Annotated in this window: 53 protein-coding genes (2 of these 53 running past the window's edge); 27 read left to right on the top strand and 26 right to left on the bottom strand. The window is 55.1% G+C overall.

What is annotated here, in order from left to right; all coding sequences use genetic code 11:
• Positions 1-364 carry the start of a PfkB family carbohydrate kinase gene (locus tag EI77_RS07855; RefSeq protein WP_133794408.1) on the bottom strand. The gene continues 557 nt to the left of window position 1, outside the view, so only the first 364 of its 921 coding nucleotides appear in the window; its start codon is at positions 362-364; the stop codon falls past the left edge of the window.
• A 131-nt stretch (positions 365-495) separates the two neighbouring features.
• Between EI77_RS07855 and EI77_RS07860 the strand changes: the two genes are divergently transcribed.
• From EI77_RS07860 to EI77_RS07870, 3 genes are all read left to right on the top strand, one after another.
• Complete coding sequence (locus EI77_RS07860; RefSeq protein WP_166647114.1) at positions 496-1,746, top strand: OmpA family protein; 1,251 nt, start codon at positions 496-498, stop codon at positions 1,744-1,746.
• A gap of 10 nt (positions 1,747-1,756) precedes the next feature.
• On the top strand, positions 1,757-2,740 hold the full coding sequence (locus tag EI77_RS07865; protein WP_133794412.1) for a hypothetical protein: 984 nt from the start codon (positions 1,757-1,759) through the stop codon (positions 2,738-2,740).
• A 783-nt stretch (positions 2,741-3,523) separates the two neighbouring features.
• A complete protein-coding gene (locus EI77_RS07870; RefSeq protein ID WP_133794414.1) occupies positions 3,524-3,997 on the top strand; it encodes a hypothetical protein in 474 nt (157 codons plus the stop codon).
• Between the two features lie 280 nt (positions 3,998-4,277).
• Here the strand turns inward: EI77_RS07870 and EI77_RS07875 are convergent, their stop codons facing one another.
• Both EI77_RS07875 and EI77_RS24180 read right to left on the bottom strand, forming a co-directional pair.
• The gene (locus tag EI77_RS07875) at positions 4,278-4,532 is read right to left on the bottom strand and encodes a hypothetical protein (protein ID WP_133794416.1); all 255 of its coding nucleotides are present in this window, start codon (positions 4,530-4,532) and stop codon (positions 4,278-4,280) included.
• 1,726 nt (positions 4,533-6,258) lie between these two features.
• Positions 6,259-6,420: an RHS repeat-associated core domain-containing protein gene (locus EI77_RS24180; RefSeq protein ID WP_425606517.1), complete on the bottom strand. Its 162-nt coding sequence runs from the start codon at positions 6,418-6,420 to the stop codon at positions 6,259-6,261.
• A gap of 42 nt (positions 6,421-6,462) precedes the next feature.
• On the opposite strand from EI77_RS24180, the gene EI77_RS07885 reads away from it, so the two are divergent.
• Positions 6,463-6,936, top strand: a complete 474-nt coding sequence (locus EI77_RS07885) for a hypothetical protein (protein WP_133794420.1) — start codon at positions 6,463-6,465, stop codon at positions 6,934-6,936.
• A gap of 90 nt (positions 6,937-7,026) precedes the next feature.
• Positions 7,027-7,890 carry a hypothetical protein gene (locus EI77_RS07890; RefSeq protein WP_133794422.1) on the top strand — a complete coding sequence of 288 codons (864 nt, stop codon included), beginning with the start codon at positions 7,027-7,029 and terminating at the stop codon, positions 7,888-7,890.
• A gap of 774 nt (positions 7,891-8,664) precedes the next feature.
• On the opposite strand, the gene EI77_RS07895 is transcribed toward EI77_RS07890, so the two are convergent.
• The gene (locus EI77_RS07895; protein WP_133794424.1) at positions 8,665-10,095 is read right to left on the bottom strand and encodes an ATP-binding protein; all 1,431 of its coding nucleotides are present in this window, start codon (positions 10,093-10,095) and stop codon (positions 8,665-8,667) included.
• 181 nt (positions 10,096-10,276) lie between these two features.
• On the opposite strand from EI77_RS07895, the gene menA reads away from it, so the two are divergent.
• Genes menA through EI77_RS07910 form a run of 3 tightly spaced genes read left to right on the top strand, consistent with a single transcriptional unit; the run spans position 10,277 to position 13,301 of the window.
• Positions 10,277-11,167, top strand: a complete 891-nt coding sequence (gene menA, locus EI77_RS07900; RefSeq protein ID WP_133794426.1) for a 1,4-dihydroxy-2-naphthoate octaprenyltransferase — start codon at positions 10,277-10,279, stop codon at positions 11,165-11,167.
• Positions 11,164-12,138, top strand: coding sequence for a hypothetical protein (locus EI77_RS07905; RefSeq protein WP_133794428.1), 975 nt, complete (start codon positions 11,164-11,166; stop codon positions 12,136-12,138). The genes menA and EI77_RS07905 overlap by 4 nt, the downstream gene beginning before the upstream one ends.
• On the top strand, positions 12,135-13,301 hold the full coding sequence (locus tag EI77_RS07910; protein WP_133794430.1) for a class I adenylate-forming enzyme family protein: 1,167 nt from the start codon (positions 12,135-12,137) through the stop codon (positions 13,299-13,301). Before EI77_RS07905 ends, EI77_RS07910 begins: the two co-directional genes overlap by 4 nt.
• A gap of 142 nt (positions 13,302-13,443) precedes the next feature.
• Here EI77_RS07910 and EI77_RS07915 read toward each other — a convergent pair whose 3' ends face one another.
• Both EI77_RS07915 and EI77_RS07920 read right to left on the bottom strand, forming a co-directional pair.
• The gene (locus tag EI77_RS07915; RefSeq protein ID WP_133794432.1) at positions 13,444-13,743 is read right to left on the bottom strand and encodes a hypothetical protein; all 300 of its coding nucleotides are present in this window, start codon (positions 13,741-13,743) and stop codon (positions 13,444-13,446) included.
• A gap of 172 nt (positions 13,744-13,915) precedes the next feature.
• Positions 13,916-15,901 carry an RNA-binding domain-containing protein gene (locus EI77_RS07920; protein ID WP_133794434.1) on the bottom strand — a complete coding sequence of 662 codons (1,986 nt, stop codon included), beginning with the start codon at positions 15,899-15,901 and terminating at the stop codon, positions 13,916-13,918.
• 387 nt (positions 15,902-16,288) lie between these two features.
• Between EI77_RS07920 and EI77_RS07925 the strand changes: the two genes are divergently transcribed.
• From EI77_RS07925 to EI77_RS07950, 6 genes are all read left to right on the top strand, one after another.
• Entirely contained in the window at positions 16,289-16,639 is a 351-nt protein-coding gene (locus EI77_RS07925) for an SPW repeat domain-containing protein (RefSeq protein WP_133794436.1), read from the top strand.
• An 896-nt stretch (positions 16,640-17,535) separates the two neighbouring features.
• Positions 17,536-18,381, top strand: coding sequence for a MotA/TolQ/ExbB proton channel family protein (locus EI77_RS07930; RefSeq protein WP_166647115.1), 846 nt, complete (start codon positions 17,536-17,538; stop codon positions 18,379-18,381).
• A complete protein-coding gene (locus tag EI77_RS07935) occupies positions 18,378-18,803 on the top strand; it encodes a biopolymer transporter ExbD (RefSeq protein WP_133794440.1) in 426 nt (141 codons plus the stop codon). The genes EI77_RS07930 and EI77_RS07935 overlap by 4 nt, the downstream gene beginning before the upstream one ends.
• Positions 18,804-18,817: 14 nt before the next feature.
• Positions 18,818-19,645, top strand: coding sequence for a TonB C-terminal domain-containing protein (locus EI77_RS07940; protein WP_133794442.1), 828 nt, complete (start codon positions 18,818-18,820; stop codon positions 19,643-19,645).
• Entirely contained in the window at positions 19,646-20,842 is a 1,197-nt protein-coding gene (locus EI77_RS07945) for a PD40 domain-containing protein (protein ID WP_133794444.1), read from the top strand. It abuts the gene before it with no gap.
• Positions 20,839-21,297, top strand: a complete 459-nt coding sequence (locus EI77_RS07950; RefSeq protein ID WP_166647116.1) for an OmpA family protein — start codon at positions 20,839-20,841, stop codon at positions 21,295-21,297. Before EI77_RS07945 ends, EI77_RS07950 begins: the two co-directional genes overlap by 4 nt.
• Before the next feature lie 5 nt (positions 21,298-21,302).
• On the opposite strand, the gene EI77_RS07955 is transcribed toward EI77_RS07950, so the two are convergent.
• The gene (locus EI77_RS07955) at positions 21,303-21,893 is read right to left on the bottom strand and encodes a sugar O-acetyltransferase (RefSeq protein ID WP_133794448.1); all 591 of its coding nucleotides are present in this window, start codon (positions 21,891-21,893) and stop codon (positions 21,303-21,305) included.
• A gap of 148 nt (positions 21,894-22,041) precedes the next feature.
• On the opposite strand from EI77_RS07955, the gene EI77_RS07960 reads away from it, so the two are divergent.
• Together EI77_RS07960 and EI77_RS07965 are read left to right on the top strand one after the other, a co-directional pair.
• A complete protein-coding gene (locus tag EI77_RS07960) occupies positions 22,042-22,236 on the top strand; it encodes a hypothetical protein (RefSeq protein ID WP_133794450.1) in 195 nt (64 codons plus the stop codon).
• Between the two features lie 71 nt (positions 22,237-22,307).
• A complete protein-coding gene (locus EI77_RS07965) occupies positions 22,308-24,350 on the top strand; it encodes a hybrid sensor histidine kinase/response regulator (RefSeq protein WP_133794452.1) in 2,043 nt (680 codons plus the stop codon).
• 32 nt (positions 24,351-24,382) lie between these two features.
• On the opposite strand, the gene EI77_RS07970 is transcribed toward EI77_RS07965, so the two are convergent.
• The 4 genes from EI77_RS07970 to coaD form a co-directional block, all read right to left on the bottom strand.
• Positions 24,383-24,760, bottom strand: coding sequence for a hypothetical protein (locus EI77_RS07970; RefSeq protein WP_133794455.1), 378 nt, complete (start codon positions 24,758-24,760; stop codon positions 24,383-24,385).
• Between the two features lie 109 nt (positions 24,761-24,869).
• Positions 24,870-25,055, bottom strand: a complete 186-nt coding sequence (rpmF, locus tag EI77_RS07975; RefSeq protein ID WP_078815962.1) for a 50S ribosomal protein L32 — start codon at positions 25,053-25,055, stop codon at positions 24,870-24,872.
• A gap of 15 nt (positions 25,056-25,070) precedes the next feature.
• A complete protein-coding gene (locus tag EI77_RS07980) occupies positions 25,071-25,547 on the bottom strand; it encodes a YceD family protein (RefSeq protein ID WP_133794456.1) in 477 nt (158 codons plus the stop codon).
• A 42-nt stretch (positions 25,548-25,589) separates the two neighbouring features.
• On the bottom strand, positions 25,590-26,072 hold the full coding sequence (gene coaD / locus EI77_RS07985; RefSeq protein WP_133794458.1) for a pantetheine-phosphate adenylyltransferase: 483 nt from the start codon (positions 26,070-26,072) through the stop codon (positions 25,590-25,592).
• Between the two features lie 108 nt (positions 26,073-26,180).
• On the opposite strand from coaD, the gene EI77_RS07990 reads away from it, so the two are divergent.
• Both EI77_RS07990 and EI77_RS07995 read left to right on the top strand, forming a co-directional pair.
• Positions 26,181-26,615 carry an acyl-CoA thioesterase gene (locus tag EI77_RS07990; protein ID WP_208300300.1) on the top strand — a complete coding sequence of 145 codons (435 nt, stop codon included), beginning with the start codon at positions 26,181-26,183 and terminating at the stop codon, positions 26,613-26,615.
• Between the two features lie 76 nt (positions 26,616-26,691).
• Positions 26,692-27,363: a histidine phosphatase family protein gene (locus EI77_RS07995; protein ID WP_133794460.1), complete on the top strand. Its 672-nt coding sequence runs from the start codon at positions 26,692-26,694 to the stop codon at positions 27,361-27,363.
• Positions 27,364-27,384: 21 nt separating this feature from the next.
• On the opposite strand, the gene EI77_RS08000 is transcribed toward EI77_RS07995, so the two are convergent.
• Positions 27,385-28,875, bottom strand: a complete 1,491-nt coding sequence (locus EI77_RS08000; RefSeq protein ID WP_133794462.1) for a DUF1501 domain-containing protein — start codon at positions 28,873-28,875, stop codon at positions 27,385-27,387.
• Positions 28,876-29,179: 304 nt separating this feature from the next.
• Between EI77_RS08000 and EI77_RS08005 the strand changes: the two genes are divergently transcribed.
• A complete protein-coding gene (locus EI77_RS08005) occupies positions 29,180-29,560 on the top strand; it encodes a bactofilin family protein (protein ID WP_133794464.1) in 381 nt (126 codons plus the stop codon).
• A gap of 155 nt (positions 29,561-29,715) precedes the next feature.
• Positions 29,716-30,819, top strand: coding sequence for a polymer-forming cytoskeletal protein (locus EI77_RS08010; RefSeq protein WP_133794466.1), 1,104 nt, complete (start codon positions 29,716-29,718; stop codon positions 30,817-30,819).
• Between the two features lie 88 nt (positions 30,820-30,907).
• Here EI77_RS08010 and phoU read toward each other — a convergent pair whose 3' ends face one another.
• Genes phoU through EI77_RS08025 form a run of 3 tightly spaced genes read right to left on the bottom strand, consistent with a single transcriptional unit; the run spans position 30,908 to position 33,687 of the window.
• Entirely contained in the window at positions 30,908-31,588 is a 681-nt protein-coding gene (gene phoU, locus EI77_RS08015; protein WP_166647117.1) for a phosphate signaling complex protein PhoU, read from the bottom strand.
• A 39-nt stretch (positions 31,589-31,627) separates the two neighbouring features.
• A complete protein-coding gene (locus EI77_RS08020; RefSeq protein ID WP_133794470.1) occupies positions 31,628-32,518 on the bottom strand; it encodes a UDP-2,3-diacylglucosamine diphosphatase in 891 nt (296 codons plus the stop codon).
• A 32-nt stretch (positions 32,519-32,550) separates the two neighbouring features.
• Complete coding sequence (locus EI77_RS08025) at positions 32,551-33,687, bottom strand: glycosyltransferase family 4 protein (RefSeq protein WP_133794472.1); 1,137 nt, start codon at positions 33,685-33,687, stop codon at positions 32,551-32,553.
• Between the two features lie 182 nt (positions 33,688-33,869).
• Between EI77_RS08025 and EI77_RS08030 the strand changes: the two genes are divergently transcribed.
• The 3 genes from EI77_RS08030 (at position 33,870) to EI77_RS08040 (ending at position 36,679) form a co-directional block, all read left to right on the top strand.
• A complete protein-coding gene (locus EI77_RS08030) occupies positions 33,870-34,577 on the top strand; it encodes a response regulator (RefSeq protein WP_133794478.1) in 708 nt (235 codons plus the stop codon).
• A 125-nt stretch (positions 34,578-34,702) separates the two neighbouring features.
• Positions 34,703-35,941, top strand: a complete 1,239-nt coding sequence (locus tag EI77_RS08035; protein ID WP_133794480.1) for an ATP-binding protein — start codon at positions 34,703-34,705, stop codon at positions 35,939-35,941.
• Between the two features lie 54 nt (positions 35,942-35,995).
• Complete coding sequence (locus EI77_RS08040; RefSeq protein WP_133794482.1) at positions 35,996-36,679, top strand: hypothetical protein; 684 nt, start codon at positions 35,996-35,998, stop codon at positions 36,677-36,679.
• Positions 36,680-36,828: 149 nt separating this feature from the next.
• On the opposite strand, the gene EI77_RS08045 is transcribed toward EI77_RS08040, so the two are convergent.
• The 10 genes from EI77_RS08045 to EI77_RS08090 form a co-directional block, all read right to left on the bottom strand.
• Positions 36,829-37,467, bottom strand: a complete 639-nt coding sequence (locus EI77_RS08045; protein ID WP_133794484.1) for a response regulator transcription factor — start codon at positions 37,465-37,467, stop codon at positions 36,829-36,831.
• On the bottom strand, positions 37,464-39,761 hold the full coding sequence (locus tag EI77_RS08050; protein ID WP_133794486.1) for a PAS domain-containing sensor histidine kinase: 2,298 nt from the start codon (positions 39,759-39,761) through the stop codon (positions 37,464-37,466). The genes EI77_RS08045 and EI77_RS08050 overlap by 4 nt, the downstream gene beginning before the upstream one ends.
• Before the next feature lie 264 nt (positions 39,762-40,025).
• Complete coding sequence (locus EI77_RS08055) at positions 40,026-40,418, bottom strand: GxxExxY protein (RefSeq protein ID WP_166647118.1); 393 nt, start codon at positions 40,416-40,418, stop codon at positions 40,026-40,028.
• 138 nt (positions 40,419-40,556) lie between these two features.
• A complete protein-coding gene (locus EI77_RS08060; protein ID WP_133794490.1) occupies positions 40,557-43,106 on the bottom strand; it encodes a tetratricopeptide repeat protein in 2,550 nt (849 codons plus the stop codon).
• A gap of 75 nt (positions 43,107-43,181) precedes the next feature.
• The gene (locus EI77_RS08065) at positions 43,182-44,117 is read right to left on the bottom strand and encodes a CNNM domain-containing protein (RefSeq protein ID WP_133794492.1); all 936 of its coding nucleotides are present in this window, start codon (positions 44,115-44,117) and stop codon (positions 43,182-43,184) included.
• Complete coding sequence (locus tag EI77_RS08070; protein ID WP_166647119.1) at positions 44,114-45,376, bottom strand: transporter associated domain-containing protein; 1,263 nt, start codon at positions 45,374-45,376, stop codon at positions 44,114-44,116. Before EI77_RS08070 ends, EI77_RS08065 begins: the two co-directional genes overlap by 4 nt.
• Positions 45,377-45,442: 66 nt before the next feature.
• Positions 45,443-45,712, bottom strand: a complete 270-nt coding sequence (locus tag EI77_RS08075; RefSeq protein WP_133794496.1) for a hypothetical protein — start codon at positions 45,710-45,712, stop codon at positions 45,443-45,445.
• Between the two features lie 13 nt (positions 45,713-45,725).
• The gene (locus EI77_RS08080) at positions 45,726-46,697 is read right to left on the bottom strand and encodes a KpsF/GutQ family sugar-phosphate isomerase (protein WP_133794498.1); all 972 of its coding nucleotides are present in this window, start codon (positions 46,695-46,697) and stop codon (positions 45,726-45,728) included.
• Positions 46,698-46,737: 40 nt separating this feature from the next.
• Positions 46,738-47,652 carry a peptidylprolyl isomerase gene (locus EI77_RS08085; protein ID WP_133794500.1) on the bottom strand — a complete coding sequence of 305 codons (915 nt, stop codon included), beginning with the start codon at positions 47,650-47,652 and terminating at the stop codon, positions 46,738-46,740.
• A 36-nt stretch (positions 47,653-47,688) separates the two neighbouring features.
• Positions 47,689-47,913, bottom strand: a complete 225-nt coding sequence (locus tag EI77_RS08090) for a hypothetical protein (protein ID WP_133794502.1) — start codon at positions 47,911-47,913, stop codon at positions 47,689-47,691.
• Positions 47,914-48,343: 430 nt separating this feature from the next.
• Here EI77_RS08090 and EI77_RS08095 point away from each other — a divergent pair, with 430 nt between their 5' ends.
• A complete protein-coding gene (locus EI77_RS08095; RefSeq protein ID WP_133794504.1) occupies positions 48,344-52,450 on the top strand; it encodes a beta strand repeat-containing protein in 4,107 nt (1,368 codons plus the stop codon).
• Positions 52,451-52,459: 9 nt separating this feature from the next.
• On the opposite strand, the gene EI77_RS08100 is transcribed toward EI77_RS08095, so the two are convergent.
• Positions 52,460-53,062, bottom strand: a complete 603-nt coding sequence (locus EI77_RS08100; protein ID WP_133794506.1) for a flavin reductase family protein — start codon at positions 53,060-53,062, stop codon at positions 52,460-52,462.
• Between the two features lie 114 nt (positions 53,063-53,176).
• Here EI77_RS08100 and aat point away from each other — a divergent pair, with 114 nt between their 5' ends.
• From aat to EI77_RS08115, 3 genes are all read left to right on the top strand, one after another.
• Positions 53,177-53,779: a leucyl/phenylalanyl-tRNA--protein transferase gene (gene aat, locus EI77_RS08105; protein ID WP_133794508.1), complete on the top strand. Its 603-nt coding sequence runs from the start codon at positions 53,177-53,179 to the stop codon at positions 53,777-53,779.
• 312 nt (positions 53,780-54,091) lie between these two features.
• On the top strand, positions 54,092-54,847 hold the full coding sequence (locus tag EI77_RS08110; protein ID WP_133794510.1) for a DUF3494 domain-containing protein: 756 nt from the start codon (positions 54,092-54,094) through the stop codon (positions 54,845-54,847).
• Between the two features lie 149 nt (positions 54,848-54,996).
• Positions 54,997-57,671, top strand: the 5' portion of a protein-coding gene (locus tag EI77_RS08115; protein WP_166647120.1) for a DUF1592 domain-containing protein. The gene runs 52 nt beyond the window's last position; 2,675 of the gene's 2,727 nt are visible here — the first part of the coding sequence; the start codon lies at positions 54,997-54,999; the stop codon falls past the right edge of the window.

Below are 57,671 nucleotides of genomic sequence, written 5' to 3' on the forward strand. Positions count from 1 at the left end.
CCAGCACGGCGATCTTGGCAGCGGCTCCGGCAGTGGAAAGCTTCGGAGTCCAATGCTCCAGGACGTTGATGGCCACATTGTGAGTGGTGCGGCTGTTCATGTCGTCATGGTATTCACCACTCCAGGTGAAGGATGCACCTTCGCTGCGCTCCACGCCGTCCAGGGAGATGCCCTTGCTGCTCAGAAGATTCAGGTGAGCTTCAGGAAAGTCGTGGCCGATGATGCCGACAAGGTGTACTTCCGGGGTGAAGATGCTGGCGGCCAGGGCTGCATACGAGGCGGATCCGCCGAGCAGATTCTCCTGGGCATCCTGAGGAGTCTTGACGTTGTCCAGGGCGACGGTTCCGGCGATGATAACAGACATGGGATAGTTGAGCGTGTGGAATAGTTCTTGCGACGCTGCGCCTGACCTCGGTAGAGTCGGTGCAGATGGCGGCGGAGTATCCGTTGGCCCTCCCCTGTGTCAATGTCCTTCATCCCTGGCCTTTTTCTCCCATGAGATTTTCCATCTTCCTCATTACCCTGGCTTTGCTGCCCATGGTGATGATTTTGCATGGATGGACCTATACCGAAAAGCAACTTCCTGGTCTGCGTGATCAGGCGATTACCGCGCTGCGTGACCAGGGTATACGGTCCGTGGTCGTGGATATTCGTTATCTGGATCTGCGGATTGCCGGCGATGCACCCGATATGATCTCTTTGGAGAAGGCGCGGGCCGCCGTACGCGCCATTGGACCTCTGCGTGTGGTGTCGGATGAGCTCAATATTCCTGCCAATTTACAGGCTCAACAGGATGCAGACTCCCTCGTTATCAAGGGGTGGCTACCTACTGAAGATAATACGCATGAGGTGACCCAGCTCATCCGCAAGCTGCGTCCGGATCTGAACTTGAACACAGAGGAGCTTCGATCCAGTCCCATGGTTCGCTGGCCGGATGGCGAAAAAGCACCGCTGACAGCAGACAGCATCCTCATGATCCCCATTGTGGAAAAGCTGCGGGTCAGCCCCTGGCTGGACATCACGCAGGATGCGATGGGGCTTCGCCTCAAAGGTCTGCTTCCCGCCAATGGGCTCAGATCCGCTTTGGTTTCGGCGCTGAACGGTGAATCCGTGGAGACCCTGCTGGAGAGCACACATACGATTCCCTCAGCCTTTGCTGATCCGGCCACACTGATTCCCTTTGTGAAATACTTTTTCGATGGGACCTCCCAGCGTCGTTTTGCCATCAATGATCAGGGGGAGCCGTTGATCGAAGGAGCGGCGACACGGTCTTTGGAAAGTGAATGGTTAGCCCTTTTACGCCCCGTCACGGGTGGAAAAAAGGTGACTTCTAACCTCACCTTTTATCCTTCAGAACTGCATTTCCCAGGGCGTCAACTCGCCAGCCCACTGGTAGCTCAGCAAGCGGAGGCTTTGAAAGCGGCGCTCGCGGAGCAACTGATCAGCTTTGAGCCAGGTAGCTCGGTTTTGAGCTCGGGTGAACAGGCACGGCTTGCGGCGATGACCCCGCTTTTGTTGACTGCCGGCCCTGCGGTGCGTCTGGTCATCGGTGGCCATCCAAGCCCGGATGACAGTTCTGCGCGGCAGGAGAACCTGGCCAAAACGCGTGCAGAACAGGTCTATTCATTCCTAGTTGAACAGGGCCTGCCTGCCAGCGATGTACAAATTGTCGCTTTTGATTCAGTCCCGGCTGGCACGCCGGGCGCTCCTGGCCAGAGTGATAGTGTTGAGATATTGCTTCGTTAATTCCCTCTGAATGAAGTTCGAGTTCACATCCCTTGAGTCCGGACCGCTGGTGTATTTTTTAATGCACAGCGGAGCCTTCGTCATCGGCATGGCTCTTTTGTTTTTCATGCTGGGTCTGTGGTTTGGGGCTCTGACCTGGGGACGCTACCGCCGTTATAACCGCCGTCTTCAGGAGGAAGGCAATACTCTGCGGGAAGAGATCGCCGGGTTGAAAAGAAAACTGGCTGAGCAGGCTGTGCGCCCTTTGACGTCGGCTCCGCCGCCTCCCGTAAATCTGCTGACGGAGGTGCTGCCCTCTCCTGCGACGATCTTTCCAGAACGAGCGGCTGCCAAGATCACGATTCCCGAGAAAACGGAGGAAGCTGCGCCAGTCATTCCGTCTATCCCGGTAATTCCTGAGACGCTTTTACCCACCTCTGAGTTTCTTGGTGAGGCCGAGTCTCCACCAGCAAAGTCTAAACCTTCGCCCCGGTTGTTCATGCACCTTCCTGCCCCCCACACGAAGGATGTTTCCCATGAGCCTGTGGAGCCCTTTTCGTTCCTGCTGCCTGATGATGTGGATGTGCCTGTGGAAGAGTCGGAACCTGCTACGGAAGCGAAGGACGATACGAAAACTGAAGATTCTGAGCTGATGGGGATTGGCCCCGAGATCGGTTTCATGATGGATTCTGATGAGACTGATCTTGAGGACTCGGCTTCGGCTCCGTCACCTGTGATCCCGGAAAATGATCCGGCCCTGGGCTTGATTTTTAAAGAGCCGCCGCCGGATGCGGATGACCTGACGCGACTGCAAGGCATTTCACCGGCTTTGCAAATTCGGCTTCAGGAAATGGGCGTGTACCGGTTTGAGCAGATTTCGACATGGAATCAGTCGCAGGTACGGGAGTTCTCCCGACGGCTAGCATTCAAGGATCGCATTGAGCGCGAGCGCTGGGTGGATCAAGCGCGGCGATTGTCGGACGCGGGCAGCGAGAAGGTTTTTTTGCAGGGCTAGCCGGTTCTCGTTTCCGGGCACTGAGACGTGGTTGAATAAGGATTCCTTCGACTTTTATGGTTTTGGCAAGCAACGGCTTCTTTCATTTTGGAGTAAGTGGGGAAACATACGAGTGGCGGGTGTCGAGGTTGCACCAAGTTCACAGCCTGATAACAATGTGAATAGATACGGAATGGATTTTTGGAATGCGTTTGCTTGCCTCCAACGGGAAAATTGATGCAAACTTTAATATTTGCGATTTTATCAAAGATTTAGACACTATTGTGGAAAGTTAAGTATGAAATCAGATAGACTCCGCCGATTTCTTATTGAGTTGGCAGTTATTGTTGTGTCTAGCTTGTGGTTGATTGCAATGGGTGGACGACTTAATGACACTTTACTATCGAGTTGGTTTTTGCCAGCGATCATCCTGGACACAGTCAAAGAGGATATGAACTTCTCATTAAATGCATTTCCGTGGCTTTTTATCTTCCCTGTCTTCACGATATTGACACTTTGGATAGGAAGTAAAAATCGAACTGCCGCCATTTTTGTAACGTTTTGGTTTTTGCTAAACATTTTTTTTGGCATATCTTTCTTACTGAGATATGACGGGCACTCCTAAAAGCAGCTATCTTTATCCATGAGCAAGGCTATGAGCTTTCGGCCATGGAAAAGATGCCAGTCATGAGTGCGTGTTGAGTTGTACTTGTCACCCCATGTTTTACACCTTCTCAGACGGCCTAAAATCAACGATCCCCTGCCTTAACTGAGTGCCATTCATGCCTGACATCTTTTTCACCCATGAATCAACGAACAATAGCAACTTTGAATGAATTGAGGCACCTTGAATGGTTCACGAAATGTGGTGTCCATGATGTGCAGTCGGCTATTATTTTAACATCATGGAAGGAAGCCATTGCTTCGTGTGCAAAGTTGGAATGGCAAAATTTGCGATTAGAGATGTCTAACAAGCTTTCTGAAGGTATTGCTAAAAAGGCACCAGACCAATTTCAAAAATGGAATGAATCAGTTCGCGAAATTAAGCCACTAGTTGAAGAGTTAATTGAAATTAAAACTCACAACGTTGTTGCGCAGAATAATTTGCCATCAGTTTTTATAAACGTTGTAAGATGGGATATTCTTAGCCTAGCGCTGGAAGCGGAATTCGCGGATGTTATTCCAGGGTCTTTTTATACGGGACACTCTTTTTGGTATGCTAAAGGTCATTTCCCTTGTGGTTGGGACTTCGAAAAAAAATTAATTATGATTTATTGAAAGGTAATGATTATGGGGATTTTTCTGCCTTTGTATTCAAAGTGAGTAACTCAATCCGAATAAGATGCCCGGCGAAAAGTAAAGATGGCAGGCACGTGGAGCCCTAATCAAGGATAATAATGCCAATAGATGTGATCATTTGGATAAAGCTGCATACAAAACAAATTTTCCCGATTGTCGCAAATGTCCTTAAACGGGCGATTTTTTGGGGCTCTAGACCATCTAAGTAAGCCCAGGCCGATTCCACTCAGCAAACAATTCGCCTCGTGAAAATGACCCGCTAATCAAACTCTGCCGCACCTTGGGAACCCAAAAAAAAATCTATTGGCATGCCAACATCTTTTTTGCCAGGCTTTACCTCCTTGCCTTGGTGCTGGGAGAGCCGCCAGCAGCGCAATCTGGAGACGACCTCCTGGCAGGCCATGTCTGGGTTTAGCACTTGGTAAAGGAAGGCCCAGAAGACGGTGACCGGAGGCAGCAGGCGCACCCGTCTGACCTTCGCACCCGGAGCTTTGGCAAAGAAGGCATGCGGCAAAAACGCAGCTAGCAGCGAGGAGAGATCCGGCAGCGCGAGCTGGCGCAGATCCTGTAAACCGGAAGCAAGGCGGGAGGCATCAGATCTCTTGGTGCGCCCTGGAGCAAGCGGGGGAAGTTAGGCAGGAAACAGGTTTTAAGAGCCATGCTTCTGCAACCCGGAAACCTGTGTTGAGTTGTACCTGCCACCCCCATATTTTACACCTTCTCAGAGGGCTCAAAATCAACGACTATCTGCCTTAACTGAGTGCCATTCATGCCTGGCACCTTTTTTTAAAATGCACCCTATCCAGAGGTGCCCTATAGGCATTATTTGTTCAGTTCCTCTTTCTTGTTACGTTTTCGACCAGGTAAAATTGAGTCGTGGTGCATATAGTGGGGGAGGAGTAGGGTGAATAAGGCGAAAAACACACCAGCTTGATAAAATATAGGATTTTTGATCTCGAATAATTCGGCAACTTTTAGAGTGCCTAGAATAATTAACCCGGACTCTATCGCCTTAAACGTGAATAAGAAAAGTAGCCGTAAAATTCTCGTCATAATAAGGGGATAAAATGCCAGGGAATAGTCTTTTATTTTTTGTCAGGCTGGCACGGGTGACGTGCCTGCTATGTGTTGTCACTGTTCTCAATACCGATCACACGGAAAGTCTGAATAATCAATATTGACGACTACTTTAAGGATAGCTACCTCAATAAGATGCCAGGCGAATAGTCTTCCAAGCTTCTGACATTCCTTGAAGCGCAAGGTTAAAGCACTATATGCCTGGCATCTTTTTCTTTTTCCTGATCCGGTATCATAACATGGGCCGCATACATATTCCTGAAGCCCAAGGTAATACTTGTTATTTAAAGTGTTGTTAACGGGTGCTGAAAAGCGCGGAGGGAGAGAGGGGTTTTGGATGCCAGCGGAGCGGAGCCCAACGGGCAAACCTGCGGGGAGCAGGCGAGCCAAACAAATGCTGGATGGTGGAGGGGCCGTGCATTGACGCGTTCGGAGGGTAAGGTTGCAAGCTCACTTGGGCCTTTGCACCGAGTTAGCGAAGCCCGACGCAGGAGGAACCTCGCTGCGGAGTTTTAATTTTTGTTAGGCTGGCATGGCAACGTGCCTGCTATGGGTTTCACGTTTTTTGAAATGATCGATCATTTTTTCATCATATAATATTTAATTCATAAGAGTGTGAAAAAAATTATGCATATAAAAACAATTCCTTTTATATGAAGTTTATCACGATACAGAACCATCAACACAACTATAAACAGAAGGGAGATAAGTATAGAAAGTTTCACTCGTTAAATACTATATTAATTTAAAATTTTATCTTCAAGTTTTCTCAGCCGTTCTTCCAAAGCTTTTATTTCATCTTTCAACCCCTGTATCTGGTCGGCTTTCTCTTGGTCCACTCCTGTGCAAGTAGCCAAGGCAGCGTCACATGCTTGGTAAGTTCCCCATATTCCTGCGGCACATGCTAAACACTCAGCGATATCACCAATGATAAGAGCCTCTCCAGGAATGAGACAAGATGCACATACCACAGTCGTTGCGGCACTGGCCGCAAAAGCAGTTAAATACGCACCAAGGCAATCGCAAATTGATCCAAAGTCGGCTAACCCTAAATAATCATGTTTTAAATTAGGGTTGTTTAGAACAAAACAATAAATTCGGTCAATTAAATGAGCTTTTTGATAAAATGGGTAGTTGATTTTTGTATTAAGGTAATTTCTTGCCTACTTTGAGCTTTGCCTGAAAACTTCTTCCCCAATCGGATCCCTCGACAGCCACCGCCCCAGCTCCGGTGAGTAATACCGGTAGCCGTAATTGTAGTAACCAGAGGATAAGATGCCAGGCGAATAGTCTTCTGGTATCAGCGGGATTGAAGGGCGGCACACATTTCCTGGCAGAATAATCAAAAGAAGTTATAACCCTCACCCATGAATCAGCGAACAATAGCAACTTTGAATGAATTGAGGCACCTTGAATGGTTCACGAAATGTGGTGTCCATGATGTGCAGTCGGCTATTATTTTAACATCATGGAAGGAAGCCATTGCTTCCTGTGCAAAGTTGGAATGGCAAAATTTGCGACTAGAGATGTCTAACAAGCTTTCTGAAGGTATTGCCAAAAAGGCACCAGACCAATTTCAAAAATGGAATGAATCAGTTCGCGAAATTAAGCCGCTAGTTGAAGAATTAATTGAAATTAAAACTCACAACGTTGTTGCGCAGAATAATTTGCCATCAGTTTTTATAAACGTGGTAAGATGGGATATACTTAGCCTAGCGCTGGAAGCGGAATTCGCGGATGTTATTTCAGTGTCTTTTTATGCGGGACACTCTTTTTGGTATGCTAAAGGTCATTTCCCTTGTGGCTGGGACTTCGAGAAAAAATTAATTATGCTTTATTAAAGCACTGTATGTCTGGCATTTTTTTTCATTTTTTTCTTTTTTGTGAGGGATATATTGACATTCAGCCAATTTTGTGGTTCACCAAGATAAATGTCGGCTAAAATAGCTAAATGCGGATTGTGCGATGAGGAAAGGGCTTTGAATCACTCTCATGTAGTTCCCGACCTATTTATTAAACTAGTAGAAAGTGACCGTGTCACTGGCGCTGCCGGTCAAACTAAACCTCACGTTATTTTAGCGACTACTGGGGAAAGCGGTAAAAAGAAGGGAGTGTATCCAGCTCAGAGAGGATCATGGGAGTCAAAGATTGGTATTAAAGAGTATCTTTTCTGTGCGAAATGTGAGAGCAAACTCAGCGTTTGGGAGACATACGCGCGAGACGTCCTATATGGTAATTCGCCAGCACCTTGTCCTAAGCTTGAACTTGGCGTAAGCATCATTGATCGAGTTGATCCTCGGCTGAGGCAAAGTGCTCAATTACATGATCTAAGATCAGTGAAGGATATAGAATATAAAAAGTTTAAGTTATTTCAATTGTCACTCCTTTTCAGGGCGGGTATAGCAAATGCCAAACAATTCTCTGCGGTCAATTTGGGGGATAAACACATTCAGAGACTGAGAGGTATGTTGCTGAACGATGATCCAGGCGATGTTCTTCAATATCCATGTATGATGATAAGCCTCATTGAGGGATCATGGTCCTTTGAGGATTTAATTATGGATCCAGTTGGAGGAAGGGATAAAATTGCCGGTCTTTTTTCTTATCACATGACCCTGGGAGGCTACATATGGATCTTTGAAGTCAGCAGTCATAAGGCTAGTTCAGAAGCTTCATATGCGCTCAATCTTTCAGGAGATATGCTTATACCGGTGATGTCGGGAGCGCGTGTAATTCAAAGAGCCTTGAGTGCTCTACCAATGATTGATGGTAACTGGCGCTCCAAAATGCTTTAATGAATTTTAAATTTAACTTTTCACGCTTTTAACCAAGGGCCGGGAATGATGTTAGGCAACGTTAGCTGCTGCGCTTAGCCTGTTTCTGCTTCACTCCTTTTTCTGGATCTTCGATGTGCTGAACTGGCAGCCCGATAATGTTGGAGGAAGGGGCAACCTGCGCAAGCATTGAGCGCGAGCGCTGGATAGATCGAGCGCGCGGACTGACGGATAGAGGGAGTGAAAATGTTGATGGCATGCTATCACAATGCCATATTGATCGCATAAATCCCTTAGGCCCTGAAGGTCCGCATTGCATTTCAGCGGGATCGTCACGGGAATTGTGGGCGGATGTTTAAAATTAAAAATGTCTGAAGCAATTAGCAGGCACTCACGACCGGACATTGTCGAGACATTTGCAATTGCCTTTCCAAGAAACAGACATCTGCCTATCGGATTCGATACACTACTTAAACTGATATTAATGTTTTCATTCACGCGATAAACAAATCCTATTGATAAGTGAAATGGAAAGGTTGGATGCCCCCGAAGTTTGAGCCACTTTTAAGTGGTGTCGTGCAGTGTTAATTTGGTGAGAGAGCTAGCTCGTGCCCTGCTGCTACAAGTTGTCGTTATTGAATGCTCGTCGTATCTTAGAAGGCGGACAGAGGGTATTACGTGGACAAGCCGACGCGCAAAATGGCCGCAGTCGCTGGACAGACGAGTGCACTTCAGGGCAGCCAGGAGTGCCCACCGTACTTAAGTGAGGAGTCTAAGTGAGGAGTCGCTCTGAGCTTACCGCTCTTTGGAGGAGGGGGCGTTGAGGAATTTGCGGACTTCGTTGAAGAAGCCGTCGGGGGATACTTGCTGGGCGTGGTCGCGGACGCCTTCAAACCAGCTTTGGGTGCTGGGGGTGTGGCTGAGGGCGACGTTGAGGAGCAGCTCCATGGTGATGGGCACGGGCTGGCCGGTGTGGATGGCGGCGGAGAGGGCGAGCTCGGCAGCGCGATCGAATACCCAGCCCATGTCGGCTCCGGAGAAACCGGCGGTGGCTTCGACGAGGGCGTCCACATTCAGATTTGAAATGGGCTTGTCCTTGGCCAGGAGGGTGATGATCTGGGCGCGGGCTGCGGCATCCGGTGGCTGCACGAAGATGGCCTGATCAAAGCGGCCAGGGCGGCGGAAGGCGGGGTCCAGGGACCAGGGCTGGTTGGTGGCACCGATGACGAGCACGCGCTGGTTTTCACGCAGGCCGTCCATTTCATGGAGGAACTGGTTCACCAGATTGCGGAGCTGGCTTTCGCGCACGTTGCGGCGGTCTTGGGCCAGGGAATCGAGGTCGTCAAAGACGAGCACGCATGGGGCATTGGCACGCGCGGTTTCGAAGATTTGGTGGAGGTTGCGCTCGGTGCTGCCGAAGTAGGGGTCAAAAATTTCGTGCAGGCCGACGGAGAGGTAATTGCACGGGACTTCGCCAGCGACTGCGCGCAGGACGAGTGTTTTTCCACAGCCTGGAGGGCCATAGATGAGGATACCGCCGCCAGCCCGCCTGCCGTAGGCTTTATAAAGGTCTGGGTATTGCAGGGGGTAGATGATCTTCAGGCGGATCTCTTCCTTCAGTTCGTCCATACCGCCGACATCGGCAAAGGTGGTTTCGAACCGGTTGGGATCACCTGGGGTGAAGAAGGTTTCTGGCCGCCAGTCATAGGGGGGCTCATCAAACGGATCGTCATAGAACTCCTGGGAGGATTCGCCATCTTCCAGGGAATCTCCGCTGCTGGCCGGTGGCTCGGGAGTGGAGGGGGCAGGGGAGGTGCGGCGGGCATCGCGGGCGGTGCGGCCGAGTTCGCGTTCCAGGGCAGGGTCGCTCATGGTGCCGTCGATCTGGGCGGCACGGTCAAAATGTTCGATGGCCTTGGAGCGGTCGTTTTCGCTCAAATAGACGCGGCTGAGCAGCAGATGGGCGGAAGCGTTGTCAGGCTCCTGAAGGAGGACACGTTCAGCGCGGACGGCGGCACCGGAGGCATCACCTTCCATAAAAAGGACACGGGCGACGCCGAGCTGGGCATCGGTATGGTCAGGATCAAGCGCCAGCACACGCTCGAAGGCGTCGCGGGCATCTTCCAGATGCAGGAGCTCCATGCTGGCGCGGCCAAAGAGCAGAAGGAGGGAGACGTTATCGGGCGACTGCTCGAGAGCGTCACGGATGGCCTGGAGTGAAGACATAACCTTTGTAAAAGGGGGGGACGGCACAGGGGTGGCGTCGCAGGGTCAGTTAAAAGCGGCTCTGGACAGGATGCGAGAGATTTCTTTCTCGTTTCAAGGGTTCTACGTTCACAGTTGAAAAGCGGTTCACCTTGTCTCTTGATGATCACGCCCAGGCCCTTTTACCTTTTCTTTTACCTTCATGCTCTTTGACTGGATCGCCGCCGCCCGCCCGAAGACTCTCGGTGCCGCCATTGCCCCCGTAGTTGTTGGTTCTGTGCTGGGGTGGAAAATCAGCGGGCAGTGGAGCACCTGGCTGCTGCTTTGCACCCTCGGCAGCACCATCGCCCTGCAAGTGGCCACGAACTGGTTCAACGATGCCCTGGATTTCATGAAGGGGGCGGATACGAAGGCACGCGTGGGGCCACGCCGGATCACGGCTGCGGGGGTGATGTCTCCTGGGGCGGTAATGACCGCTGCCTGGCTGATGCTGGGAGTGGCCACTGCCCTGTCTCTGCCCCTGATCCAGGATCGGGGAATGGCCATTGTGGTCATTGGTATTCCTTCCTTATACTTTTGTTATGGATATACAGGTGGCCCCATGCCGCTGGCGTATCGGGGGCTGGGAGAGCTTTTTGTGATCTTGTTTTTTGGTTTCGTGGCTGTGCTTGGCTCGGCTTTTGTGCAGTCCGGGGAATGGCTGGAAGGCGGTGTGGTGGCGGGTTTTCAAGTGGGCTGTCTGTCCACGGTGCTCATTGCCATCAATAATCTGCGGGATCAGGCGGAGGATCGTACGACGGGAAAAAGGACGCTGGCCGTACGCTTTGGCACCACCTTTGCCAGGATGGAAATCACCTTGCTCATCGTGCTGGCACATCTGGCAGGTCTATACTGGTGGGAGAATGATTTTCCCCGCGCATTCACGGTGCCTCTGGCGGTGGCTCCGGTGGGGTTGTTTTTGATCCTGCGGATCTGGTCGCAGCCTCCAGGGCCAGGATACAACCGGCTGCTGGCGCTGAGTGGCATGCAGCTTCTCTTGTTCGCCGGATTGTTCTGCTGGGGCGTATCCAGGACAAACATCATCCCCTTGTGAGTCTGGACGCGCCCATTTACATCTATGAATACCTGCTGCGCAGTGGCGTGGCGCTGAATTCGGCCTCGCACCGGAGAGTCTTTCCTGGGGCGCTGCTGCGGGTGGGGGCTGGTTATGGCTGCGTGCATCCCTGGCCGGAATTTGGCGATGCGCCGATTGAGGAGCAATTGCGTCTGCTGGCGCAGGGCGTGACGACTCCGGTGACGGCGATGGCGCTGCGCTGTGCGGAGGTGGATGGCGCGGCTCGTGAGGCGGGGGTCAGTTTGTTCGATGGCCTGGAAATCCCACGCAGCCATTATTCGTGGAGTTTTGCGCAGGATACGATGCCGCAGTTTGAACGGGTGCTGTCTGAGGGCTGGCTGGCGATCAAGGCCAAGGGGTATGCCAACTATGGCGAAACGACGCGCTTTCTGGAAAACTGCGCGCGCATGTCCGACGATCGAGAGCTGCGATTCAGGGTGGATTTCAATGGCTGCCTAACCGCGGATTCGTTTCAAAAGTTCGTCGAGTTCATGCCCGTGCGTGTTTATCGGCAGCTCGATTTTGTGGAGGATCCGTTTCCTTATGATGCGGAACTGTGGACCGCCTGCCAGGCTAAATGGGGAGTGAAGCTGGCGCTGGACAAGGGGTGGCGGGATGGAAGCTCAGGCTATGAGGCGGTGGTGGTGAAACCGGCCCGGCGCGACTGGCGGACGGTGGCTGAAAGGCATCCGGAAACACCGCTGGTCCTCACATCTGCGATGGATCATGGACTGGGGCAGATGTTCGCCGCCTATGAGGCGGCGGTGGCGAGGAAGGAACATGGGGAGAGGATCGGTCTTTGTGGGCTGAGCACCCAGCATCTCTTTGAGCCGGATGCTTTTTTTGAGCGTATCCAGGTTACGGGCGGCTGGATGACGCCGGACATCAGCGGCGGCGGACTCGGATTTGGAGATGTGCTGGAAAAACTGCCTTGGAGGCCATTGATATGATCGACATGGACTGGTTCAGCTCCACCAACCACATCGCGGTCAACCCGGCGCAGGCTGAGGCGGCTGCGGGGCTGGAGGATTTCCTAACATCACAAGCGCTGAAAGGGCTGTGTCTTTTCCAAACCTCGGGCAGCGAGGGAACCCCGAAGTGGGTGGGGCTAACCAAAAATGCGTTCATGATTTCAGCGGAGGCGGTGAATGCGCATTTTGAGGTGACGGCGCAGGATCACTGGCTCATCGCGCTGCCGCTGCACCATGTGGGCGGTTTTTCCATCCTGGCGCGTGCCCACCTCAGCGGCAGCCGGGTGACTGAAAGTGCCGCGAAATGGAATCCGCAGGAGTTTGCCAGCCTATGCGAAACAGAGGGCATCACGCTGGTCTCGCTGGTGCCGACGCAGGTGCATGATCTGGTGCAGGCGCGGGTGGTCTGCCCGGACCCTTTGCGTGCGGCCATCATTGGCGGAGGTGGCATGACCCAGGCGCTGGCGGCTGCGGCGATGGAGCTGGGCTGGCGGGTTTTCCAAAGCTATGGCATGACGGAGGCGGCCTCGCAGATCGCGACGCAGCCTTACAACCCCTTTGGTTCGGTCTTCGATGTGAAGTCACTGGAGGTGCTGCCGCATTGGCAGGTGGCGACGGATGAAGGGGGGCACCTGGTGCTGAGCGGATCCGCTTTATCGCCTGGCTATGCGCGACAGGACAAAGAGGGGGAATGGACCTGGGAGGCGATCCCTGCGGAGGGACTGCGAACCCGTGACCGGGTGCGCCTGTGGATGCATGGAACGCGGCAGTACCTGGAATTTCAGGGACGGGATGCGGGTTATGTGAAGATTCTCGGGGAACTGGTGCATTTGGCGCCTTTGCAGGAGCAGATTGAGAATCTGGCGCGGGAGTCAGGATGGGGGGCGCTGCCTGTTCTCCTCGCCCTCCCAGACCCCCGCGCCGAAACCCAACTCCTCCTCATCACTGAGGCCGCCCACCCCGACCCCGCCCCCCTCCTCACCGCCTTCCATGCGGCCAGCCCCCCCTGGCTCAAAATCACCCGCACCGTCCAGGTAAAGTCCATCCCCCGCACCCCGCTCGGCAAAGTCCGCCAAGAGGAGCTGCGCCAGCAAGTAGCTCAGTTGGGCCCCCCAAAAACTCAATCCCATTCCCGTTTTTAGGATAAACTAAGGGGGAGGAAGGCACGCCTGTCGGGCGTGAAACTGGGATTAACCACGGGCAAGGATGAACGCGTATCGGGACTGAAACCGAACTCTGGCATGGAAGAGGATCATCGAGCGACCCTGGCCAAATGATTTTTTGTCAAAAGTCGCAGCCTGAACCCGTTTCCCTGAGGTGTTGCGATGCCATGGACTGCTCCAGCACCTCGTAGAGCCAGTGCCAGTTCATGGAGGCTTCAAAGACAATGCGCGGGTTGGGCCAGCGCTTCACCAGTGTGGCGAAGTCGTGAGGTGAATGGTGTTCGATGCGGCCCTTGCCGAGGTCGGTTCCCGCCGCATCAATGGCGTGCCAGACGCTGTATTTTTTGTGGTAGTCGACACCGATGAATGTGGCGGCTTCGGTGCTTATGGCGGGTGACGATGTTTGGATTGGAGTGCTCATGACACCGCCACTATAGCAAACGCCTTTTACCCAGGGAATACCGCTGGAACCCTTGATTTATCAGGCTTCATGTCGCCTGACCCCGTTTCCCCTGACCCCGTTTTCTCAAGGAGGAGGTGTATGACGCAGAAAACGCAGGCAGAGGGACCCTGGGACAGGCCACAACCTGAATCTAACTGCCGGATTTCCATCTGCGGTAGGCTTTTTCAAAACGGTGTTCGCTTGGAAGCAGCTCGATGGCCTTCTGATAGGCCGCGTGAATATCCCCCACCGGCCTTTGGAGCCATTCAGAAACCTTGGCTAGGTCAAACCAGCACCATGCTGAGCGAATGTTGCTATCACTGCTTTGGAGTGCGGTCCGAAGCAATTCTTCAGCCTCCCTGTTTAGTCGCTGCCTTACTTCACGGCCTTGAGGATTTCTAGTGGAGCGGTAGCGACTCGTCAATTTCATTTTTGTCTGCGCGAACTCATGAAGGAGTTTGGAGTCATCTCGACGTAACGCGATCGCTTGAGCAAACAGGCGATGGGCATCTTCGTAGTCTTCTGATCGCTTCCTGAGAAGAGCTGCCTCTACTAAATCAAGATAGTTAGAACTGGGGGGGAGCCTTTTCAAAACTCCTCGCGCCTGCTCAATCTGCTGCCGGTCCAACAAAAGTCGTGCCAAGGTCAGGTAAGGCAACTGGACTTCTGTCCGGCTTTTTTGCTTTTCGAATTCATCCAGTGCGCCAAGTGCGCGTTCCGTATCATTTGCAGCTACACAGTACTCAATGAACTGGCCCACCAGCGCACCGGAGCCGGGCTGGCTCGCCTTGGCACGTGCCAGACTGGCGATTGCCTGATCCTTGGCTCCTGTAGCCCACAGATGAGCGACTTCACGTAACGCATGAATAACCTGATAACGCGGGTGAACAGGCAGGCTGACCCGAAAAAAGGACCGTGGTTCATCAAAGTCAAACGCAGGTGGAGGCGAACCATTCTCTTCCATTTTCCGCTTGATCTTAGGAATGCCAGTCCCCCTGCTTTCGCATAAACGGAGTTCCTTTAGAAGTTCGCCAATACGGCGGTTCCTTGCGGGAACAGGAGGAAGAGTCCTGCCACTCAAAAAATGTTCCGCTGATATTCCCTGTACAGGTCCTGGATAACTGATGATTTCCAGCCGGTCCGGGTATAGGTAAACTTTTATGGGTTCAGGCTCATTGTCATAACTGCGATGATAGACTGCGTTAACCAGGGCTTCCTCCATCGCGGCGTAAGGATAGGCTACGGTGCGCTCAACCTCAGCCTGCTTCGATGTTTTTTGAAGAAGCCTGCCACCCAAACTATCAAGATAGTCTAAAGTTGATTTTATTTGAAGGGGAAGAGGCCCTTTGAACGTCCGTTCTTCAATTAAATCACCGCCTGCCCCGTCTCCAAACTGGACGACCTCGATCCGGCTGCCAGGGAAGAATGTGTCTGGATTTTCATTGAAAAACATCAGGGCAACATTTTTGGGAACCTTGTGGCCATTGACCGGCGCAAGCAACCTCAACTGGTCATAGAGCAGCAAGTCATCAACCTGCTGCCCTGTGCTGGCCAGATCAGAGCGGACATCGGCGAGAAAGCGTCTGACTAATATTGATGAAATATCTTCAATTCGTGAAGACAGATTGCGCCTGTCGTCAAACGGGATTCGGGCGGTTTGCTCAATAAGCTGGCGATGAATGTCATCCTGAGCCTCGGCCGTTTGCGATCCAATCCGAACGAAATACGCCTGCTTTTGATTGCGGTTTTGAGTGGAATAAGGACGATTATCGCCACCCGGTGCGTAAATAATCAGCAGGTATTTGCCCTCGAACATTACCGGATAAAAAAGAGGCTGATATTCAGGTGTCAGCAAGCGTTTGCAATCCCCTCTTATCTCTTTTTGAAGCAAATCGAGTCTGTCTTCAGGGATGCCGCGAGGAGGCAGGACGGCTATCCCGTCCTGTTCTTCGATGCCGATAACAACATACCCGCCATTAAGGTTTTGAAGATCATTGGCAAAAGCTGAGATCGTTTTCACTACTTGATCCCGGTTTGTATCGTCACAGACCGCCTTAAACTCCAAGCGTGCGTGTTCAACAGACCGCAAATGAATGATGTCTTCGACGTTTAAAGGAGGGGCAATTAAATGGGGCATCTGCTTACACTCACATTAAAACGTGATAAGGGTATGGTTTCAAGCGGTGGTTTGAACTGCCTCTTGCGTTGCACAAATGGATTGCACCCACTGGACGAATGCCAGGGCAAGCCTTAAGGACAGGGCAACGCCGGGGGGGACGGGGTCAGCGGGGACTATAGGCGTGGTATCTCTTCTTCTTTTCCTTGGCAACTCTTCCTTTCGACGTTCTCCACCGAGATCGTGCGGGCCAGGTTGCTCGGGTGAGGCGAGGCCTCGGTTAAGAACGGGGCAGCGATTTCAGGGGTTTCCCGAAATCCATACGCCCACCTCCCGCGCTCCGGCGAATCCAGGATAAGGCCACGCCCGGGGCGCTCGCTCTCCTAGATCTTCAACCCTTTAAGAATCATGAAACCGATCCCCACTTCTGTTCACGGCATGCTGGATTATCCTGTCGGGCTGCTGCTGTTGGCCGCTCCTAATCTGTTTGGATTCGCCGACCAAGGCGGTGCCGCGGTTCTCGTCCCGCGTCTTATCGGCGTGATTGTCATCGTGCAGAGTCTGATGACTCGTTATGAAGCCGGGGTCATCAAGGTGCTCCCCATGAAAATTCATCTGATGAACGATTATCTGGCCGGCGCGTTGCTGCTGTTTTCACCCTGGCTCTTCGGGTTCGCGGACTCGCCCGTGAATGTTTGGGTGCCGCATGTGGCCGCCGGTCTCGTCGTGCTCATTAAAAAGATGCCAGGCAAATTATGACGACGTGCCTTTAAATCGTTGCTGACCAACCATTAGCATAGGCATCTCGATCCCTCACAGCCGCGCGACTGCTCCCTGTTACCCCCATCAGTCCTCTGCATCATCGGCTGTGCTCCGGCTCGGTTTGAGGCGCTCCCTCAATGCCGATGAGATCGCTCGCGGCCTCTCGCGGGGAACTGCTCTCCGCCTGATCCCATCCGTGCCCTCTGTGTCATCTGTGGTTAAAATAGGCTCACTCTCGCCACTGGACCCTCGATTACCTGCCCATTGTCGATGAATGGGGCCTGTGGTGGAAAAGATACCAGACGAATGATGACGACATGCCTTTACTCGGCCCGGGTGAGGATACAGGGCTTGGGATGATCGTCGTCACTGTCGCAGGGTTCGGCATGGCTCGTCCAAACTCATTGCTTATTCCCTATTTTAGAATATCATAAAACAATGATCCATAACACGACGCTCCTTGGCCTAGCGTGTCAAAAATCACCCTCACGCATTTCCTTTCATCACTTGTGGTTTTTATAATCCAGTAGGCCGCAAAATCCCCACGCATCCCCCCGTGGGGAAACGTATCCCCACGAAATCCCCATCGCTAAAAGTTGAAAATCAACGGATAACGCCTGAAATCCCCAAATGGGGAGAAAACGAAATTAATCCCCATCCGGTCCTTGAGCCTGCCATTTTAGAACCTCTCGCCTCACCATAAAAACCATGATTCACTTTTCGGCAGAGGGGCGGCATAGAAGTGTCACGTGCCAAGTCCGCGAGGCGTCTCTGGCATGATGAAAGAGCGTCCTGCCACCCTCTCTGTCCAGCCCCTAACGACCTTGATCAGGTTTGAATCTCATGTTGACGCCAGACATTCAAGATCGTTTAACTACGTAACTTTGTTTCCGATGCATTTGTCTCCTCTCGCTGCGGTGTCCGGCCTTCAGTTTGGGCTAGAAATTATTTCTGTGCCCAGCCTCGTCATCGCAGGTCTGCTGGCCTTATTTTCAATGATCAGTTGGACGGTACTGCTGGTGAAGTGGCATCTGCTGGCGCAGGCGAGGCGGGCGAACAATGTTTTCATGGGGAAGTTCCGTGAGAGCGCGCATCCGCTGGCGCTTTACCTGACGCGGGAACGAGTGGCGCTGTCCCCGATGTATCATGTGTATCATGAGGCCAGCCGTGAGCTTGCGTTTTATCTGGTAGGTGAAGAGGAGCCAGGCCGGACTTTCAACAGCAGGCTACAAGGGGCGGGGCGCATCACCTCCTCGCAAATGAGTGCGGTACAGAATGCAATGGAGCGGGCAGTGGTGACAGCCGCCACGCATGCGGAGGCCAAGCTGGGACTGATGGCGACGGCTGTGGCGGTGGCTCCTTTTCTGGGGCTGCTGGGAACGGTGTGGGGGCTGCTGGATGTCTTTGCCCTGCTGGCGCAGACGGAGGGGGAGGCGACGATGACGGATCTGGCTCCGGGAGTTTGCTCAGCCCTGCTGACCACGTTGCTGGCGCTGTTTGTGACGATACCCAGCCTGCTGGCCTATAATTTCCTGGTCGCGAAGATTCGCAGTCTGATCATCCGGCTGGATAACTTTGCCAATGAACTGAGCGGGGTACTGGACCGGCAGTTTGTGGATCATCGCAGCCCGGATGAGGGGCTGCCAAGTCTCGGGGCGATGGGGGCACCGACGATGCCTGGCTTTAGCAATCCGCCGACCCAATCCCTGGTGCCCGCGAGCAAATCCTCCATCCCATGAAGCGTGCCTCTCAGCGGCATCTGCCGCTTTACATGAGCCAGGTGAGCATCACCGCCCTACTGGATCTGGTGCTGGTGCTGCTCCTTGTTTTCGTGGTGGCGGTGCCCATTTTTCGGCGTGAAAAACCGGCCGGATCAGCCGACGTCCAGACTGTATTGCCCACGGAACCCAAGGGGCCTGCGACGCAGGTGGAACTGAACATTCAGCCGGATGAAAGCATCCTGCTGGATGGACGAAAAGTAAGCGGGGCGGAACTGCTTCCGGAGTTGAAGAAGCTTCTCGTGGCTCAGCCGGAATTAGGGGTGGTGGTGAAGATGCCTGCGAACTTTGCAGCAGGTCCTCTAGCCCGGCTGATGGATGAAATGAACCGGGCTGGTGTTCGTCATACGGCCGTGGAGGTGGTGGACGCCAAGAAACCCTGAGGTCCTTTCTGCGTATGCCACTCGCCCCCAAGCAACCGCCCCTGGAACCTGTCGCCGCTGTGTTTTTCGGCGTACTGTTGCTTCATGGACTGGGTGGGGCGCTTATTTGGGGCATGCTGCCATTGTGGCAGATGGAACGACCTCATCCAGAACCTGTGGGGCTGCCACAGGATGGGCGATACTGGTTTTCCCCGGCGGATTATCAAATGCCGAGCTTGAAACTGGAGGCTCCATCGGAGGTGACTGGCACAACAGTTCCTCCACCTGCGGCTTCTCCCGTCCCGGCTGCGGCGGCTGTACCTGCGCCTGTAGTTGCAAAAGAGGAGCCTAAACCGACTGCGGTGAAAGATGTGCCGAGCCTGCTGGCGGATACACCGCTGGTGCATCCGGCTGGCCCGACGGTGGAAACCCGGGCCACGAGTAAAGTGATCACTCTTTCTCCCATGCACGATACCAGAGATGGTCTGAGCCCGAATGGCGATACAGCGATGACGATGATGGACGTGGTGAAGCAGAAAAAATCGGAAGCAGAGGCGAAGCAGGCTGCAGGGGGCGCGGACATGGATCCGGTATTGAAAGCTCTCCAGGCTGGTTTGAACAAGCAATGGAATGCGCCGCTGATCAGCGAAGTGCCGGTGCTGCAACGGGATGCGCGGCTGGCCATCAGCATTGGCCGCGATGGGGGAATCCTGGAGACAAAGATGACCAAATCCTCCGGTTCGACCCTTTTAGATAAGTCCGTCATGGCGGCGGCGGACGAATTAAAAAAGATTTCAGAGTCTCTTCCTGCAAGTTTCCCAAAAGACCGCTACACTGTGGAAGTAAACTTCCACATCGAGTAAATGACCGGCCCGCGTATCCTTATCATAGTCCTCCTGCTGTTTTTGCAGCCAACGGTCTATGCCGTGACGTGGCCATCTTGGTTGAGCACGTCCAGGGGTAAAAAGCAGGTAGTGTCGCTGCCGCAGCGCAAGCTGCAACTGGGGGATTTCACCGGAGGAACGGGTGCGAGTGCCAAAAAGACGCTGGGGGCTGAGCTTACTAGTTCGCGTGAATTTCAACTGACGGAAGAAGGGGCCGAGTATGCCGTAAGCGGCTCCTCCGTGGGTGGGCGCGTTACGGGACGACTCACACGGGCAGATGGGAAACTGGTTTTTGAGCGTACCTATGCAGCTCCTGGACTGGATGAAAATCTGAGTGCCCTGGCGGACGACATCATCTTTGCGGCCACAGGAAAACCGGGGCTTTCCACCAGTCGGCTAGTGTTTGTGAGTGATCGCTCCGGCACGAAGCAGATTTACCGCTGTGATGTACAGGGCAAGGAGATCCAGCAGATCACGCATCACCCTTACGGAGCGGTTTCGCCCAGCTTGTCGCCAGATGGAGGAGCTATCGCATACACGGCTTATCAAGCTGGTTTCCCCATCGTGCAGGTGCTGGATCTGGGGCTGGGATGGGAGCGCACGGTGACGGATACCGCTGGGACCAGCTTTGGTGCCTCCTTTTCCCCAGATGGGCAACGATTGGCGCTGGTAATGAGTTTTCTAGGCAATCCCGAGATCTTTGTGACGGATCTGGGTACGAACACGGCGGGGTGTATCAGCGATACTTTGGGAGCGCCCAGCAGCCCCTCCTGGCATCCGGACGGAAAGCAGATCATCTTTGCGGATGACCGGGGCAGGGGACCCCGGCTGTATGTGGCTGAGGTGCCTGAAAAGGAGAAGACGGAGGCGAAGCTCTTTCTGTGGCGTGCAGGTCCCTCCTTTTGTACCGATCCTGAATTTTCTCCCGATGGGCGCATGGTAGCCTTCACGGCAGGACGGGGAGAGGATGCGGCTGTCATTATCAAGGATTACCCCCAGGGGAAGTCACAGGTCATCCAGTCCGGCGGTGCCCAGCATCCGTCCTGGAGCCCAAACGGCCGCTACCTGTGCTATACCCAGCATGATACTCTGTATGTGCATGACCTGCATACCTCCCAGCGCCGTGCGGTGCTGACGCGATACGGTGCTATTTCTGAACCCCGATGGATGCGATGAGATCTGCCTTAATCTATAGCATCGCCGGGGCGCTCACCCTGTGCAGTTGTACGACAGTGACCTCCGTTTTTCAGGAAAAGGAGGCGGACATCGTCTTTGCCCTGGGTTCACGAGAGGGATTCGTCAGCCCGATGACGGCCTCTTTAAAACCGGTGTGTCCGGCGCTGGAATTTTCCGGGACGAGCTATTCGCTTCATGGGGCGCATCAAAGGACACTCCAGGGGCTGGCTACGGCCTGGCCGGAGAGCAAACCGCGATTTTTGATCGCCGGATATGCGCCGCATGACTTGCCTGAAGACTATGCCCGTGCGCTCTCTGAACGCCGCGCACAAGCAGTGCGGCAGGTCCTCATTGAGGCGGGTGTCGAAGCTGCCAATCTCCAGACGATTGGTTTTGGAAACGACTCTGCACCCTCCGGCCCCAGCACAGGAGTCGTGGTGATCTACAAGCAGTGAGGTAATCAGGGCTGGAATCCAACGCGGTCTGCTTCGGTGACTTCGCGCAGGACTTCACAGGGGACACCTGCTGCGATGACCCGGGGCGGGATGTCATGAGTGACGACGCTGCCGGAGCCGATGATGGCTCCATCGCCGATAGTCACGCCTGGATTGATCTGGCAGCCGCCGCCGACCCACACGTCGTTGCCAATTTTAACAGGTTTTGCCACGCACCCTCCGCTGGCGCGCTCGTTGGCGTCAAAGGCGTGGTTGGAGGTGTAGATGCCAACACGTGGGCCTAACAAAACGTTATCTCCGATTTCGACAAGGCCTCCATCCAGGATGACACAGTCGAAATTGGCATAAAATTTGTTACCGATGCGGATGTTAAAGCCGAATTCGCAGCGGAAGTCAGGCTCGAAGTGGACCCCGGTGCCTATTTGACAAAGGAGGGTGCGGAGGAGGGCCTCACGGACGGCCGCAGGCTGACCGAAACTGGCATTGTATTCCTTCGAGGCCAGGATGGCGTTTTCCCTGGCCTGGATGAGTTCAACCGTGAGATCGTTATACATGTGCCCTTCGAGGATATACTGGCGCTGTTCTTCGAGGGTCATGGGGAGAATGGGGGATCAAATGCTTTATGGGGTTCGGGCGGTGGTGGGTATCCGGCTGCATGAGACCTCTGGGGAACGTCATAACGTCATGAGAAAAGCTGAAGACGGATGATCCTTTCCTTCTCGAAAATCCGCAGGATGATTTGCCATGAATGATTTTATCCACTCCGTCTTTAATAATCGCGCCAGAGCTTTGCTGAAGCTGGGCCTGTCCCTGACTGTTGGGGTGGGATCGGTGCTAATGTTGATGAGTTGCAGCAGTGCCAAAAAGGAGGCTCAAAAACGGCAGCAGGAGATGGAATTGCAAACCTGGCAGGCAGGGTCATGTCTCCCGGAGATCTAACGAGCGGGGGATAAATAAGATCCGTCCTCACAGGGTATTTGACGAACGGACGCTACCGACGACGATGGCGGATGCTGGAACTCTCCAAACTCTTCGACACCACAGGCTTTCCGCCCCGCTGGCATTGTGGGAGCTGGAGTGATTTCCATGGCTGGGTACATGTCGTTTCTGATCTGGCGATTTTTGGCGCTTATGCGGCCATTCCTATTTCCATCACGTCCTATGTGATGCTGAAAAAGCAGGATGTGGCCTTCCCCCGGCTATACTGGCTTTTTGCGGGATTTATTCTTTCCTGTGGGCTGACGCATTTGGTGGAGGCGACGCTGTTCTGGCATCCCTGGTATCGCTTTTCGGGATTAATGAAGGTGATCACGGCCGGCGTTTCATGGTTCACGGTCGTGGCAATGATCCGTGCTCTGCCAATGGCGATGACGATCCCGGGGGCGGCGAAGTTGAACCGGCAGCTCAGCGCGGAAATCGTGGAGCATAAGCGCGCCGAGGTGGCGCTGCAGGCGGCATCGGCCCGGTTGGCGCTGGCGATGGACCATTCGGGTCTGGGTAACTGGAACTGGGATGCGGAATCGGATGCGTGTTATTTTTCCAGGCGTGCGGCAGCCATTTTTGGCATGCCTGCGGAGACTGCAATCCCATGGAATCAAGTGCTGGAGCACATCCATGGGGAAGACAGGGAAGGAGTAAACGAAGGATTGCGCAAGGCGGTGGCGCAAAGGGCCATTTTTGACTGTGACTTCCGCTTTCAACGATCTGGAGGCACCGAGGTATGGGTCTCGGCCAAGGGGCGTGCGGAGGACGACGGGCAGGGCGGGCCTATCCATGTCAGCGGCATTATCGCTGATATCACAGAGCGAAAAACGGGGGACAAAATCCGTGAGGAGCTACTGGTGCGCGAGAGCCAGGCCCGGCAGGAGGCCGAGGATGCGAACCGGATGAAGGATGAATTTTTAGCGGTGCTATCCCATGAACTGAGGACACCGCTGAATGCGATCTTGGGGTGGGCCGGAATGTTGCGGGCCAGCCACATGGATGAGGGTGAACTGACGGAGGGGCTAGAGGTGATCGAGCGCAACACGCTGGCCCAGGCAAAGCTGGTGGAGGATCTGCTGGATATGAGCCGGATTATCGCGGGCAAGGTGCGGCTGGATGTGCAGACGGTGGATCTAAGTGCGATCATCAATGCCTCCATAGATGCGGTCAGGCCGCAGGTGGAAACCAAGAATCTGAACATCGTCAGCATCCTGGATCCCATGGCCGGACCCGTGCGGGGAGATCCGGCGCGGCTTCAGCAGGTGCTTTGGAATCTGCTGACCAATGCGGTGAAATTCACCGAGCGTGGCGGCAAGATCGAGGTGGCATTGGAGCGGGTGAATTCACATGTCGAAATCACGGTCAGTGATAACGGTGTTGGCATTGAGCCGGATTTCCTGCCGCATGTATTTGACCGCTTCAGGCAGGCGGATTCCTCCATGACGAGACGGCACGGTGGCCTGGGTTTAGGCTTGGCGATCGTGAAAAATCTTGTGGAACTGCATGGCGGCACGATCAATGCCAAGAGCGGCGGTCGAAACCGTGGCACAAGTTTCCGCATCGCCTTGCCCCTGCCTATTACCCATGGTGGTTCACACTCAGCCACTGGCATTCATCCGGCCACGGTGGTGCCGACGGAGTTGTCCGAATTTGAAAATCCAGATTTGACCGGGATTCACATTTTGGCGGTGGACGATGAGCGCGATAGCCTGGAGATGGTCCGCCGCCTGCTGGAAAACAAGGGCGCAGAGGTGACCATGGCCAGTTCTGGGGAGGAAGCTTTGGAAAAACTGGCCAAGAATCCTGCCTTCGATCTGATGATCAGCGACATCGGTATGCCGGTGATGAATGGCTATGAACTCATCACGACAATCCGTGGAATGAAGCCGAATGAGGGAGGTCAAATCACAGCCATTGCGCTCACAGCTTTTGCTCGTTCTGAGGATCGGAGACGTGCGATGACAGCGGGCTTTGACACTTTTTTATCCAAGCCCGTGGAGACGAATGAACTGCTGGCCGTGGTGCATCGTTGTGTGACTAGACACCGTCAAAGCGGCAGCGTGGAATAAGGTGGCGAGTACAGCCACGGGACGCTTGATTTTCAGGGCTTTCCATGATCTACATCTGAAGGCTCCAAGTCAGTGACTGCTGTCTTCTCATGAGCCTCAACAGCTTTGATGATAAGGGCGATCAGTTCCTGGAAGGCCTTGTTCTCATCTCCCTTATTTCGAGATAACAGCACATCAAACCAGCCTACGCCGTTTCCGTCCGGGGTAAGCTCCTCTCGTCCGATATACCGTGACAGATCTGCCAAGATTCGAGGCAGGGTGTGAAATTGATTTTGCTCAAAGAAAGCCGCCCATTTCAGCCCTTCTGCGAATGCCTGGATGCGGTGCAATACATGGCTATCTTGAGCAAGGTACATCCCAGGTCTTTGAGCGATGCCTTCAAGCCACTGAATTTCTTTAAGGTCAGACATTCAGGGGGGTATATTTTAATGTCGAGTTGGATGCGCTACGATAGGCAAAAACTCAACCCCGCCCGGTTTCCCAGGCGGGGTTGGAAAGGTGAGCGCAGGCTCGAGGCGATTACTCGCCAGCAGTGATGTTCAGCACCTGGCGGCCTTTGTAGTAGCCACAGGAAGGGCAGGCCACATGGCCGGGAACGGATGTGCCGCACTCAGGACAGGTCTTGAGGACGGGTGCGCGCCAGCGGTTAGCTCCCTGACGGAGGCGTTGGCGGCTCTTGGATTGTCTGCGTTTTGGATTGGCCATGTTCGGAAGGGGTCGCTATTTCAATTGATCGAGGGCATTCCAAACTCCGCCGTCAGCACCAGGTTCTTCGGTGACCAGAGGCTCGTCGCTTGGTTCGAATTTTCCTTGAGCAGGACAGTCGCGCAGTTCAACGTTGCCATCTTCACAGCGCGGGAAGTTCGGAAGGGTTAGCAGAATGTCTTCTCTAATAAGGTCTGTCAAGTCCATCGTTGTTTCCTTTTCAATTGGTACTTCGGCCTCGTATTCTGGCAGGTCCACCTGGATCTGGAACCGCTCCAGGCAGCGGCCGCATTCCATACTGAAGGTGGCATCCAGGCTGCCGGTGACGATGATGTCCTTGTCATCCTTGATGAAATTCAGATCATAAATCAGAGGTGATTCGGCTTTGACGGTGTCCGCTTCAGGCAGATTAAAGAAAGAGGCGGGAAGGGTGCCCGTGATCTGTTTTCCCTCCACAGGGAGGTTGCGGGTATCGAATTGAAAAGGTTTCATGGGATAAGGTGCGGTAAAAAGTGTGGGAGGAGCTTCCGAAATCTAGGCTGCCTGCTTCTTTTTCAAGGCAACGACAACGTGAGGCGGGACAAATTGATTTACGTTTCCACCCAGGCGGGAGATCTCTTTGACGAGGCGGCTGCTAATGTAAGTGAGTTCCTCGCGCGGCATGAGGAACATGGTTTCGAGATTGGGCTCGAGTTTCCGGTTCATCAGAGCGAGCTGAAATTCGAATTCAAAATCGCTGACGGCCCGCAGACCGCGGACGAGTGCCACGGCGGACTGCTGCTTGGCGAAATCCACCAGAAGACCCTGAAAGGGCATGACGCGGAGGTTGGGGATGTGTTCCGTGGCACCGATGAGCAGTTCCACACGCTCCTCCAGGGTGAAGAGGCTTTGTTTGGCATTGTCCTGGGCGACGGCGACGATGAGCTCATCAAAGAGTCCGGCCGCGCGCTGGAGCACGTCGAGGTGGCCATTGGTGATGGGATCAAAACTTCCGGGATAGATGGCGCGGCGCATAATGGTAGTCCCATTGGTTACTCGTACAGACAGGGAGAGAAAAGCGATTGCTCAGGAAAGTTGCAATGCACTGCTGATTCTTATAACGGGAGAGGCAACCCATACGCCCCCATGAATGATGAAACAACCACGATCGAGACGCGCGAGGAAGTCATGTTTTTTGACACAGACATCGGTGGAGTGGTGCACAACATCGCCTACCTGCGGATGATCGAGACAGCACGGACACGGCTGGCTGCAAAGCTGGGCATGAAACTGCGGGATATGGCGCAAACGCAAGTTTATCCGGTGGTGGTAAGAACGGAGATCGACTATCGCAAACCGGCGACGCTGGGAGATGAACTGGTCATCAGCGGACGGCTGGACAGCGTGGAGCGGGTGCGTTTTTGGGTGGCGTTCGAGATCCGCCGGGCAGGGGAGGAAACCGTGCTCATCACCTGCCGCCAGTCACTGGCACTGGTGCAGATGCCTGAGGGTAAACCCCTGCGGCTACCGGAGGACTGGGCGGTGAAGTATGCCCATTTGTTTTTGAAGAAACGCCGGTGATCCCGTGATGGAGAGGTGGCTTTTCCAAATCATGGCGACTTGAACGGATGGCTGCTGTGGGCGATGAAACCGGGTCTTGAAAACCAAGCTTCATCATCCCACCCAGCTTAACCTCATCCGTCATGGTGAGGTGGAGGAGCGTTATCACAATGTCTTTGGCGGCAGCCGTATCGACATGGGCCTGTCTCCCCTGGGCAGGCAGCATGCACAGGCGGTGGCAGCTTGGCTGGCGGAGACGCCGCTGGATGCCATCTATGCTAGCCCGATGCTGCGTGTGCAGCAGACGCTGGCCCCGCTGGCGGAGGCGCGGGGACTAAAGCCCATCATCATCCCGAGTCTGCGTGAGGTGGATTTCGGCGACTGGACAGGCTACCGCTGGGAAGGAGTGCAGGAGCACTTTGGCGTGAGCTCTTTTGACTGGCTGGAGATCATCGGCAGCGTTGGCATTCCCAATGGTGAAACGGCCACGGAGCTGGCAGACCGCGTAGAGCCTGCCCTGCTGAAGATCCTGCAGGACAATCCGCATAAGCGCGTGGCCGTCTTCTGCCACGGCGGCATCATCCGGGTCATCCTGGCGCTGATGCTCAGCCAGCCGCTGAAGCACATGGCGCATTTTAATATCCAGTATGGAAGTATCAGCGTCGTCGAAGTGCAGCCTGAACGGAAGCATGCCTTTGAAATCGAACTGCTGAATTTCTGCCCGCCCTTCCCGGTGGTTGTTGAGGCACCGCTGGTCAAGGATGACTGACCTGTTGTATTGAATCTTTGGTTAGGCAATCCATTCCTTGATCACCCTTCCGGCCACGTCCGTGAGCCGGAAGTCACGGCCCTGGAAACGGTGAGTGAGGCGCAGGTGATCAAAGCCGAACTGATTGAGCAGCGTGGCGTGAAAGTCATGCATGTCCACGGGATCCCGGACGATGCTCCAGCCGATCTCGTCCGTCTCGCCATAGATCTGGCCACCTTTGATGCCGCCGCCAGCCATGAGCATGGTGAACGCGAAGGGATGGTGGTCGCGACCGGAAACGTTGTCCCTGCCGCCCCGGTTTTCCCCCAGCGGAGTGCGCCCGAATTCACTGCCCCAGACGATGAGGGTATCCTCCAGCAGACCGCGTTGTTTGAGGTCCTTGAGCAAAGCGGCGATGGGCTGGTCCGCCATGCCGGCGTTGTATGAAAGTTCGTTATCCAGGTTGGAGTGGTGGTCCCAGCTCGCGTGCATGATGCTGACAAATCGTACACCGCGCTCCACCATGCGGCGGGCCAGCAGGCAGTTAGTGGCAAAGGATTTGTACTGTCCTGGGGCGCCTCCGCGCTGGGCTTTAATGGGCGGATCTTTGCGGTCCACGCCATACATTTCCAGCGTTTTTGGGTCTTCGTCCTTCAGGTCAATGAGTTCGGGCGCGGCGGATTGCATGCGGAAAGCCAGCTCATAGGCAGCGATGCGGCTGGCGATTTCAGGGTCGCGAAACTGGTCGTAGCGGCTCTGATTGAGCTGCATGAGGGTATCCAGACCCTGGCGCTGAAGTTTCATCGGCAGGCCCGGCGGATTTTTCAAATTCAACACCGGTTCTCCCTGGTTGCGGAAAAGTACACCTGCATACGAACTGGGCAGGAAGCCACTCTGCCACAGGGAGGCCCCGCCGCTGGTGCCGCGCCCGGCGCTGAGAACCACGTAACCAGGCAGGTTGCTGGAGGTGCTGCCGAGTCCGTAATTGAGCCAGGAACCGACTGTCGGCAGGCCGAACTGGGCGCGACCACTGTGCAGGACGAGCTGGCCCGGATGATGGTTAAACTGGTCCGTGTGCAAGCTGCGGATCATCAGCCAGTCATCGGCCGTTTTGGCCATGTGCGGCAGCAAGTCGCTGAAGTCCATGCCGCTTTGACCGTGCTTGGCGAACTTGCGCGGGCTGCCCATGAGACGTGCCGTTTCTTTCTTGATGAAAGCGAAGCGGACGTTTTTGGTCATGCTCTCCGGCAATGGCTGGCCGTGCAGTTCATTGAGCTTCGGCTTGGGATCGAACAGATCCATCTGGGAGGGGGCACCCTCCATGAAGATGAAGATGCAATTTTTCGCCCGAGCCGGGAAATGCGGCGCACGCTGGGCCAGGGGATCCATCCCGGGAGGCAGGGCGGCGGTGGCAGGGGTGATGAGGCCTTCCTGGGTGAGCATGGCACCCAGCGCTAGCGCACCGATGCCATTGGCGGAGGTGGTGAGAAACTCGCGACGAGTTTGCAAAATCTGGTGCTCGACGGGATGCATGATAGGTTCTTTGAAAGAAACGTTAGTACTGGCATGCCTTTTGCATCTTTAGGGAGAACAGAGCCGGTTTCTTCACGGGGCGGACCTGTCACTGAAAAAAATACAGCACAACGTTGACACTCAAGTCGCAGGACCACTATAGTACTAAGCCATGCTCAGGCAAATCATCGGACAACCCACAGAAGGGCAAAAGGAAACAGGCCGCGCTGAGGCCCCCGCACCGGCTTCAACAGCCGATCGTGGACCCAGCTTCTCCGCACCCGTTCCCGCTGCACAACCCCAACGCGCATCAAACTCTTACAACATGACTTCCAGCAAAAACGTTCTCGCGAACGACGTCGAAATTAAAGGTTCAATCAAATTCTCCCACGACCTCATCATTGATGGGAAAATCGAAGGCGAAGTCCAGTCCGATGGCAGCCTGACCGTGGGTGAAAACGCCCTGATCAAAGGGGAGATCAAGACACGTTCCGTGATCATCTTTGGCAAGGTCGAAGGCAACATCACGGTGCTTGAGCGCTGCGAGCTGAAAAGCAATGCCATCCTGGTGGGTGACATCGAAGCAGGTACGCTCTCCATCGAAGAAGGCGCAACCTTCATGGGTGCTTCCAAAGTGGGCCGCAAGCCTGAGCCAGCCAAGCCAGCTCCGCTGGGTGGCAATCGCCCTGCACCAGCACAACCCTAAACTAGAACCACCGCTGAGTGTTTCGGGGTCTATTCGGCTCTAAAAGTGACCGGCCAGTCCCACCGAAGAATCAAATCGAGGTGGTCTGTCCGGCTTGCGGCGCGGCTCAATACGAGCCGCGTCTTGTTGTATCCACATTTTGTAAAAAATGTGGCGTGCATCTGAGCATCCAACGCAAGAAGGTCACCGCCTCCAGTGTGACCCGCTCTGGCGTGGGCATGCCTGATCCCTGGGCTGATTCCAATCTGGCTCATAAGCCTGCCCCGGCGACCACTCCAACGACGGCTAAAGAGCCTGAGATTGAGATTCCTGATCTGAAAGCGGATCCACTGGCTGCCGAGATGATCCAGCCTGTCTCTGACGAGGAAGCGGCCGAAGGAGGATTCGGGGTGTTTTTGAAGCAACAGGCGAATCCTGTTCCGGAGCCTGTGCCTGCCAGTGAAAAACCTCCTGTAGAAGATAAACCTGCTGAATTGCCAGCAGCCATTTCTGAAAAAGTCGAAGAAGCTAAAACGGAGCGGGAGCCAGTAGCGGAGACACCTCCTGCAGCTTCAGTGGTGGCTCCTGTACCCACTGCCCGCCGCACGGGACCGTTGCCGCCCCGGGATGCGGATGATGAAGGCGCGAGTGTCGTCAAACGTCCCCAGTCCAATTCCCCGCCACCCACTCCCGCACCTGCGCCCATGAGCGCCAGCACGCTTCAGAAAATGAAGAGTGAGGGGATGTACCGGAACCAGTATTTTAAAGATGCTGACTGCTTTGAGTGCGATCACTCCTTTAAAGTCAGCCGCTCGACGCGGTCCACCCATTGTCCTTCCTGCGGTGCCCTCATCGCTCTGGACGATGTGGAGGTAAACATGCCTTCCGGCGATTCGATCAAGACCCGTGGGGACGTGCTCATCCGCAAACGTGGCCAAGTGTCAGCCGAAAGCATCATGTGCAAGGATCTCCGCTGCCAGGGGATCTTGGAAGCCAACGTCAAAGCGAGCGGCGACGCCATTTTCCGTGCCACGGGCAACATGATCGGTGAAGTTCACTGCCGGCGTTTCATCATCGAAAAAGGTTCCGATGTGGTCTTCCTCAATGGAATCCACGCGGAAGAAGTCGAAGTGCAGGCACGAGTCACAGCGACCATCTTTTCCAGCGGGTCCTTGGTCATCGGACCGAATGGTTCCGTTAATGGAGATGTGACAGCGCGCTCCGTATCGATTGAACCCGGTGGCGAGATCAATGGTGCGATGAATATCGTGCGCAAGTAGTCTGGCCCGTGAGGCAGGCGGAGATGCTTTCCCCTGCCTGCTGTTAGGTGACAGTCACGCTAAATCTCGTGACGGCGGGAAACGTTTGTTAGGTCGGCGTTGCCTGGCCCTGACGCTTGTTTTTGTCGAAGCGGATGTCTTCCGCACGCTCGATGAAGATGGTGTCTTCACAGATGTTTTTGGCGTGATCTCCCACGCGTTCGAGGAAACGGGCGATGAAAATGAGGTGTAGGTATCCTTCCAGCGGAGCCTGACGGGCCTCCATGACGCGAAGCAAAGCCTGGTCCACGGATTTTTCAGCAGCGTCCAGCTCTTTGTCCAGCAGGCGGCTGGCAGCGGCGGCATCCGCATCAGCATCGGTGAAGGCCTGGATACTGGTTTCCAGATTGCGGGCGCAAAGGTGATAGACAGGCTGGATCAACGTCAGTTCTGGAATCTCGGGCAGGAGATTGATGGAACGTGCGCGTTTAGCGATGCTGCCGGCTTGGTCTGAAATGCGCTCAAGATTGTTTGCCACGCGGATCGTGCCCATGACCTGACGGAGATCGTGAGCTGTCGGCTGGAATTTCAGAAGGATTTGCATCCCTAACTGATCAATGTCTTTTTCCAGCTCATTGACATCCTGATCCGCTGCGATGGCAGCATTGCAGAGGTCACTGTTGCGTTCCAGGAGTCCACGCATGGCGCTGGCGAGATTTCGCCGGGCCATGCTGGCCATGGTGAGTACCTGCTCACGCAGGCGGTTGAGGGCGTGATCGAATGTGGACAAAATATGCTCTTGCATCAGTGGCGTAGGCTTGGGCTGAAACTACATGGGCAGTGTGACATTTTCGACACCTAATTTAACGTCCTGATCCACCAATGCGACGACTGCATCGCCCTTGGGTTCCCGATTGGTGCGTTCGCAGAACTGGTCATAGGTGATGACTTCAAATTCGCCGTTGTCATATTCCAAAATGGCGGTGAGCGATTCCACCCAGTCCCCCGAATTCAGGTAGTGGGTATCTCCCACAACTTTGTTGGCGGGGCTGTGGATGTGACCGCAGATGATGCCTTTGCAGCCTTTGGCCTTGGCCAGTTCCTGGAGCTGCTCTTCGTATTTGCCAACAAAGCTGACGGCGGATTTGACCTTCAGTTTGACCCAGCGGCTGAGGGAAAAGCTGTCTTTGCCACGCACTCGGCGATACCAGTTGTAGGCGCGGTTGACCCGCAGGAGAAGGTTATAACCGATGCCGCCCAGTTTCGCGATCCAGGGGTGGTTGGTGGTGACGTGGTCAAAGCCATCGCCATGGACGACCAGGTAGTCCCCCCTCTGGGTGTGGTGAATGTGCTCGTCCGTGATGAGGAAATTGTCCAGCCGGATGGGAATGAAACGGTCCAGAATGTCATCATGGTTACCTCGCAGATAAATAATCTGGGTATTCTCCTTTTCCATCTTCTTCAGCACCGTGCGGATGAAATGGGTATGAGCTTTATTCCAGCCGCCGAGACGCTTGAGGTGCCATGCATCAATGATGTCCCCGTTCATGACGAGTTTGTCACATTGGATATTGCGGATGAAGTGGGAGGCCTGGGCGGCTTTGCAGTCAGGCATGCCCAGGTGTACGTCCGAAATGAAGACGGTGCGGGCACGCAGTTTCGTCTTGGTTTTCTCCGGATTGGCCGGAATATCGGACTGCTCTTCGGGATCTTCAGGCATGGGGAGAGAGAACGCGGATAAAGTGAGGCGGGTCAAGCCGGGTGTTGAGGGGTAGTGCCAATGACCTGGAGCAATTCGGACTCAAATTGCTCGATCACACGCTGCCAGCCCAGATGGTGGGCGGCCTCGCGGGCGGCGGTGCGCTGGATCTGGTCATTCCAGGCGGTGGCGGCGCTGCGGGTCTTTTCAAGAAAGTCGGGCTCATCATTGAAGGCGGCCAGGAGGCCATTTTCCCCCGGGTGGATGAGCAGGCGTGGTGCCGCGTAGTCGAAAGCGACAGTTAAGAGTCCGCTGGACATGGCCTCCAGGACCACATTGCCGAAGGTTTCAGTGATGCTGGGGAATAAAAAGACATCCGCACTGGCATAGTGAGCGGCCAGTTCATTGCCTGTGCGTGCTCCTGAATAATAAAATTCAGGGTGGTCCGTCTGCAGGTTTTTGAGTTTGGGGCCATCGCCGACGACGACGCAAGGAGCCTGGGGGTGGACTTCGCGAAAGGCGCTGAAGGCTCGGGTGAGCAGGTCCAGGTTCTTTTCCGCAGCCACACGTCCCACATAGATGGCCACCGGGGTGCTTTCATCGGCTCCCCAGGTCTGGCGCAGGGCCGGGTCACGCCGGGCAGGGGTAAAAAGGTCTGTATCCACGCCACGACCCAGAACGCCGACATTGTGGATGCCCCATTTTTCCAGCATGGCCGCAGTATCTATACTGGGGGTCAGGGTGCGGGCGGTCTGGTTGTGAATACTGCGCAGGAGGCCCTGGGCCACGGCTTCCAAACCAGGCAGAGAGTAGTCTTCGAGATAGGTTTGAAAATTGGTATGGAATCCGGAGACAGTGGGAATGCCCATCTTTTTGGCTGCGCGGATGCTGGCGATGCCCAGGGGCGTTTCCGTAGCCACATAAAGTGCATCGGGACGAAATTCCTCATACAAAGCCTGCATCTGCCAGGTGGTGGTGAAGCCCATGCGCAATCCTGGGTAGCCTGGAAGCGGCATAGCCATGACGATGTGGCGTTTCAAGGATTCTTCCGCTTCCGGTGCAGCCTCCAGGGTGGTGACGATTTCCACCTGATGACCCCGGCTTTCCAGGCCGCTGGCCAAGGTCGCAAGTGTTCGTGCCACCCCGTTGATGTCGGGTGGGAATGTATCAGTGATGAGCAGAAACCTCATGTCACAATCGGCGGAATGATTTTAAAGATAGCAGATTTGCCGCCTGACAAAGTGGTGCATTGTGACGAATACGTCACGGGTGAAAGGCAGTATGTCTATATTAATTAACTGTCTTGTGACAGACTCGTCACGAATATCTGCTTGGTGACGTGCCTGTCTCTTGTGTAAACGGCTATCATACTATGAGCAAAATCTTGGTGGTTGATGACGAGCCCGATATTTCGGAACTGATTACCCTGCACCTGATGCGTGAGGGGCACGAATGCGTGTGCATCACCAACGGGCTTCAAGTGATGAATGCCATCATTGAGCATGAACCGGACCTCGTGGTGCTGGATATCATGCTGCCTGGGCAGGATGGCGTGACGGCTTTTAAAAGACTTCGGGCGGATAGCCGCACCCGCAGCGTGCCCGTGATCATGCTAACAGCACGGGCGCAGGTAACGGATAAAATCAACGGCCTGGAACTGGGCGCGGATGACTATCTGACCAAACCCTTTTCCCCACGGGAGCTTTCCCTGCGCATCTCTGCCATTCTGCGCCGTACGAAAAAAGTGACCCATGTGTCCGAAGTGAAGATGGGTGCCTTTCTGCTGGACCGGAAGAACATGAAGTTTTTCCACAACGGGCACCCGATCGATCTGACGACCACGGAGTTCAAGCTCCTGGCTGTACTGCTGGAAAATGTGGCGGCGGTGCATACGCGCTCTGAGCTGCTGCGAGAGGTCTGGGGCTATTCTGATGACGTGGCGACTCGCACTTTGGATACCCACATCAAACGCCTGCGGGAAAAGCTGGGTGAAGCTGGCCGTCACATCATTACGGTGCGGGGAACGGGGTATCAGTTCATCCCGGATGCTTCTGCCATCGCTGCAAATGCCGTTGATTAACAGGCTCCGGCGGCGGGGTAAGGAGGGGAGGGCAGTGGCCGCTGGCCCATCTTTCCCTTGATCCCTCTGACCCCTGGCCTAACGACTGAATAACTGACCCTGACCGATTTTTCTTCAATTCATCCATGACGTGTACCCTGCTTACCTTGGCGCTCCTGCTGCTTTCAGCCTGGGCTTGGCGGCGTGAGCAGCATTGGCGGCACAGTGTGCAGCAACTGACGAAGGCCGCAGGTCTGAAGCTCTTTGAAGCGGATAAACTTAGCGCACGTTTTCAGGGGCTGCTGGAGGCGGAAAAGTCCCTCAACAAAGAGGAGTATTTACGGCGCTTGTTTGAATCCCTGCTCAATGAGATCCGCCAGGGCGTGGTGATTGTGGATGCACAGCAGCGGATCAAATTTTGCAACCGGACGATGGGGCATCTTTTCCATCGTACGTCAGTGCATCGCGGTCGTACGTTGCTGGAAGAATTCGCCGATCATCAAGTGAGTGACACGGTACTTGCGGCACTGCAAAACCAGCGGCGGACGGTAAAGGAGATCGAAATGAGCACCACCTTGGGATCCGGCGCGGTGAATACCCGCCACTATCTCATTGAGGCAGCGCCACTACCTGCCAAGGCGGAGGCCGGAGCCTGGCTGATGGTTTATGACATCACAGAGCAGACTCTGGCGGAGCAGGTGAGGAAGGACTTTGTGGCCAATGCTTCCCATGAATTGCGCACACCGTTGACACTCATCAATGGATACATTGAAACGTTGCAGAGCGGGGTCATCAAAGATGATGCAGGAATGCGCCGCTGCCTGGATGTGATGGAAAAGCATGGCAAGCGCATCATTCGCATCATTGAGGACATGCTGACCATCTCCCGGCTGGAGAATGGCACCTCGGCGCTGAATCTGGAGCCATTCACGGCGCGTGCTTGCGTGCAGGATGCTTTGGACCACCTGGGCCCGATGCTGGAAGGGCGGGATACCCGCCTGGAGCTGGACTTCCCTCCAGATGGCGGGCACATGACGGGTGACCGTTTTTATTGGGACCAAGTGTTTACCAATCTGCTGGAGAATGCACTGAAGGAAAACCCAAATCCCGGCTTGGTGATCCAGGTCAAAGGGGAGTGGTTTGCGGATCATTGTGTGCTGAGTATTCGTGATAATGGCATTGGTATTCCGGCCCATGATCTGCCCTTCGTCTTCAAGCGATTCTTCCGTGGGCATAAACATCATTCACCTGAGATCAAGGGGACTGGCCTCGGGCTGAGCATCGTGCGTCGTACCATTGAAGCCCATGGTGGGATTATTGAGCTGACCAGCACGCCAGGAGTGGAGACGACCTTCAAGATCAGGGTGCCATTAAGCCCCCTTTGAGCATGCTTAATGCAAGGTTGCTCTCAAGGGTTCATCGCGTAGCCTAAAGCTGCCATGTCGCGCCCGCCTGCACAGGAAAATTCCACCCTTTCTGGCTCCCCGCTGCCCCTTCAAAAGATAGCCGTGGTGATGGCCGCAGGGGCCGTTTTGGGCACACGTCTGCGCGTGGGTAGAGCGTTAATCATCGCGGGGCTGGCCTGGATGGTCACTTCCCGGAAACGTCCGCCAGTGGTTGCTGATGAGGTCTCTCCTCAGGAGGCCTCGATGACGCCAGCTCCGGGTTTCTTGGATGAACTGTGTGTGCCGTCCCACCCCTTCATGGACCCGCTGCCTACACCCGAGGTGATGGAGAAACTGCGGGCTGAACTGATCCCGCCTTCATCCTTGTTTACTCCTGCCTTGATCCCGCCGCTGACAGAGCCTGTGCCGGAATCGATGCTGCTTCAGTCCGCCCCAGTTTATGTCGAAGTGGAGGAGAACGAGGAGGTATATCCACCAGATGCGTCGGAAGGGAATGCGGTGCTGCCAGATACCATCAGCATCCCGGTTACCCCTGACCCACCACCTGGATTGCTGGCAGACACGCAAGCCCCCCTGGAAGCCCATGCTGCGCCTCCTCCCACGGTCCCGATAGCCGGGCTGTTGCAGCCTGCCCCCTCTTCGCCGCGCAGTTTGGCCAATGCCGGCTCTCCTCATAAGCACAGGCGTCGTAGTTTCCTGGAATGGCTGCGCGAATAAGCCGCATGCTCAGCTTTTAATTCAGAAGAGTATCTTCATGGCTGCGGTTTGCAGCGAATATGACTGGCGAGATCCGGGTACAAAAAAACCGCCTGGAGCACCCCAAAAACTCCGGGCGGTTGATGTATGGATCGTAAGGTCTGGAGATCCTATTTTTCGACCCAGCGCACAGCTTCCATAAGCAGTTCGCGAGCGGAGGCGAGGCCCAGTTTCTGACGGATATTGGCTTTGTGAGCGTCCACGGTTTTGGCGCTCAACTGCAGTTTTTCGGCGATTTCGTGGGAGTCAAAGCCACGGCCGACCATTTCAAAGACTTCGAGCTGGCGATCACTGAGCATACGCCCAGGCTCACCACGGGAACCGGAGCGGGGACCGCCGCCGGAAACGATGCTGCCAAGAAGATTGGCGCTGAAGAAGAAACCGCCACCGAGCACCTGGCGCACGGCCTGGAGCACACGGACTGCGCTTTCACCCTTCATGATGTAACCCATGGCACCGGCACGCAGGCAGCGTTCGGCATAGACGTTTTCGTCATGCATGGAGTAAACCAGGACGTGGATTTCTGGATGGCTCTGCTTGAGCTTTTTCACCAGATCCACACCGCTGCGGTCCTTAAGAGTGATGTCCAGAATGATGACATCTGGCTTCAGCTTTGGGATTTGCGCGAGGGCATTGTTTGCGTCTTCGGAGCTGCCGACAATCTGGAGATCTTCCTGATTCTCGAGAACTTTCTTCAGACCTTCGATCACAATAGGGTGATCATCCAGGATGTAGATTTTATGTTTCACGGTTTGTACTTTTGTTTGTTTTTGGGCGTCGCTTGGGGTGATCCCTCGCCGTTAAGCAGGGGAAATTTGCAAGTTACTTTGACACCGCCTTTAGGCGGGCAGTTCACTGAAAAATCAGCATGAATGAGGGTGGCCCGGTAGTTCATGACTCTAAGGCCGATGCCTTCGAAGCCGGGTTGGCAATCAAAGGCACGACCGTCATTGAAAACTTCCAGCACTGCATGGCCGGTATCCTCTTGCTGAAGGTTGATAAGAATTTTCTGCGGGTTGCCATGACGAATGGCATTATTGATCGCCTCTTGGGCGATGCGAAAGAGATGGGTGCTTTGTGTTGGGTCGTCGATCTTGACGGACAAGCCGGATACGAACTCGCATTCCCGGCGAAATTGAGTCACCACCGTATCCGCCAGCAAGTGGAGTGATGCCGCCAGATCCCGGTGCTGGATAGCTGCCGGGGACATATTGCGGGAAAGCTGCCGCACCTGCTGGATAGCCTGCTGCACCAGTTCATGGATGCGTCGGGCCTCCGTCTGCTCCGTCGTTTCTTTGAGGCGCATTTGCAGCATCTCCACCAGGGAGCCGATGCCCGTCAGCAACTGGCCCACCCCATCATGCAGATCATGGCCGATACGGGCCTGCTCCTGCTCGATCGCTTCCATCAGGTGGTGCTGGAGCCGCTGCTGCTCGGTTATATCGATGGCGGTGATGATAAAACCTTCGATCTGCTGATCCGCATTACGTGTGGTGGTGTTGTGGACCTGGATGATGCGCAGATCCCCCGACTTGGTGCGGCCACGGGAAATGGCGGTGACGCGGGGGGCACCTTCATGCAGTTTCTTCAGCCGTTCTTTGGCGCGCGGGATTTCTTCTGGATCCACGAGCCCGCTTTCCCAAACAGTTTTGCCCACAAGCTCTTTGGCGGAATAACCTGAAATTTTTTCCACCGCCGGATTGACCTTCAGGATGCGGCCTTCGAGGTCAACCATGCCGATCATGGCGGCAGATTCCCGGACCAGTGTGTCATTGAGTTGAGACTGTCTTTTCAGTTCTTGCTCCGCCTGCCTGCGGGCGCTGATGTCTGTGAAAATGATGATGCCCTGGCCACTCTCGTGCACCGTGTCTGGAAGGAAGGTGACGGCGGCATGAACGTAGAGATTCTTACCCTCCCGCCTCTTCAGTGTGATCTCGATGTCCTTTTGCGGTTTGCCCTGGGGCTCGACAATTTGTTTCCAAAAGTCATCGGCAGGACGGTTCACCGAGTCCAGCAGGTCCGGGATGCGCATTTGGACAAGCTGCTTGTCCGTATAGCCCAACATCCGCCTGAGCGCGGAATTCACCTTGGTAATTTGAAGGTGGGTATCGAAGACAGCGACGCCGGATGGGTTGTTTTCAAACAGCCCCCGGTAGTAGGCGGCCTGCCTGCGGGTGTATTCTTCTGCGGCCAGTTGCTCCCGGATGTCACGGGTGGTGATGAGCACCCTTTCACCCGGCAGACGCCGGAGGACGATCTCCACTTTTTGCCGTCCTCCATCCTTTAGGATATGGGAACCCCGTAATGTGACTTTCTGGCAGGGCTTGGGCAGAGAAAATTCCTTTTTTCGGCCAGTCTCCGTGCTGATCACATGAAGAATGGAGCGTCCATGCAATTCGGCCTGGGTATAGCCTAGAGCATCCAGGGCTCCCTGGTTGGCGAAGAGAATGTGCCAGTCCTCATCCACAAGAAAAATGCCATCCACCCACTCCTCCACTAGGGTGCGGCACAGAGCATTTAAAGAGGCCTCATTGCGCAGCGCCTGTGTGGAAAGCGCCAGGGAAGTGATGACTTGCACCAGGCCGATAGAGCGGATCATAGCTCCACTGGCATCTCTTTCCAATGCCCGCCAATCATGCTGGATCCACTCCCAGCGCCCATCCTTGCAGGCCACCCGCATTTGGACAGAAACACTGTCCGTTTGCCCACTCAGAAGGGATTCTCGTCCGGCCCTTACCCGCTCAAGATCATCTGGATGGACGACCGTATCCCATCCTTCAGGCATGGATGAAATCTCCTCAGGCGTATATCCATACAGTCCTGCGAGCGCAATTCCGTTGGCTGTCAGCCGCTGCTTTTTGATGTCGTAAATATACGCCACCCGCTTTTCAATGCCGTCAATCCACGCATTACTCAGTGGTTCCGTCTCCGGTGTGGTATTGCGATAAGACCTTACATCATAAGGGGAGCGCCGTTCGAGACGGTGTACCAAGGTCTGATCATCCGTCTGGTCTCCCTCATCCCTGCTTCTACCCGCAGACATGTTCTCCAGGCGATCATGAGGATCTTGAAGAATATGTGTTTGTTGGGGCCAGGGCTTCACTTTTTCAGTAAGAAATATCTGTGTTTTTTAATTCAAAATGACAGCCTTAGGAAAGCTTATCTTGGGTTAGGTGCAATTCTTTTTTCTAAATACGCATGAAGGGGCGCTAGGATGACTTCTTTATTTCAAATGCATAAATGACCCGCTTACCTATTGGCACGGGCATCTTTGATCCAAGCACCCGAAGCAGTACGCATCTGGAAATTACTCACCTGCGTCCCGGCGCTTCAATGAGATGCGGTGGATGCCTTTCCTGAGGACAGGGACCTGGAAGTTGACAATGAGACCTGTCTTTAATCCACTGAGCTTTAACCAAGTTTCCATACTGCGGCGGTCATGATCCGTAACGGAATCACAAGCCAACACTCTGACCACCAAAGCCTTTTCGATAACAAAATCCATGGTGGCTGCCGCAGTGATCTGATGGCCACGGTAGTTAAAGTTCAGCGGCTGGGCACGCATATATGGGATTTCCATCTCCCGCAGTTCAATGGCGAGGCACTCCTCGTAAGCGTCTCGTGTGAGGCCTGTGCCCAGCGTCTCATGCACCTGAAGGCAGGCGCGGATCACGATGTGTGGCAGGTCCTGAGCATCCATGATGAGGTAAGTAGCGGCGAACAATGAACGCAGGAAGGAGAAACAGGCGCCTCGCTTCCAGCGTGATGCAGGAATGAACGGATGGAAGGTCCGTAATGCAATGACGGAACGCAGCAATCCTCACGGGGTAGGGGCCGCTCAGTCCCAATTTCGCAACATTTCGTGCCCTTCGCGGAAGCGAGGGGCCAGCGCTAGTGAGTCGAGGAGGTGCCTTTTTGCCTGCGCGGCATCCGTTTTCTGAAGGAGGTGGGCCAGGCGATAATGAGTCTGAGAGGCGGTGGCGGGATCCAACTGAAGGACACAGCGATAGGCTCTAATGGCTTCTTCCGGCTGGTTCGTGGCTTCAGCAGATACCGCCAGGGCATATTGTGGACTGCGCAGAAAAGGGTTCAAAGCAATAGCTCGCCGTGCGTTCGCCTGTAGGGATGCCCAGTCCTGCTGGGCCAGATCTGCCTCTATGAGACGCAGGAAAATGGGCATGGCTCCGGTTTCGTGTTCGGCCATGTAGCGAAGGTTTTGCAGTTCCTCCTCCTCACGTTTGAGCTTCTGTAATGCGTCGGCTTTAAGCTGATAACCGCCTCCTGCACTGGTATCCTCCGGCAGCACTTGAATGAGCTGGTCCGCAGTTTTCAGCACTTCTTCCCACTTCTCTTGCTGCACCATGGCCTCCGCATAGCGGCGGATGGCCCAAAGGTTTTTCGGGTTTTGCTTTTTGAAACTGGTCAGAGATTCCAGGTCGAGGACCTTCACTTCGTCTGGCTCCGGTTTTTTCCAATCAGCCAATGCGCCATACTGTTTCCGGGCCATGTCTTTGAGCTTCTTATTAAAGTCCTTTTCCAGATGGTCCATGGATTCCGTGTTGTCAGCAATGGCGTCATTGATGCGTTTGCCAGCAGCGAGGTCTTTGAGAATATTTTGAATCGCTTCGGGGCCGAAACGATCCAGCAGGTAAGCGACGACCTGACTGGACTGGTAATAGGCGAAGAGCAGATGATCTTCATCTTCAGCGTTGAGGAAGGCACTGCTGAGCTGGCTCACCGGAGTGGTCGCCTCATCTTCCAAGATCATTTCGCGAAAAGTCGCATCCATTTTCATGCCCCAGGCCGGATTGCGCAGGCTTTCTTCATGGACACTGATGCCTTCACTGAGCCAGCGGGGCATCTTATTCTGGGTGATGGTGAGTGTGACGACATGGCAGAACTCATGCCAGAGGGTGGACTCCCAGTTGTTACGTCCATGGGCGAGACTGCCCGGACTGTTCATCGTGATGACGGTGCCAAAGCATACCCCTAAAAGGCCCTGGCCCCCTAGGCTGCCAAAGGTGCGGATGGCGAAATCCTGCTGGGCACCGAAGAACTCCACCATGACGGGGCGCTTCAACTCCAGGCCATATTTGGGACAAAGCACGGCTTTGGCTTCACGCAGCAGGGCCAGCGCGCTTTCACCATAGATGGGCCAGTCGCGCTTCGGCATCTTCAAAATGAAGTCGTCATAGCTCTTGGTCACATAGCCATTCATCTCCTTTTCTAGCAGACCGATGTTGTGCGCCTGAATGTTGTATCCGTCCTGGTCGCGGATCTCTGCGGCCAGTTTCCAGGCTTCCTCTTCATCACCCAGGCGTAAAAGATCATGACAGAGCTGAACCTTCGCGGGCAGATAGCCGGGGGCAAATTTGAGAGCTTGCCGTTGATGAGCCGCCCCTTCAGCAAAGCGGTAAGAACGTGAAATGACTCTGCCCAGGATATGGTCCACTTCAGGGTTTTGTGGCCAGCGTTCCAGGCCTTTTTTCCGCGCTGCGGAGATCTTTTCAGGACTTGCCGCGCTAAGCTGTGCGACGGCCGCTCGGAGTGCCCAGGCCTCCGGGCTATTCTCCTGGACCTCGATTACCTTTTGGATGGCGGCTTCGGCTTCCAGAAATTTTTCTGAGCCAATCATCACTTCGGCCTTCATCAGGTGTGCCTCAGCCTGCGCGGGATTTAATTCTAATGCCCGTACGATGTTTTCTAATTGCTTCTCACGGTCACCATTGGCAAAGGCGCGGGCGAGGCCCGTGCGTAAAGCGGCGGTTTCACCATGGGCTTTCAGGCCTGCACGGAAAACATCCGCAGCCCGAGCGGCATCGTCTTTTTGCAGAGCCAGGTAACCCTCAGCCAAATAGGCGGCTTCCAGTTTGGGATCTTTCTTTTGAGCGGGGAGGAAGTACTGGGCGATGACTTTTTTGGCATCGGCGCCTAAAGCCAGTGCCGCCTGTCCCAGGGAAACCCATTCCTGGGCAGTGCGGTCATTAGCAGGTTTGCTTTTCGCCGCTTCATTGACCGCAGACAATGCCTGATCCGCGATGTCCTGACGACCCAAGCGGCGGGCGTTTTCATGCTGAAGCATGAGCAGTTCCAGATTGCCGGGGTAGGTCTTCACCGCCAGCTCCACCTCATCGCGGGCAGTTTCTTCCTGGCCCTGTAGCATCAAGGCACGAACGCGCATGAGCCGCCACTCGGGTGCTTTCATCCCGCGCTGGATCGCTGCCTCGCAGATGCGTCCGCACAGCTCGTACTCGCCTTTGGCCAAAAGCCGTCCGACGGGGGCCAGATTGCTGTCCTCATACAAGCGGTCCAGGTCCAGCTCTTGCGCCTTTCCGGAAAGCGAAAGCATCAAGCAGATGACGATCTGGAGGAGGGTTCGGCAACGCATAGCAAGTGAGCACAGCACATAACGTGCGAGGGCCTTGGAATCCTGCTGAAATACTGCCGGATCTATTTCGAAGCTTTAGCTGCGGGTGCCCATCAGGTGGTCCAATAAATCTTCTTCACTGGCCAACCCAACAGGCTCATTTTTATCATCCAAAACGAGAACCAGAGTGCGTGCCCGCTTTCTCATCCGCTGCAAGGTCAGCAAGGCACTGTCCTGCGCATGCACCGCATCCAGGGTGCGCATGTGGTGCCGCACAAGCCGATCCGGCGGGCAATGAGCGGGAAGGGTGGCCAGATCCAGGACGCCAACAAACTGGCCTTGCTCCCCCAGCACCGGCAGGGTGGTGACGGCATGCTCCCGCGCCATGATGAGGGCGGTTTTCAGCGGCAGCTCACCTGATAGGGCAATGCTACGGGTCAGCGGACGCATAACGGCGGCCGTGCGGAGCTTGCGGTAGTCTAGGCTGCGCTGGATGAGACGTGCGGCACCGGGGCTAAGCTGGCCCTGTTTGCTCAGCACCTCGGCCTGGTGGCGCAGATCATCGCGGCCCAAGGAATGGTCTGGGATGCTCGCTGCCTCCGCCCGGGGATCTGCCAGGGCGCGAAAAAGGGGGCGCACCAAGCCCACCAAAAGCACCAGGGGTGTCAGGGTGCGGAGGCTTCGAAAGGGGTAACGGCGGAAAATCTTTTTCGGCAGGACCTCCAGGCCGATGAGGAAAATGGGCAGCGCGATGATGAAGGCGATGAAATACCCCCATGGGCCGCTGATGCGTACCAGCTTCCAGGCAATGATGAGAAACGCCGCCAGATTGGTGATGTGATTGGTCACCGTGATGGCTCCCAGTAGGGCATCGCGATCCTCCACCAAAGGCAGCAGACGGATAGCGCGTTTATCACCCGCACCGGCAGCATGGCGCACCCGCACGCGGCTGACGGCGATGATGGCGCTTTCCAGACCGGAGAGAGCGAATGAAAGGCCCAGGGCAATGATCAGCAGAAATACCCAGGTCACTGGCGGTCAATGTCCTCAGTAAAGGGTTTTTTCAGGCGCAGCTCCACCTGCTGCACGCGGGCGCGGACCACTCGGCGGACTTTGAGGTCGGCATCATCCAGGTGGACTCTTTCTCCCGCTTTTGGCAGATGACCCAAGATATTAAACACAAGACCACCAATCGTATCCAGCCCGTCTGTATCGGGAAAGGAGATGTGAAGCGCGGCAGCGACATCATCAATGCGGGTGCCGCCTTCCAGCAAATAGCGCCCATTGCCCAGATCTCGAATTTCAGCTCCCTCGCCCTGCCATGGCGCAGCTTCATACAGCAGCCAATCGGCGATCTCATCTTGGCTCACCATGCCTTCCAGCCCGCCATACTCATCGACGATGAGCACTGGCTGAGTGGTGTTTTTGAGATAGGCATCCAGCGCATCCAGAACAGGCATCGTCTCCGGCACGAAGGTCGCAGGACGCAGCAGATTGGCCCATGCCGGACGGCCAGCCAGCCTCCAGGCGAGGGTATCAATGACACCTTCCACCACATCCGGTGTCTCGCCATACACCACGACGTAACGCTCGGCTGATTGCTCCAGCGTAGCCGTGGTCTTCTCCGGTTTGTCGAAGGCGCTCATGAGCGTCAGATCCACCCTCGGCACCATGCAGTCACGCACCGTTAGGCCTTCGATCTCCAGTGCCTCCCGGATCATCGCTGCCTCAGCTGCATCCAGGAGCCCTTGCTCCACGCGCATCTCCACCAGCGTCTCAAATTCATCCCGTGTGATGGGCTGGCGCATTTTGACTCTTTGCGGAATTAAGCGCCGGATGAGGACATCCGTGGAGCGGTCCGCAAGGGCGGCAATCGGATCCAGAATGCTACGCAGGGGATTGAGCAAGCGCAGACTGCCGACCAGCACCGCCGTTGGCGAGCGGGCGGCGAGAAACTTGGGCATCATGTCACCAATAATCACCGTGCCCACAAACAGCAAAGTGGCTGCCAGCCAGGAGTTCCAACCCAGGGCCAGCATCGGGCCGGATACCAGATGCAAACCCAGCGCAGCAAGGGCGAGGTTTAGCGTAGCGGAGAGTAGCAGAGTGCGGTGCAACTGGGCGAAAGGATTCGCAGTAATCCTACGCAGCTTCCGTGCCACCCCCGCACGGGCTGAGCTCAGCTGACTGTCCAAATCACGCGCCATGTGGATGGCTGTCTCCGTGGCGGAAATAATCGCCAGCAGCAGCAGCAACGCCAAGTAAGAGAGGACGGGAAGGACAGGTAGCACGAGGAAAAATTGTCTGAACTTCAGCACCCAGGGTCAAGCACCAAAGGCTGGTTCAGGCAGGCTTGGCTAATAGGTAAAGAGATCCTTCATGGTCCATTCACGCTCAGGTGGCGTGCCGTGGATGGTCAGTGCCTTGTTGAGGGCAGTGGCCATGCGGCGCTGCATGTGTGTCGTCAGGCGGCGGCCTTTGCGTGCACGCTGTACGGCTTTATGGGTCATCGGCTCACTGCTGGCACTCACCAGGGCATGATTATCCAGACCGGCTTCGGTCATTAGCGAATCCAGCGGTTGCGGGCCCAGGTTGCGCTCGATCAGGTTTTCTTCGGTTTCAGTCATGAATTAAAATAGGTTAGACCAGTCTCAGGCGCGTCAGGTCCTGGGTGTCCACCAGTCCCACGGGGCGGCCTGCGCTGTCGATGACCACGATGTCATCCACACGGTTGGTCTGTAGGGTGGAGAGTACTTCCGCCGCCAGTTTGTCCGCCTGAATGCTGACGGGGCGCGGTGTCATATATTGGGAGACGGGATGCGCGGAGATGGCGTGATCCTTTTGAAAAGCACGGACGAAATCCCCATGGGTAAACACACCCGCCAGGCCGCCGTCCTTCTCTTGCACAATGGCCGCACCACTGCGGGCGCGGGTCATCGCTTGCAGCGCTTCCTGCACCGTGGTCTGCGGGGAGATGATCGCCACCTGGTCTCCATGACGCATGACGTCAGCTACACGAGTTAGCAGCGCCCGGCCCAGGGAGCCTCCCGGATGCAAACGGGCAAAATCAGCCTGCTGAAAGCCGCGTGCCTCCAGCAGTACCATGGCCAGCGCATCACACAGCACCAGCATCGTCGTCGTGCTGGCAGTGGGGGCTAAGTTGAGCGGACAGGCCTCCTTGGTCACGGCCACATCCAGCACACAATCCGCATGGCGAGCGAGTGTGGAAGTGGAGACTCCAGTAATGGCCACCAGGGGCAACGACAGGCGTTTGAGATGGGGCAGCAGATCCAGCAATTCCGTCGTTTCACCGCTGTAGCTCAGCAGGATGGCCAGGTCTCCTTCATCGATCACGCCCAGGTCACCATGCAGGGCATCCCCCACATCCAGGCATACCGTCGTGGCACCGGTGCTGTTCAGGGTCGCCGCCAGTTTGCGGCCGATGTTGCCACTTTTGCCCACGCCGCAGACGATGATCTTGCCCCGCTGTTCCAGGCACTTTTGCAGCATCTCAATGCTGGTGGTAAAGGCGGCACCAATGCGCTGGTGCAGGCGCTCCAATTCCTCGATTTCAAGGCGGATGACGCGGCGTGCTAGTTCGGGAGGATTCATGCGAGTGGCCACAGCCTGCGGGCAGGCGTGGCGGACCGGGCTACCAGACGCGCTCCAGGATGCGCTCCATAAATCCTTTGGCGGCGGCAGGCTTGGAATACTTGCGCTTGTCCCCAAAATCCTCATCCTTGGCCACGAGCGGGCCTTTGTGATCGATCACCTTGATGGATTTGATCTCGATGCGTGCGATGGGGCAATCATTGCTGTCCACAGGCATGTTGGAGATCTTCTCCAGCGTCTCGATGCCGGACACCACTTGGCCAAAAACGGTGTACTTACCGTCCATGGAGCCATAGTTGCCCAGGGCAAAGTAGAACTGATAGCCGTTGGATTTGCGGGAGGGGTTGACGTTGTCATTCCGGCGGCCCATGGCCACAGCACCTTTGCGATGGGCACGTTTGATTTCTGCCGGGACCGTTTTGGATTCACCTCCGGTGCCCCAGCGGTCGCGTGCACCTTCGTCCGCAGTCAGCGGATCGCCCGTCTGGACGATGAAATTGGCGATGGCACGATGAAACGCCAGCCCATTGTAGGAACCTGTCTCGCAGTTATCCAGAAAGTTAGAGACCGTCATCGGAGTCTCGTTGGAAAAGAGTTCAAACATGACGGTTTCGATGGCTCCGCCGAAGCTCACTTCCATCACCGCGAGTTTCCGCTGCGAATCCTTTGGCCAGCCAGCAGGATCTTCCAGCTTAGGCGCGGCAAAGGTGGTCTTCCGTCCGCTGCTGGTAACGATTGGGCCACCTGTCACAGGAATGGCATCGGTGGAATTGGTCGTATTCCCGCGTTCGGTGGCTTCAAAGAGCTCCCGCTGTGCCTGCTCTGCCATTTTATCCACAGGCAGGAGGGGCGTCACGGGCGGGCCAGGAGCCGGGAGCGTGGGTGCCAACTCTTGGGCGGACAGGGAACTGAGACCTAAAGTCAACGAAAACAGCAGAAGGAGGGAGATCTTCACGGCGGAAAAAAGGGTATTTTCGATTCGTTCGTAATTTTAGCGCAGGCTGTTGACGGTCGCCGGATCCAGTTGCGGAGCAGGGGTGGGTGGTTGTGCCCTCACCGTTTCACGGGGGGGAATCATGGCAGGAGCCGCTGGGGCGGATGGCGAGTTGTAGGTCGTCGCTGGCGGGGCTGAATACTGGAAGGTCCGCTTCGGCGCACCCCTGGAAGTGCGTGGGCTCAAACCCCACTGGGAGTCCAGGCGGTCAAGTTCTGACACAGTTGGATAACTCGCGTCAATCCGCCCGCTGCCTTGGCAGGACGCAAGAACCAAAACAGCACTGGCAGCAATAAGGAGGCGCGAAAGACTCATGGGTAAACAGAGGTGAATTTAAATTTGAAATGTGATTCTAGCCAAGGGAGTCCTCACAAGCAACTTGGAAACAAGTGCTCTCGTTAAGAGAAAGAACTCTTCTTGGGCCTACCACAGGCGAATCACTGGAATTACCAAGATTATACGGATTTCCGCGGCTGACGGATTCCAGTCCACTCGACGGGATGACTGCAAATCGCATGGCCGGATTCGTATCAGATCAGGCCCCTTCTGTATGCTCCGCTTGGCACGGATGATGTTTAAACAAGAGCATCCCCCCATCGTCCAGGCTGATGTTTCATCAGTGACTGGTTCACTTGCCGCCCCCCCCGGTTAAATGAAACAAAAAAACTACGTACGCATCACTACGGCTGTTCATCATGCAGCTCTTTCTCTCCTCCTTCTAACTCAAGTCCCGTTGTTTGCCCAAACTTCAGTGTATTGGGACATCAATGGTGTCACCGCCGGAGCGGGCGGAACCGCCCCTGCGGGAGAATGGAACACCACAAACACCTACTGGAATAGCCTGTCGACAGGTGGAAATGGCACGCTGTCGGCGTGGAGTGCTGGGAACGTCGCCGTTTTCAGTGCAGGCACAGATGCGACTGGAAGTTATACCGTTGGAGTTACAGGTACGCACGACATCCAGGGCTTGACCTTCGAGGAAGGAACCGTCGTCTTGAAAGGAGGCACGCTGAATCTCACAGCACTTTCGATTTTGAATGTGGCGACATCCCGGACCGCCACCCTTGAGGACCTCACCCTGACAGGTAATTTTGGCCTGACCAAGCGGGGCAGGGGAACTTTGAAACTCATCGGCACAACCCAGGGCACTTTCCTGGGCGATTTTAGAATGGATGCCGGCTTGGTGCAGCTTGAGACCAGCCTCGGATCAGCTCTGGGTGCGGGAAATATCATCATAGAGGCCGTTGGCGGCACGAATGGAAATGCTAATCTCACAACTCTGCAATTGATGGATAGCGATCAAATCAATGATGCATCCACAGTCACCCTCATCAGCCGCCAGTATAATGCCTCCCTTTTCGATCTTAATGGATACAGCGAAACCATTGGCGGCCTCACCATCACCGCTTTAACCGGCACGAACAACATTGGTGTGATGACTGGGGCCAACGGTGTGTTGACTGTCAATGGAGACATCTTTCTGAACAACAACCGGGGCGGGATGACGGGCAATAACGTGAGGGATGTCCTCATCAGCGGGACGGGCAACCGCAGTACCGCTGCCGCGAATTCCGGTTATCTGGATCTGGGGGGTGGTGTCCGCACGATCACGGTGCAAAGCGCAGCCGCGACCCTCTACGGAAACGATGATGCCACGATTGAAACCATCATTCAAAATGGTGGTATCATTAAGGCTGGAAATCAGATGTTGATCCTCGCCGGGACAAACACCTATACAGGCGGTACAACGATCAATGCTGGTACATTGCGGCTCGGCGGTGGTATCCTCGGAGCAGGCACTGCCACAGGGTCTATTCTCGGTAATGTGCTGAACAATGGCATCCTGGAATTTAACCGCACGAATGCTTACACTTTTACTGGCGACATCACCGGAACCGGAGCAGTGACCAAGCTCAGTACCGGAACCCTCACCCTGACCGGTAACAATTCATACAGTGGACTCACCACCGTCACCAATGGCAGCCTGCAGGTGGAAAAATTCGGTATGGCAGGCAGTGCTACAGGAACCAATGTGGGGACGCATGCCCGCATCGACCTTGGTTCCACGACCACCAATATAGGTCTCATTTATGCCGGGGCAGGGGAGACAACGGACAAGGTTCTGCGCTTCACCGGCACTACGGGTACTTTTACTCTCAGTGCGTCTGGTTCGGGCGCAGTTGTGTTTCAAAATGCGATTGAATTTAATACCGCAGGAAACAAAACGTTTACTCTGGCGGGCACCAGCACTGCGGCAAATACACTTCAAGGCGGCATTCCAGATTCCACCGGCGGTGGCATCACCTCCCTCCTGAAGACTGAGGCTGGCACTTGGGTTCTGGGCGGCAGCAATACCTATACTGGCACCACTACCATCAGGGGTGGAACACTGCGCCTAACCGGAAGTAGCGTGATTCCTCAAACGGGTATTACCGTTTCCAATGGGGTCTTCGACATCGCGGGTATGCAAGACCTGACTCTCAATGGAGATCCTTCTTTGATGCTGCTTCCTGCAACCGAGGATATATCGTATGCCTTGTTCCTGGGTGGAGGAAGCAGTGGATCTTCGGCTACTGTCAGCCTGGCCACGGGGCGCACGCTGAACTTAAACAGTCACCTCGCTTACAGTTCCACGAACAATAACCTGGGGGCTAATATCTCGGGCGGAACTCTGAATCTCGGATCAGGTCAGCGGATTTTTGTCATCAATGACAGCACCAATGCAGCATCGGACCTGACGGTTTCCTCCACCATCATCAGCAATGCGGACGGCATTCTCATGAAATCTGGCCCAGGACGCATGACACTCACGACGGGGCTCTCAGTAGGGACGGTCCGGGTCAATATGGGAAGACTTGATTTTGCCGGAGCTACCAACATCATCGCCAAAAGCCTTCAAGTAGGCTATAACAATGTAAGCATCGCCAACTATGCAACTACAGGCGGGCAAATGACTGTTGGCAGTGGTGTTGCTGATACGCTGGACGTCGGGATAACCTTGAATGCACAGGCTTATTCCTATGCTGGCCCCAATGGGATACTGGACCTGCGTGGATCCGATTCCTTCACGGCGAATGTGGGAACCGTGAGGGTAGGTGTGCATACCTCCGTTTCAGGAGCATCCTTCAGCGAGTATCCTGAGGCATTCAACGGTGTGGCTTATACCGGTAGCCTGGCTTCTACAGGGGGGGCGCTGTATTTACCAGTGAACAGTTCCATTACTGCCCGGACCAGCTTTTCGATAGCGGATGCGGGTGGCGGAGGTGTTAGTTCCACAGTGGATACCAACCTGGTACAGTTTGGTGAAGGGGTGAGTACAGTGAAGACTTCGATCATGTATGTCGGTTACCGTAAAGGCAGTGGCACAGTCACGATCCGCGATGGAGGGGTTTTGACCTTGCAGGGGGTGGCTGACGGCGCGCGTTCATCGCTCTATGTAGGTTACAATGCGATCAATACAGCCGTGTCCACCGTCAGTCGCATGGATCTGGCCAACGGAACTTTTATTGCCGATCTGAGCAGCCTAACCATTGGTTATAAAAACGGGGTCACCACTGCCATTGGAACCAGCACCGGCCAGCTCACCCTTGGCTCCGGCAGCAATGATGTGGATGTCTCTGGCAAGGTGACCATCGGTTATCTGGAGGGCACTAGCACCTCCATCAGTTCCTTCGGCCAGGGCACACTGAGCATGGCGGGCGGAACCTTCACCGTCGGTGGAAATGTGGAACTGGCCATCCTTTTGGCCACCATCGAAAATAGCCCAGGCACCTTGAATTCGAATCCTAATTTTGCCAGCCGGGGTACCCTCAACCTTACCGGGGGCACCTTTACCGTGAATGGTAATATCGTGACGACGGCCGATTCGTTGAACCGGAATACCGCCACGGTGAATCTGAATGGCGGCACCTTGGACATGACAGGTGGCAGCATCGGCGCGGCGGATGCACTGATTACCCTGAACGCTCAGTCCGGTAGCTTGGTAGGTCTGGCTGGATACAATGGCAGTGCTGCTTTGGTCAAGACCACCTCCGGGGTTCTGACTCTCGGTGGCACCAACACTTATGGAGGCAGCACCTTGGTCCAGGCTGGTACGCTGGAAATTCTCTCAGGCTCCAGCACCGGAGGCGGCAATACTTCAGTCGAAGGTTCTGGAGCTATCCTGGCTGGTGTGGGTACGGTCTCCGCCAGCACAACACTGACATCCGGCAGCATCCGGCCCGGAGCCAACGGCGGGCTAGAAAAAGGCATCCTCACCTTTGCAGGGAATCTGACCTTGAATGCAGCTATCGGCTCCGGTGCTAACATCACGCTGGGCATCAGTGCCCCTACGGGTCTCGCGGATTTGGATGCGTATGCAGTCTCCCAGATTCCCAGCCAGTATAACTTTGAAACATATAATAGCGTGGCTGGAAACCTCGGGGATCATGATCTGGTTCTCATCCAGGGTACCCTGACATGGAATGAGGGCACGAAACTGATCGTGGAGGATCTGGGCGTAAACTATGCCTACGGACAGGTTTTCAATTTGCTGGACTGGACCGGCCTGCTCTCGGGTGGCCCTGTCTTCAGCAGTGACACCACGCTAGGCGGTGAGGTAAACTCCTATCTCCAGCTTCCTTCACTGGTGGGCACTGGGTTTTATTGGGACCTTACTTTGTTTGCCAGCCATGGTCTTTTTGTGGTTGTTCCGGAGCCTGGACGGGCAGGATTGCTGCTACTGAGCTTTTGCCTTTTTGCTTTGCGTCGTCGCCGTTAATCCCAGCTTTTACTTGGGCCGTTTCATCTCGAACATATCAGTTGTACGGCAATACCATCCAGGTGCCTGCATCCTGCCGATGGGGGCATAGGTCCCGGGTTTGACCAGCCAGGTTTCCGGGTCAAAGATTTCATCGCGCACATGGACGCGCAGCACCTCGCCGATGATCAGCCGGTTATCTCCGATCTCGATGATGCTGTGGCTGCGGCATTCCAGGCTCACCGGTGCCTCGGCAATTCGCGGCGCTTTCACCACACTGGACGGCAGGGCCGTCAGGCCCGCATGGGCCAGCTCATCCTGGCCGGCAGGCAGTGAGGCTGCACATAGATTCATCTTCTCCGCGATGGCTTCATCCACCAGATTGACCACAAATTCATGGGTCAGGCGGATGTTGCGGGCCGTGTCCTTGGGCACCCCTGGTGAGCGGTCTCCTGGGCAAAATCCCACGATGGGCGGGCTGTCCCCCAGCACATTGAAAAAGCTGAACGGAGCCGCATTGACACGGCCTTCCAGGTCTACCGTCGTCGTCAGGGCGATCGGGCGCGGTGTCACGAGACCACTGAGAATGATGTAGGCGTCTTCGCGCAGAGGGCCGGTGAGATCGAGTTCCATAGATGCAAAATGTAACGTTCCGCAGTATCGTCGGGAAGCGCAATCCTGCACCGGCATGTGCTGTTGCTTTTTTGCTGGCTCTTACTAACCCTAAAACCTGTTTCCGTGCCCCCTATGCTAGATCCTGTCCAACTCCTCAGCGCTTACTGCGATGGCGCTTTCCCCATGGGGGATGAGGACGGGCGTATCTCATGGTTCAGACCGCCTTATCGCGGGATATTGCCCATTGAGGATTTTCATTTACCGGCCCGGTTTCAGCGTTACCTCCGAAATCATCCATTTGAAGTGCGCTGGAACACCGCATTTGGCGACGTCATGCGGGGCTGCGCTGACCGCGAAAACACCTGGATCACGGACATCATTTTGGACAGTTATCAGGAATTGCACCGGCTTGGTTTTGCTCACAGTGCCGAAGTCTGGCGGGGCGGTCGGCTGGTCGGCGGTGTTTATGGCGTCGCTATCGGCGGAGCCTTCTTTGGAGAGAGCATGTTCAGCCGTGAAACTCAGGCTTCAAAAGTCGCCCTGACATACTTGCAATGGCGGCTGAAGGAGCGCGGTTTTATTGTCCACGATACTCAGTGGACCACGCCACACCTCGCCACTCTAGGAGGGCATGAGATTCCTTCCATCCAATATTTGGAGCTTTTACACCGGGCGATTCGTCTTTCGGTCACATTTGATGACAGGCCTCGGGGTGCACAGATGATGTTTCGGTGATAGGCCATGGCAATAACTGCTGGGGTTTAGGTAGGATTCAACTCTTCATCGGGCAAAAAGCATCAAATTCAATTATTTTAATAATAAATATGGTAATTATTGAATAATTGAATTATGTTATTTTCAATGAAGATTAAGTCAGTGAATCGCGCAGTGATCTAAAAGATCAACACCAAGGTATCCCTACAACGACCTTCCTGCCCTCACGCCTAAACGGATAAGCCTCCGTTTGCCTTGCTTCACCCGCACCAAAGGATGCATGCCACTGTCAGTCCGTTAGACCTAACAAAAAACAATACAAAAATAATGGTCATGAAAACATTTCCTGTGTTTGCTCTTTTGCTGATAACCGGTTTGTTCATCGCGGGTGCGCCAGGCATTTATGCACAGGGATCCGTCTCGCTCGGCGCGGCGGCGGGGTTTGCGGTTTTGGGCGGTTCTACAGTAACGAATACCGGCCCCACCGTATTGACTGGAAATCTGGGAGTCAGCCCAGGCACGGAGATTACAGGCTTTCCACCAGGAACTTATTCCGGTACACAGCATTTGGGCGATGCCTTTGCAATTCAGGCCAAGAGTGATGCCACGATTGCCTACAATGCCTTGGAGGCGATGAGTTTTGACCAGGACCTCACCGGGCAGGATTTGGGCGGGCTGACCCTGACGCCTGGCGTTTACTTTTTTGATTCAACGGCTGCGCTTACGGGCACTCTGACACTGGATGGTGATGGCCAGATCAACCCCTTATTTGTGTTTCAAATAGGCAGCGCGCTGACGACGGCGGGCTTGTCCGCTGTGGTGACAAATAACGGTGCAGAAGCTTCCAACGTTTACTGGCAAGTGGGCAGTTCTGCCACTCTCGGTACAAACTCGGCGTTTGAGGGAACGCTCATCTCTTTAACCAGCAATACTCTGACCACCGGTGCCACGGTGGATGGGCAGGTTATCGCGCTTAATGGTGCCGTCACCTTGGATTCTAACATCATTGCTGTTCCAGAACCCGGCTCATTGCTGCTCGCTGCCTTCGGGATCGTGGCTTTTTTAGGTCGCAGGGCAAAACAGGTATAAATCCGCACTTGGGGAGGCGAAGGCAGCCAGGGGGTGCAAGATGGGCAGTTTTGAGCACAATTCACAAGGAGGGAAATCTCCTGGCTGCCGCGTACGTATAGAGTATGAGTGGTCTCATTACGCCACTGGTTTTCCCCCAAGGCCTTCACATGTCCATCCTTCGTTCCATCGCTCTCCTGTCACTGTTGCCTGCTGCCGCTCCGGCCGCTGAGGCTCTGGCCACCCGTGGCCAGGCCACCTATGAAAAAAAGATCAAGCCGATGCTGGAGCAGTACTGCTTCGATTGTCATGCGGATGGCATGGACAAGGGAAACTTCACCTTCGACAAATACACAGAGTACTCCGCCTTGCGCAGCGACATGAAGTTCTGGGACCATGTGCGCCAGCAGATCGTCACGCATGTGATGCCACCTGAGAAAAAGGACAAGCCCAGCCTGGTGCAGCGGGATGAAATGGTGGCCTGGATTGATGATGCCATCTTTTGGTTTGATCCCACGAAACCGGACCCCGGCCACGTCACCTACCGACGTCTGAACCGTACGGAATACAACAATACGGTGAAGGACCTGCTTTACGTGGACAGCCGTCCGGCACGCGAGTTTCCTCCGGATGATACCGGGTATGGGTATGACAACATCGGGGATGTGCTCAGCCTTTCCCCGATGCTGATGGAAAAGTATCTGCGTGCCTCACGCGCAGTCGCAGACATTGCCATGGATGCAGCCACTCCAGGCCATGCGGATGTGGAGATAGTCGGTCGCAAGTTCTATAAACAGAAAGGCGAAACTAAGGAGGATGGAACGCGGCGATGGTTTTTCACCAACGCCGAGGTCTCTCAGCGTTTTGGTGTGCCCGCAGATGGCACCTACACGGTAACGCTGCATGTAGCTGCCACCCAAGTGGGCGGGGAGCACGCAAAGCTGGGCCTCAAAGTCAACGGTAAGGAGGAATCCACATTTGAAGTGACCCAACTCTGGAAGGCAGACAAACCGGAGTTTCAGGCCATTACCCAGACCCTCAGCCTAAAAGCTGGCGAAACCAAATTGACCGTTGCCTTTCTGAATGACCAGGGCGATGAAAAAAATCCAAAGGCCAGCAAAAAGGACCGCAATGTCGTGCTCGACAAAGTGGAACTCAAAGGCCCGCACAGCCTCCTGGCCCCACGTGGCAGCCGCTTTCTGCGCTGGCTTTTGAATGAAAAACCCGTCGGGCTTCCTGCCGTGCAGTGGACCGGTGAAGATCTGGAAAGTGGCCAGGGTGTGGCCCAGAAAGACACGGGGGGAATCCGTCTTTCCAGCAAAGGCTATGTGAAGCATCCTGTGCAAATAAACAGTGCGGGCAAATACCGCATCACCGTCAAAGCAGGTGCCCAGCAGGCGGGTGAAGACCCGGCTAAGTTTGATGTGCGCATCGCGGGCAATACCGTTGGCGCATTCTCGGTCACGGCCAAAAACCAGACTCCGCAGACCTTCAACCTGGATGCCCAGATTCCCGCAGGAAGCCACGAAATCCAGATTTGGTTCCTCAACGATTATTATGAGGCTGCCACCAAGGCTGACCGCAATCTCTGGGTGCACCAAGTTAAGATTGAAGGTCCCCTGGATAAAGGCGGTGCCATCCAGGCTGCTGCGGTTCCTGCATTGGTGGAAAAAATGGGCACTCGTCTCTTCCGCCGCCCGATGACCTCGGATGAAAAAACCAAGTGGCAGGAATTTGCCACGCTGGCCATGAAGGAAGGGGAAAAACCCCTGGGTGCACTGCGCTTCGTCCTCGAAGGCATGCTGGTTTCTCCATCCTTCCTCTTCCGGGGTGATCCACAGCCGGTGGGTGCCATCACGGACGGGTCTGCTTTGATCGATGAATACAGCCTGGCCAGCCGCCTATCCTATTTCTTTTGGTCATCCCCCCCAGATAGCAAGCTGTTGGAACTCGCCTCCAAAGGCCAGCTCCGCCAAAACCTCGCTGCTGAAATGAAGCGCATGATCGGTGATGCCCGCGCGTGGTCTTTGACTGAAGACTTCGCGGGCCAGTGGCTGCAGATCCGGGACATGGACATCGTCACACCTGATGTCCGCCGTTTCCCGGAATGGAAGGGCGGGGTCGGCTTCAGCATGAAGAAGGAAAGCCAGCTTTTCTTTGACCACATTTTTCGCGAAAACCGCAGCATCATTGATTTCCTCAATGCGGACTATACCTTTGCCGATAAGAAGCTGGCTGACTGGTATGGCCTCAAAGATTTTAAGGGGGATAAGTTCCAAAAGGTCTCCCTCGTCGGCACCCCCCGTGGTGGCATCCTCACACAGGGCAGCGTGCTCACCCTCACCTCCGGCCAGACCCGCACCTCCCCCGTGAAGCGCGGCAAATACCTCCTGGAAAACATCCTCGGCACCCCTCCTCCGCCAGCTCCTGGAGGAGTCCCGCCCCTGGATGAAGCCAAAGTCCGCAAATCCAAAATGACCCTCCGTGATCAGTTCGCCGAGCATCGCGCGAATACCTCCTGCGCCGGCTGCCACGCCTTCCTGGATCCCATGGGCTTCGCCTTTGAGCATTACGATGCCATCGGCCGCTATCGCGAAAAAGAAAAAGATCTGCCCATTGATGCCGCAGGGACCCTCGTTCGTGGGCAGGCCTTCCAGGACATGACTCAGCTTCGCGAAATTCTCGCCCGTGACATGGCCGATGATTTCACCCGCAACCTCGCTGAAAACATGCTCACCTTTGCCCTGGGCAGAGGTCTTGAGCACAGTGACAAACCCGCCATCAAAGAAATCGTCCGGCGCACCAAGGAGGATGGATATAAGTTCCAGTCCTTGACTCTCGCCGT

The organism is Prosthecobacter fusiformis (genome assembly GCF_004364345.1).
Classification (GTDB): Bacteria; Verrucomicrobiota; Verrucomicrobiia; order Verrucomicrobiales; family Verrucomicrobiaceae; genus Prosthecobacter; species Prosthecobacter fusiformis.

Excerpts from the sequence above, each read along its gene's own strand:
- EI77_RS07945 (WP_133794444.1), top strand. The coding sequence starts at position 19,646 with ATGACCGGCCCGCGTATCCTTATCATAGTCCTCCTGCTGTTTTTGCAG.
- EI77_RS08035 (WP_133794480.1), top strand. The coding sequence starts at position 34,703 with ATGACGTGTACCCTGCTTACCTTGGCGCTCCTGCTGCTTTCAGCCTGG.
- EI77_RS08100 (WP_133794506.1), bottom strand. The coding sequence starts at position 53,062 with ATGGAACTCGATCTCACCGGCCCTCTGCGCGAAGACGCCTACATCATT.
- EI77_RS08095 (WP_133794504.1), top strand. The coding sequence starts at position 48,344 with ATGAAACAAAAAAACTACGTACGCATCACTACGGCTGTTCATCATGCA.
- EI77_RS07865 (WP_133794412.1), top strand. The coding sequence starts at position 1,757 with ATGAAGTTCGAGTTCACATCCCTTGAGTCCGGACCGCTGGTGTATTTT.
- EI77_RS08025 (WP_133794472.1), bottom strand. The coding sequence starts at position 33,687 with ATGAGGTTTCTGCTCATCACTGATACATTCCCACCCGACATCAACGGG.
- EI77_RS08050 (WP_133794486.1), bottom strand. The coding sequence starts at position 39,761 with ATGTCTGCGGGTAGAAGCAGGGATGAGGGAGACCAGACGGATGATCAG.
- EI77_RS07890 (WP_133794422.1), top strand. The coding sequence starts at position 7,027 with ATGTCGGCTAAAATAGCTAAATGCGGATTGTGCGATGAGGAAAGGGCT.
- EI77_RS08005 (WP_133794464.1), top strand. The coding sequence starts at position 29,180 with ATGACTTCCAGCAAAAACGTTCTCGCGAACGACGTCGAAATTAAAGGT.
- EI77_RS07950 (WP_166647116.1), top strand. The coding sequence starts at position 20,839 with ATGAGATCTGCCTTAATCTATAGCATCGCCGGGGCGCTCACCCTGTGC.
- EI77_RS07885 (WP_133794420.1), top strand. The coding sequence starts at position 6,463 with ATGAATCAGCGAACAATAGCAACTTTGAATGAATTGAGGCACCTTGAA.
- EI77_RS07980 (WP_133794456.1), bottom strand. The coding sequence starts at position 25,547 with ATGAAACCTTTTCAATTCGATACCCGCAACCTCCCTGTGGAGGGAAAA.
- EI77_RS08075 (WP_133794496.1), bottom strand. The coding sequence starts at position 45,712 with ATGACTGAAACCGAAGAAAACCTGATCGAGCGCAACCTGGGCCCGCAA.
- EI77_RS07930 (WP_166647115.1), top strand. The coding sequence starts at position 17,536 with ATGCATTTGTCTCCTCTCGCTGCGGTGTCCGGCCTTCAGTTTGGGCTA.
- EI77_RS07960 (WP_133794450.1), top strand. The coding sequence starts at position 22,042 with ATGAATGATTTTATCCACTCCGTCTTTAATAATCGCGCCAGAGCTTTG.
- EI77_RS07990 (WP_208300300.1), top strand. The coding sequence starts at position 26,181 with ATGAATGATGAAACAACCACGATCGAGACGCGCGAGGAAGTCATGTTT.
- EI77_RS07895 (WP_133794424.1), bottom strand. The coding sequence starts at position 10,095 with ATGTCTTCACTCCAGGCCATCCGTGACGCTCTCGAGCAGTCGCCCGAT.
- EI77_RS07920 (WP_133794434.1), bottom strand. The coding sequence starts at position 15,901 with ATGCCCCATTTAATTGCCCCTCCTTTAAACGTCGAAGACATCATTCAT.
- EI77_RS08060 (WP_133794490.1), bottom strand. The coding sequence starts at position 43,106 with ATGCGTTGCCGAACCCTCCTCCAGATCGTCATCTGCTTGATGCTTTCG.
- EI77_RS07935 (WP_133794440.1), top strand. The coding sequence starts at position 18,378 with ATGAAGCGTGCCTCTCAGCGGCATCTGCCGCTTTACATGAGCCAGGTG.
- EI77_RS08110 (WP_133794510.1), top strand. The coding sequence starts at position 54,092 with ATGAAAACATTTCCTGTGTTTGCTCTTTTGCTGATAACCGGTTTGTTC.
- EI77_RS07925 (WP_133794436.1), top strand. The coding sequence starts at position 16,289 with ATGAAACCGATCCCCACTTCTGTTCACGGCATGCTGGATTATCCTGTC.
- EI77_RS07915 (WP_133794432.1), bottom strand. The coding sequence starts at position 13,743 with ATGAGCACTCCAATCCAAACATCGTCACCCGCCATAAGCACCGAAGCC.
- EI77_RS08055 (WP_166647118.1), bottom strand. The coding sequence starts at position 40,418 with ATGGATGCTCAGGACCTGCCACACATCGTGATCCGCGCCTGCCTTCAG.
- EI77_RS08030 (WP_133794478.1), top strand. The coding sequence starts at position 33,870 with ATGAGCAAAATCTTGGTGGTTGATGACGAGCCCGATATTTCGGAACTG.
- EI77_RS08080 (WP_133794498.1), bottom strand. The coding sequence starts at position 46,697 with ATGAATCCTCCCGAACTAGCACGCCGCGTCATCCGCCTTGAAATCGAG.
- EI77_RS07955 (WP_133794448.1), bottom strand. The coding sequence starts at position 21,893 with ATGACCCTCGAAGAACAGCGCCAGTATATCCTCGAAGGGCACATGTAT.
- EI77_RS07870 (WP_133794414.1), top strand. The coding sequence starts at position 3,524 with ATGAATCAACGAACAATAGCAACTTTGAATGAATTGAGGCACCTTGAA.
- EI77_RS08000 (WP_133794462.1), bottom strand. The coding sequence starts at position 28,875 with ATGCATCCCGTCGAGCACCAGATTTTGCAAACTCGTCGCGAGTTTCTC.
- aat (WP_133794508.1), top strand. The coding sequence starts at position 53,177 with ATGCTAGATCCTGTCCAACTCCTCAGCGCTTACTGCGATGGCGCTTTC.
- EI77_RS07940 (WP_133794442.1), top strand. The coding sequence starts at position 18,818 with ATGCCACTCGCCCCCAAGCAACCGCCCCTGGAACCTGTCGCCGCTGTG.
- EI77_RS07910 (WP_133794430.1), top strand. The coding sequence starts at position 12,135 with ATGATCGACATGGACTGGTTCAGCTCCACCAACCACATCGCGGTCAAC.
- EI77_RS08020 (WP_133794470.1), bottom strand. The coding sequence starts at position 32,518 with ATGCCTGAAGATCCCGAAGAGCAGTCCGATATTCCGGCCAATCCGGAG.
- menA (WP_133794426.1), top strand. The coding sequence starts at position 10,277 with ATGCTCTTTGACTGGATCGCCGCCGCCCGCCCGAAGACTCTCGGTGCC.
- EI77_RS07965 (WP_133794452.1), top strand. The coding sequence starts at position 22,308 with ATGCTGGAACTCTCCAAACTCTTCGACACCACAGGCTTTCCGCCCCGC.
- EI77_RS07970 (WP_133794455.1), bottom strand. The coding sequence starts at position 24,760 with ATGTCTGACCTTAAAGAAATTCAGTGGCTTGAAGGCATCGCTCAAAGA.
- EI77_RS08040 (WP_133794482.1), top strand. The coding sequence starts at position 35,996 with ATGTCGCGCCCGCCTGCACAGGAAAATTCCACCCTTTCTGGCTCCCCG.
- rpmF (WP_078815962.1), bottom strand. The coding sequence starts at position 25,055 with ATGGCCAATCCAAAACGCAGACAATCCAAGAGCCGCCAACGCCTCCGT.
- EI77_RS07860 (WP_166647114.1), top strand. The coding sequence starts at position 496 with ATGAGATTTTCCATCTTCCTCATTACCCTGGCTTTGCTGCCCATGGTG.